The following is a 57,671-nucleotide window of genomic DNA, read 5'->3' as shown; positions in this document are numbered from 1 at the left end:
GGGCTGGGCATAGCGATCGAGCGTACCGATCAGTGCCGCCGAAGCGGCATCCTTGGCGAACCATTCGCGATAGTCGAGCGTGTTCTCCACCCGGGTCAGCGTGTGGTTGACGCCGAGATTGAGGCCGAGCCCGCGATCTTCGGGGTCGAAGTTCCAGCCGAGATCGCCGCGCAGCGTGCGGACGGTGTTGGTGATGTCGGCAACGATGTTGCGCCAGTAGCGCGGGCCGTAATTGGCCGGATTGGCCGCAGCGGCGGCATCGTTGAGCGTGATGATCGGTTCGCCGCCCACCACGCGGTAGCCATAGCCATAGGCCGGCTGGTTCGAGGTACCGGCGGAGGTGGCGGTGATCACCATTCCGGTGTTCCATTTGTACATCCAGCGATTCTGGTTGTACGTCGCGTCCGAGTCCGACGCGCCGACCCGCAGCTTGAGCCGATCGGCGATCGCATAGCGGGCGCTGCCGTTGACGAACCAGGTCTTGCGCGTTTCCGGCTGCGCGACCAGCCCCAACTGATAGTTGCCGCTGTTAAGCTTGCCCGTGTCGGCGCTCGCGCCTGGGGTATAGCCCGCCGCCGGCAGCGCCAGCGCCTCGTAGCGGTCCTCGTCCGATCGCTCGCGGTAATAGCCGCCGAACAGCGATGCCTCGAACCGGTCGCCGGGGCGGAATTCCAGCTTGCCGTTCACGCTGTAGCGCTCCCGCTGGACGTCGAAAGCATAGTCCTGCACGCGCACCGGCACGGCGCGGCCGGTGGATGCAGCGATGTTCGCGGTCTGGGCGCCGGCCGCGGTGTAATAGGTCCAGCCGGCGCCGCCGGTATCGCCCGGCAGGCTGGCGAGCGCCGAGGCCTGGAGCCGCTGATACTCGCCGGACAGGACCACGCCGAACTGGTGCGCACTGCCGAAGGTGGTGGCGGCGGTGGCGCTGGCGCGCAGATTGGCGCGCTTGTCCGGCACCACCTTGCCGCCCTGCGAGGTCCAGCCGCCCAGCGCCTGGGCCGTGACGAACGGACCGGTATCGAACGCGCTCTTCGAGACGAGATTGATCTGGCCGCCCAGTGCGTGCGGGTCATATTGCGCGGTCACGGTCTTGATCGCCTGGATCTCGCTCACCAGCGTCGCCGGCAGCATCGCCAGCTGGGCCCCGCGATAGCTCGCATCGGCGCTGGCGACCTGCGCGCCGTCCACCGTCACCAGATTGTAGCGGCTGTCGAGGCCGCGGATCGTGACATATTGGTAATTGTCGTGGCCGCGCGTCGAATCGCGCTCGGAAATCACCGACAGGCCGGGGATGCGCCGCGCCGCCTCGACGATGTTGACGTCGGGCAGCTGGCTCACCTCGTCCTGGCTGACCGCGTCGATCACCTGGTCGCTCTTGCGCTTGCTGGCGAGCGCGCGGCGGGTCGAGAGGCGATAGCCGGTGACGAAGATTTCCTCGCCCGCGTCGCTCGCGGCCGTCTCCACCGACGGCGCCTGCTGCGAGGGCTCGGCGGCGAGCAGGATATGGTCGGCATCGGCGACCACCAGCTTCAGATCGGTGCCCGCGACCAGCCGACGCACCGCATCGGCCGCGGCCATCTCGCCCTTGAGCCCGGCCACCCGGCGCCCGGCGGCACGATCATAGGGAAAGGCGATGCGGATACCGGACTGGCGCGCGACTGCGTTGAGCGCGGCGGCGAGATCGCCCGCGGGAATGTCGAAACGGACGCGCGCGGTCGCGGCCGATCGGGCCGCGAACGCGGGCACTGGCATGGCGGCGATGGCCGCGGTCGAAAGCAGCAGAATCGTGGTCGAACGACGAAGCATCGGATGAGGCCCTCCCCGGCGGCCTTTCGCCGCCCCCGCCCCGTCCGATGCCGCACGCCGCCCGAACCGCTACTCGGCAGCGAAAAATATGTCCCGGGCCAGCGAGGAACTTCGTGTCGGGGCCCCGATCGGAATGCCAACGGCCCAGACAGGACAACGCCGCCCGTGGGGGCGGCGTTGTCGCGTTCTCCAGCGCTGGTTGCGGAACAGCGGCGAGCCCGATCCAGCGCTCGCCGCCATCCCATCGTTACCAGCGCAGCGCCACGCCGGCGCGACCGCCAAAGCCCTTGGCCTTCGCACCGCTCACCGCCTCGACCTTGGCGAAGGCGGCCAAGCCACGGCTGCTGCCGCCCTCGACCCCCGCCTCGATCCGAGCGCGACCGCGTTCGTTCTGGTCCTCGAAGTGCAGGCTGGTACCGCCCGACCCCAGCGTCGCGCCCGGGCGACCCGACAATTCGCCTTCCCACGCCGCGCCCAGATAGGGCTTGAGCGACCAGTCGCCGGAGACCGTCTCCACGCCCGCGCGCAGGCCGGCGCGGCCATAGGCCCCGTCCGTCTTGTCGAAGGTGGCGGACATGCCGCTCGTGGCGCCCTGCAGGCCATCGACATCCCCATGCGACACCGCGATGCTCGCTGCGGGTTCGAAGAACAGCGCACCGGCACGCACATGGTATCCAGCCTCCAGCTGGAAGCCGTAGCTGGTGCCGTCCACCTTCGGCGTCCCCGCGACACCGGCCAGCTGATACTTGACCGAGTAGCGATCGACCTTGCCGAGCGCATGGGCGAAGAAGCCGTCCGCCGAGCGATAGCGGAGATAGACGCCGAGGTTGCCGCCGTTCAGCTTGAGCTGGTCGCCGGTCGCGGTCAGGCGGCCCTGCTGGCTGAGATAGCCGGCGGTGACGCCGACGCTCCAGTCGCCCTGACCCCAATCGAGGCCGAGCTGGCCGCCGCCCCAGCTGTCGCGCACGTCGAGATTCGGCGTGAACACGGTCGGCGTGCCGAGCACGGTTTCGGTATAGACCGGCCGCGAACGGTTGGTCTCCTCGCCGCCGTACAGCTGACCCCATACCTGCAGGCCCCGCTTGGGAGCGGCGGCGCGCATCTGCTCGCTCCACGCATCGCCCGAACGACGCCAGAAGCGACGCGCTTCCGCACCGGTGCGCACCACCGCAAAGGCCTGGGCGGTCGGCAGGCCGACCAGGTTGATGTTGCCCGCCGCATCGGTGACCAGCTGATACTGGGCGAAGCCCTTGTTGAGGCTGCCGCTGTCGAGCACGAAGGCGTTCGTGCTGGCCGAGGCCGCATTCACGAGCCGCACGCCGGTGAAGTTGAACTGAGACCCTGCGGTCCCGCTCACATCATGGACGACGAGCGTGGTCGTGCCGGAAGCCGCCCCCACCCGCAGCAGATCGGCGCTCTGCGCCGGGGCGCCGTTCACCGCCACGCCGCCGAGATTGGCGTCGAGTACCACCCGCGAACCGGCCGCACCGACAAAGCCCGCGCCGCCCAGATCGAGCACGTCGCCGACCTTGCCGTTGGCGAGGTTGATCGTGCCGCTGTTCTGGAGGCTGGTGAGCCCGGCAAACTGCGTGGTCCCGGCGGCGAGATTGATCGTGCCGCTGTTGGTGAGCACCGCGTTGCCGCCGAAGCTCGGCGTGCCGGTCACGTTCCAGGTCCCGGCGTTGGTAAACGCCAGGCGGCTGCTGGTCACCGCGACGCTGCCGTTGATCACGCCGCGATTGACGAGCGTCGCCGCCCCGCCGGCGAGGCGGATCGCCATGCCGTTGTCGGCGCCTACCGTGCCCGACAGGGTCACCGTCTGGCCCCCCGCCGCGCGCGAGGAGAGGCCGGCGGTCGCCCCCAGCAGCGTGGCGGTGGTGGCCGTCGCGCCCAGGTTGATCGTCGCCGTGCCGCCGGTATCGATCGACAGGCCGGCACCGGTGCCAGAGCGGGTGGTGCCGCCATCGGCCAGCGTCGCCGCGATGGTGCCGCTGGTCGAGGTCAGGTGGATCGCGTCGGCGCTGGCGCTGCTGCTGTTCGCCGCCGTGATCGTGATCGCGCCGCTGCCGCTGGTGGCGCCGATGGCAAAGCCCGCGCCCTGCTGGGCGACGAGCGTGCCGCTCTGCACCGCGATCGCGCCGCCGGTGCTGGTGGCGCTGATCGCCTGCGCGCCTGCCCCGGCCACCGTCACCGACTGCGCGACGATCGTCTGCGCGCCATTGCCACCGGTAAGGGCAATGCCGTGCGCGGCGCTGCCGCTGGTCGTCACCGTCGCGCTAGTCACCGCGAGCGAGCCGGCACCGGTTGCCGTGCCGGCGATGCCGATCGCATTGGCGCCGGTGGTGGCGATGGTGCCGTTGTTGACCACGCTGCCCGCGCCGTCCGCCACGGTGACGCTGACGCCGGTGGCGTTCGCGCCGCCGGTGGTGACGCCGTTGACCGCCACGGCCTGGGCCGTCGCCACACCGGCGGTCGGCGCGCGGCCGATCGCCAGCGCAACCGTGCCGGTGCCGGCGGCGCTGGCGATCACGCCCGCACTGCCGTCACCGCTGGTGGTGACGCTGTTGATCGCCGCCTGGACGTTTGCGCCGCCGCGCTGCGCCAGGGTGACGCCCGTGCCGTTGGCGCCGGTGAAGCTCACCGTGCCGAGCGTCGCCTGCACGTCCCCGGTCGCGCCGGTGCCGATAAGCGCGACGCCCGCACCACCAGTCGCAGCGGTGACGGCGACCGTACCAGCGGTCAGCTGGGTAGCGGCATTGCCACCCAGCGCGATGCCAACGCCCATCTTGTCGGTCGACGTGACGGTGACCGTGCCGACGGTCACGTTCTGCGCGCCGCTCTGGTTGACGGTGCCGATGCCTGCCGCATTGCCCGCCGTGCGCACGTCGATCGTGCCCGCGCCGTCCAGCGTAAGGCCGGCGCCGGTCCGACCGACGATACCAAAGGCATCGGCGGTCGTGCTGCGCACTGTGAGCGTGGTCGGCAGATGGACGGTGGTGGCCGCCGTCGCGCTGTCGAAGTCGATGCCGTGCGCTTCGCCGCCGGTCGACGTCACCGACAGCGCGCCCGCGGTCGAAACGGTGGTGCCGCCCCGCGACTGCACCCCGATCGCCACGCCGGTTGCCGAGACCGTCGCGCCCTTGGCGAGCTGGACGGTGGCCGCCGGGCCGCTGCTGGCGATGCCGGTCGCATCACCGGCGCTGTTCGAGACGGTGAAATCCGCCGCGGTCAGCGCTGCCGACTGGCCGCCCTGAAGCTGCACGCCGAGCGCGGTGCCGCCACCCGCCGAAACGCCGAACGCGCCGCCGAGCTGCACGGTCTGGCTAGTGCCGTCCGCAACCGCAAGGCCCGTCGCGCCGCCGGTACCACCCGTGACGGTGACCACCCCCAGCGTGGTGCGGACTGCGTCCGAAGCGCCCGACTGGCCAAGACCGAGAACGGTGCCATCGGTCGCAGTGACGGCGAGCGCGCCGCCGAGCTGCACGGTCTGGGTGGTGCCGCCCGCGATCGCGAGGCCCGTCGCCCCGCCGGCGCCGCCACCGACGGTGACCGCACCGAGCGTGGTGCTGACCGCATCCGTTGCCCCCGACTGGCTGAGCCCGATGACGCTGCCGTTGGAGGCCGTGACGCCAAGCGCGCCGCCAAGCTGCACCGCCTGGCTGCTGCCGCCCGCGACCGTGACGCCGGTCGCGCCGCCCGCTCCACCGCCGACGGTGACTGCACCAGTCACGCCGGTGCTGACCGCACCCGACGCGCCCGACTGGCTGAGGCCGATGACGCTGCCGTTGGAAGCCGTGACGCCAAGCGTGCCGCCAAGCTGCACCGCCTGGGTGGTGCCGCCCGCGACCGTAACGCCGGTCGCACCGCCCGCGCCGCCGCCGACGGTGACCGCGCCGGTCACGCCGGTGCTGACCGCACCCGATGCGCCCGACTGGCTGAGGCCGATGACGCTGCCGTCGCTAGCTGCAACGGTCAGCGTGCTGCCAAGCTGCACGGTCTGCGTCGAACCGCCCGCAACCGTGATGCCGGTCGCCCCGCTGGTGCCGCCGTTGACGGTGGTCGCGCCGACGACGCTCGCGCTGACGGTGCCGGACGCGCCGGACTGGCTGAGGCCAGTCACGCTGCCATTGGCACCCGTGACGGAGAGCATGCCGCCGAGCTGGACCGCCTGGCTGCTGCCATTCGCCACCGCGACGCCGCGCACCGCACCGGTGCCGCTGCTGACGCTCGCGCTGACATCGCCGGTCACGCCCGTCCGGATGGCACCCGACGCACCCGACTGGCTGAGGCCGGTGACGCTACCGTTGCTCGCCGACACGCCGAAGGTGCTGCCGAACTGCACCGTCTGGCTGGTACCGCCGGCAAGCGTGAAGCCGGTCGCCCCGCTTGCTCCACCGGCGACGAGGACGCCACCTGTGACATTGGTGCTCACTGCGTCCGACGCACCCGACTGGGCCAGGCCGACGACGGTGCCGTCATTTGCCTTCACGGACACCGTGCTGCCCAGCTGAAGCGCCTGGGTGGTGCCGCCGCTGACCGAAACGCCGGTCGCACCGCCGGTGCCGCCCTGCACCGTCACCGCGCCGGTGACGGCGGTGGCGACCGCTCCGCTGGCGCCGCTCTGGAGCACGCCATTGGCGGCGGCGTCGGTTGCCGAAACCGCGAGAGTGCCGCCCAGCTGGACCGTCTGGGTCGAGCCATTGGCGAGCGAGACCGCCGTCGCCCCGCCGGGACCGCCGGCGACCGCGACATTGCCTGCGACGATCGTCGACAACGCACCCGTGCCGCCGGTCTGGCGGACGCCGAGGGCGTTGCCCGCGCCGGTGACCTGGAGCCCCGCCGAGAAGTTCGCCGCCTGGCTGGTGCCGCCGGAGAAGCTCGCGCCGCTCGCGTTGCCCGCGCTGCTGCTCACCACGAAATCCTGCATCGCGCCAAGGGCGAACGCGCCCGTGCCGGTGAGGCTCGCGCCGGTCGCGCCGGTGCTGCCCTGCACGTCGATGCCGCGGGCAAGCGAGACCGTCTCGCCCGCCCCGGCACCGATCGAAATGCCGGTCGCGCTGCCTGCCCCGTTGCGCACGCTCAACACGTCGCGCGCGGTGAGCTGGACGTCGCTCGCGGCGCCGCTGCTCGCGATGCCGCTGGCCGTGCCGCCATTGGCGCGGACCGTGATCGCCGCCGCCGCATCGACCGTCTGGGTCGTGCCGTCGCCGAGCACCACGCCGGTCGCGCCGCCGGTGCCGCCATCGACGGCGAGCGCGCCTACGCTGGTGAGGCGCACCGCGCCGCTGCTGCCGGTCATCGTTGCGCCGGTGGCGCCGATGCCGGTCACGGTGGCGCCCTTGGCGAGCGACACGGTCTGGCTGGAACCATCTTGCAGGGACACGCCGGTCGCGCTGCCGGCGATGTTGGCGACGGTGAGGCTATCGCCCAGCGTCACCGATTCCGCGCCGCTCGCCGCCGATACGCCCACGCCCAGCGCGTTGCTGCCGGCGGCGTTGACGGCGATCGCCGCGCCGTTGCCGGTGGTCGCATTCGCGGCCGTCACGATCGTCACGTCGGTGCCGTTCGCCACGCGGATGCCGCTGGCGTCCGCGCCGGTGCTGGTCGCAGTCAGCGCTGCGCCAGTAAAATTGACCGACGCCGCACCGGTCCCGCCGGACAGCGCCACGCCTTGGGCGGTGCTGGTGGCGCTGACGCTGAGGTCGCCCTTGAAGATAGTCCCGCCGATCACGGCATCGGCAAAGGTGACGCTCTGGGCGGTACCGCCGCTGATCCCCACGCCCTGGCCGACGCCCGCAGTGCCGGTAACCTGCTGGACGAAGCCGCTATTCTGCACGTTCACGGCGCCGGTGGCGTTGGCGACGTAGAATCCTGCCGCACTGCTGCCGCTCACGCTCATGCCGCCGGTCGCGCCGGTACGCTGGGCGGTCAACGCGACGCTGCTGCCCTGCAGCACGGCCATGCCGGCGGCGATGCCGCTGGCGCTCACGTTCAACGTGCCGTTGTTGGTCGCCGTCACCGCTCCGGCGGTACCGCTCGCTCCGACCAGGAAGCCGGTGGCGCTGCCGTTCTGGCTGGTGACGTTGATCGTGCCGGTGTTGCTGATCGACACCGCACCGGTGCTGCTGGCGCTGCCCATGCCGACCAGGTTGGTCGCGCCGCGCAGCGTCACTGTGCCGGTGTTGGCGAGCGTCATCGTGCCGCCCGCTGCGTGGGTTTCGCCGGCGATGCCGTAGATGGTGCTGCTCGCCGTGCCGCCGGTAGCGCTGGTCGCGGTGATCGCGCCGTTGTTGGTCGCGCTCGCCGAGCCGCCGCGCGCGAGCAGGCCGGCGCTGTTGCCGCTGAGGTTGGTCTGGGTGAGCGTGACCGTGGCGTCGCTCTGGTTGCGCACAGAGCCGAGGCCGCTGCCGCCGGTGAGGTCGGCGTTCGCGACCAGCCCGTTCAGGCCGGCAGAGACGATGCCGTGGCTGTCGACGCTCGCGAGGCCGGTACCGGTCGCCGTCGACGACAGGCCGGTGGTGCCGGCGGTGAAGCGCGATCCGGTGCGCGCGGTGATCAGCGCCGCCTGGTTCGTCGAGCCGATCACGCTCACCGCGGTACCGCCGTTCGTCGCGTTGACGATCAGCGTGCCGTACAGGTCCAGCCGCAGGCCGGCCGGCGTCGCATAGCTTGCCTGGTTATAGGTGATGCCGTTCGGATAGCGGCCGGGATCGGACACGCACGAGACGATGTTCGGATCCGACGAGACGTCGGGATTGCCGCACTCGCCGTCGGCCAGCGCCGCGCCGGGGGTGGCGAGGATGAAAGCCAGCGCCGATGCGCCGACCAGGAGCGTCGTCTTCACTATTATTCTCCCGTTCGCGCGCAACGGCGCGCTTCGTGATTGCAGGATGAAAGGAGGATCTGGCGCCGGATCCGCATCACATGCGGATCCGGATGCCGGCGGTGGCACTGAGGTCGCGATAGCCCTGGCCGAACTTGACGCCGCCACCGGCCTGGAATTCCAGGCGTTGACTGCGCAGCGCGGCGCGAAGGTCCAGCTGGCCGGTGTTCTTGCGGGCAGCCGCGCCGCTGGTTTCGAACCATTCGTCGGCGGCATTGGCGAAGCTCGCCCGTACCGTCCGTGCCGGATCGAAATCATGCACCCAGGCGCCGCGCAGCGTCGTCACCAGGGTGACCTGGTTGGACAGCTGCGCCTGGCCCGAGACGTTCGTGCCGAGGAAGGTACGCGTGCGGTTCAGCTGCTTCTCGGCGAAGGCCAGGCCGAAGGCTCCCGCACCGCCGCCGGCGACACCGGACGTCTCGCTGTACGCCGGCAGCTTCAGGCGGGTGTACTCCACCGCGCCATAGGGCTGGAACTGCACCGGCCCCGCCCCGAAGTGACGACCCAGCTGCACCCGGCTGGACCAGGCATGCATCTCGTAATCGCCATAGGCGTTGAGGCTGCCCTTGCCCGGTGCCGACAGGAACCGGGTGTGGCGCGTATCGACACCGCTGTAGAGCAGCGAGCCGCTGAGCGTCCACGCGCCCGGTGCATAGCCGGCATAGACGCCGCCGCTGACCACCGCCGCCCGGCCCGAGGTGTTGAGCGCGGAGACGGCGAACGTCTCGCGGTCATAGCCCAAGGTGGCACCCACCAGCGTATCCGCCGAGGGGCGGTAGTCCCAGCCGCCCTGCACCGCCAGCCCATGGCCGCGCATGTCGTGCGCGCCCTGGGTGCCGTTCTGGTGCTGGTTGCCGCCCTTCATCGCGATCCACAGCACCCCAAGCCGCTCCGAGCGATACGGCGCCGCGAACGGCCCGACGCGCATGCTGATCTGGCCATCGGCCAGTTCGTGCGCGCCGGCGATCCCCGCCAGCGCGGCGGTCTGCGCCGCCGTCGTACCCTCGCCGGTCAGGCTGTCGTAGATCGGTGCCAGCGACGCGACGGTCGGCAGCGCGAACAGCGCCTCCGCCGTCGGTGCGAAGGCCGCGGTCGGCGTCGCCTGGATGCGGTTGAGCACGCCGCCGATCTGCGCCTGCCGGGCGGAGAGCCCTGCCGGAGCGAAATCGATGGTGGTGCGCAGCGCCTGGCGGTTGGCCGTCGGATAGGCGAGCTCGAACTTGGCGATCGCCGAGTTCGGCGCCACCAGCTTCACGCTTTGCCCCCCGATCACGCTGCCCGCTGCATCGATCAGCGCCATGTCGTGGCTGCCGGTCGCCGCAAAGCCGAAGTTCTGCAGGTTCAGCATCACCGTGCCGTTGAGCACCGCCGCGCCCGTGACCGAGAGATGGTCGGCGGTGTTCGTCTTGAAGTCGACATCGGCATTGAAGATGCTGGTCGACGCCAGCGTCAGGCCGCCGCTGATCGCCAGATCGGCAACACCGCCCATCGTGCCGGGGTTGATCACGCCGGAGTTGAGGAAGCTGCCCGCTCCCACGTTCACCGTCGGGCCCGCCAGGAACACGCCCCCTTCGACGTTGGTGAAGCTGTTGTTGCCTGCACCAAGATCGACCGAGCCCTGGATCACGCCGGCATTGACGATGCGGTTGTTGCCGCCCTCGGCGAAGATCACCATGCCGCTCTTGCCGTCCGCCGTGGAAAGCGTGCCGGCCGTGCGGATGCTGTTGTCCCCGCCGCCGAGCAGCGACAGCGCATGGCCGCCGGTGCCGCCGACCAGCTTCACCGCGCCGATGTCGAGCACGACCGGCGCCGCACCGGTGCCGCCCGAGCTTTCCACCTTCAGCGCCGTGCCGCCGGCCCCGGTCGCGCCGATATCGGCGTTGACCGTCAACTTCACCGGTGCGCCTGCACCATTGCCCTGGAGCGTGCCGAGGCTGTCGCCGCCATTGGCACCGCCGCCGCCGATCGACTGGATCACCACGCCATTGGCGTTGGCGCCGGTGGCGAGCACCGCTGCGCCGATGGTGATATCCATGGCGCCACCGTCACCGGTGCCACCGATCGCCTGTGCGGTTGCCAGCGCCCGGATCCCGTCCTGCGCCGCCTGACCATTCGCCACCGGCCGCGCAAACGGCTGGGTGGTGATCGCCTGGGGCACGCCGGCGGCATCCACCGCCACCGCAGCCCCACCGCCGCCGCCGATCGACTGGACGATCAGCGCCGTGGCACCTGCACCGGTGGTGCGGATCGTGCCGTTGGTGACGAGCTTGATCGCGCCGCCATTGCCGCTCGCGCCGTTCGCCGCGCCGGTGACGAGCGGTGCCGCCACCGCCGCGCCGACGCTGCTGACGAAGCCGCCGCCGCCGCCGATCGACTGGACGACGAGGCCCGCCGCACCGACGCCGCTGGTCTGGATGTTCGCGTCGAGGGTGAAGTCGATCGCGCCGCCCGAACCATTGCCGCCGCCGAGCCGCAGCCCGGTGAGCGCACCGGTGCCGCCGGCATTGTCGATGCCGGCATAGCCGCCGCCACCGCCGATCGACTGGAGCACCACGCCGTTGGCGCCCGCCCCCGTCGTGACGACATTGGCCTTCTGCGTCAGCGTGATGTTGCCGCCGTCACCATTGCTGCCGCCTGCCGCGAGCGTGATGCCGCCCGCGCCGATCGCCGCCCCGGTCTCCGAGGTGAAGCCGGTGACGCCGCCGCCGCCGCCGATCGACTGGACGACCAGGCCCGAGGCGAGCTTGCCTTCGGTCTGGATCGCGCCGGTCGCGGTGGTGAAGGTCACGTCGCCGCCATTGGCCGCCGCACGCTGCGAACCGCCGACCTGGAGCGACAGCGCATTGAGTGCGCCATCGGCCTTGCCGACGGCAAGCATGCCGTCGCCGCCGCCGCCGCCGATCGACTGGGCGAGCAGGCCGATGGCACCGTCGCCCTTGGTCGCGATCGCCGCGGTGTTGGCGATGGTCACGGCCTGGCCGTTGCCCGCCGCCGCGCCGCTGGCGCCGATGCGGGTGGCCCAGGTCGCATCGCCGGCACCCAGATGGACGTCGCCGGTCACGCCCTCCATGCCGCCGCCGCCGCCGATCGACTGGGCCGAGAAGCCCACCGCGCCGGCACCCAGCGTGAGGATGGCGTTGGCGTTCGTGACCTGCACGACATTGCCGTCGCCGGTAACAGCACCGTCGCTGCCGAGCGCGAGCGTGAGGCCGCCCGCGCCGACTTCCAGCGGATCCGGCACGGAGATGGCCGCGTTGCCGCCGCCGCCACCGATCGCCTGCGCCAGCACGCCATAGGACAGCGCACCCGCGCTCTGGATCGCGCCGCCGGAGAGGTTGACGACGACCTTGCCCTGCTTGCCGGCAATGCCGTCGGCCTGGGCGCCGAGGCGCAGGTCGACATTGTCGAACCGCCCGGCCTGGGCCGAGATGGCGAAGGCCGACTGGCCGCCGCCGCCCGCGATCGACTGGGCGAGCACGCCCACCGAGTCGTCCTTGAGCGTGACGATATTGCCGGTCGAGGTGACCGTGACGTCGCCGCCGTCGCCGCCCTTGCCGCCGGTGCTGCCGACCTTGTTGCCGAGCGTGCCGCCGGAGACGCCGAGCGCGCCCGCGAAGCCGCCAGCACCGCCGCCGCCGCCGATCGACTGGGCAAGCACGCCCACCGACGCGGCACCCTCGACGACGATGTCGCCGCTGTTGGTGACGGTGATGACGCCGCCATTGCCGCCGTCGCCGCCGCTGCCGCCGACTGCCGAGGTGAGGCCCCCGGGGCCGGTGCCGAGCGCACCCGCCACCGCCATGCCGGCCACGCCGCCGCCGCCGCCCACCGACTGCGCGAACACGCCGTAGGACAGGTCGCCCTTGGCGTTGATCACGCCGCTGTTCGCAATCGTGATCGTGCCGCCGTCGCCGCCCGCCCCGCCGCTGCCGCCCAGGCTGCTCGCCGTGGTCGAACCGCCGCTGCCCGAACCGGCGACCGACAGGCCGCCCAGGCCGCCGCCACCGCCGATCGACTGGGCGAACACGCCCATCGAATTGGCGCCGAGCACCTGCACCACACCGCTATTGTCGAGCCGGATCGCGCCGCCATTGCCGCCGCCGGCACCCGCGCCACCCACGCTCTGGGCAATCGAGCCGCCGCTGCCGACGGTAAGGCCACCGGCAAAGCCACCGGCACCACCGCCGCCGCCCACCGACTGGGCGAACACCGCGACCGAACCCAGGCCCTTGGCGAGCACGTTGCCGGCATTGGCGAGCGTGATCAGCCCGCCATTGCCGCCACCGGCACCCGCACCGGCGCCGAGGCGCTGGTCGACCGCACCGCCGGCCGAGAGCGCGCCGCCGATGGCGAAGCCGCCCTTGCCGCCGCCGCCGCCGACCGACTGGGCGAACACCCCGTAGGCCAGCTGCCCATCGACGATGACCGTCGCGCCCTTGGCATTGGTGAGGCTGATCGCCCCGCCATCGCCGCCCGCGCCGCCGGCCCCGCCCAGCGTGTTGGACACGCTGGAGACGCCACCGCTGGCCGAGAGCGCGAAGCCGCCGGCACCGCCGCCGCCGCCGATCGACTGGGCGAACACGCCCGCACCGTTATCGCCCGCCGCATGGATCTGGCCGGTGTTGGTCAGGGTCAGCGCACCGCCGAAGCTGGCGCTGCCGCCGGCCGCGCCGATCGTCGAGGCGAAGCTGCTGCCGCCCGAACCGGTCAGGTTGCCGGCAAAGCCGCCGGCACCGCCGCCGCCGCCCACCGACTGGGCGAACACGGCGATCGCGCCCGCGCCGAGCGTTTCGATCGCGCCGTCGTTGGTCAGGCGGATCGTGCCGCCCTGGCCACCGCCGCCGCCGGCTCCCGCGCCGACGATCGAGGTCGCATCGCCGTCCACCGCCACGGCACCGCCGGCCGCGAAGCCGCCCTTGCCGCCGCCGCCGCCGACCGACTGGGCGAACACCGCATAGGCGAGCGCACCCTGGGTCTGGATCGCGCCGGCCGCGCTGTTGGTGATGGTGATGTCGCCGCCGAGCCCGCCGTCCCCGCCGGTGCCACCCAGCACCTGCGACGCCGCACCCAGCCGCGAGCCCGTGCCGCCGACCGCGAAACCACCAGTACCGCCGCCGCCACCGATCGACTGGGCGAACAGCGCGGTCGCGTTGGCGCCGGTCGTGGCAATCAGGCCGCCATTGTCGAGCGAGATCGCGCCGCCGGCACCACCCGCACCACCGGCACCGCCGATGCTGTCCGAGGTCGCGCCGCCCTGGGCGGTGATGCCGCCGCCGGCTGCGAAGCCGCCGGCACCGCCGCCGCCGCCCACCGACTGGGCGAACACCGCCAGCGATCCGTCACCGGTCGTGCCGATCGTGCCGAGGTTGGACAGCGTCACCGCACCGCCGATGCCGCCGCCGGCACCCGTGCCGGCGCCGACCGAGGATTTGGTATCACCGCTCACCGTCAGCGCGCCGCCGGCCGCAAAGCCGCCCTGGCCGCCGCCCGCGCCTACCGACTGAGCGAACACGGCATAGGCGAGCGCACCCTTGGTCAGCACCTTGCCGCCGGCCGCGTTGGCGAGCGTTACCGCGCCGCCATCGCCGCCCGCGCCACCTTCACCGCCGACCACGCTGGAGGCCGCGCCGGTCTGGCCACCGGCCGCACCGACCGAGAAGCCACCTTTGCCGCCGCCGCCGCCGACCGACTGCGCGAAGATCGCGGTCGCGTTGGCGCCCTCGGTCTGCACCTGGCCGCCATTGGTGATGTCGACCAGGCCGCCCGCACCGCCAGCGCCGCCAGCACCGCCGATCGTCTCGGAGGCCGCACCGCCCTTGGCAGTGAGACCACCACCGGCCGCGAAGCCACCGGCACCGCCACCGCCGCCGATCGACTGGGCGAACACGCCCACCGATCCGTCGCCGAGCGTGCCGATCGCACCTAGGCTAGACAGCGTGACCGCGCCGCCGATGCCGCCGCCGGCACCGCTACCGGCACCGATCGTCGACGTCACGTCGCCGCTTGCCGCCAGCGCACCGCCAGCCGTGAAGCCACCGGCACCGCCGCCGCCGCCCACCGACTGGGCGAATACCGCGAACGCCATGCTGCCCTTGGTCAGCACCGAACCGCCGGCCGCATTGGCGAGCGTCACCGCCCCGCCATCGCCGCCGTTGCCGCCCGAGCCGCCGACCACGTTCGACACGGCACCAGCTTCACCGCCGGCCGCGCCGACCGAGAAGCCGCCCTTGCCGCCGCCGCCGCCTACCGACTGCGCGAAGATCGCGGTCGCGTTGGCGCCTTCGGTCTGGATCATGCCGCCATTGGTGATACCGACCAGGCCACCGGCGCCGCCGGCACCGCCTGCCCCGCCGATCGTCTGCGACGCCGCCGCGCCCTTGGCGGTCAGCCCGCCGCCCGCCGCGAAGCCGCCGGCACCGCCGCCGCCGCCCACCGACTGGGCGAACACCGCCACCGATCCGTCGCCCACAGTGGCGATCGTGCCGAGGCTCGACAGCGTCACCGCACCGCCGATACCGCCGCCGGCACCCTTGCCCGCGCCGATGGTCGAGGTCGCGTCGCCGCTTACCGTCAGCGCGCCGCCGGCCGTGAAGCCGCCCGCACCGCCGCCGCCGCCGACCGACTGCGCGAACACCGCAAAGGACATGGCGCCCTTGGTCAATACCTGGCCGCCGGCCGCGTTGGCGAGCGTCACCGCGCCGCCATCGCCGCCCGCGCCGCCTTCACCGCCGACCACGCTGGACGCCGCGCCGGTCTGGCCACCGGCCGCACCGACCGAGAAGCCACCCTTGCCGCCGCCGCCGCCGACCGACTGCGCGAAGATCGCCGTCGCATTGGCACCTGCGGTCTGGACCACGCCACCATTGGTGATGCCGACCAGGCCGCCCGCACCGCCGGCGCCGCCGGCGCCGCCGATCGTCTCGGAGGCCGCACCACCCTTGACGGTAAGGCCGCCACCCGCTGCGAAGCCGCCGGCACCGCCGCCGCCGCCGATCGACTGGGCGAATACGCCCACCGATCCGTCGCCGAGCGTGCCGATCGCGCCCAGGCTCGACAGCGTCACCGCGCCACCGATGCCGCCGCCGGCACCGCTGCCCGCGCCGATCTTCGACGTCACGTCGCCGCTCGCTGCCAGCGCGCCGCCGGCCGTGAAGCCACCGGCGCCACCGCCGCCGCCCACCGACTGCGCGAACACCGCGAACGCCATCGTGCCCTTGGTCAGCACCGCGCCGCCGGCCGCATTGGCGAGCGTCACCGCGCCGCCATCGCCGCCGTTGCCGCCCGAGCCGCCGACCACGTTCGACACGGCACCGGCCTCGCCGCCGGCCGCGCCGACCGAGAAGCCGCCCTTGCCGCCGCCGCCGCCGACCGACTGCGCGAAGATCGCGGTCGCATTGGCGCCCTCGGTCTGCACCTGGCCGCCATTGGTGATGTCGACCAGGCCGCCGGCGCCACCGGCACCACCGGCCCCGCCAATCGTCTGCGACGCCGCCGCGCCCTTGAGGGTCAGGCCACCGCCGGCCGCGAAGCCACCGGCACCGCCGCCGCCACCCACCGACTGGGCGAACACTGCCACCGCGCCGTCACCGGCGGTGCCGATCGAACCGTCGCTGCGGACCGACACCAGGCCGCCCTTGCCGCCGCCGGCGCCCGTACCGGCACCGATCGTCGACGTGGCGTCGCCTTCCAGCGCCAGCGCGCCGCCGGCGGTAAAGCCGCCCGCACCGCCGCCGCCACCCACCGACTGGGCGAACACCGCATAGGACAGCGCCCCCAGCGTCGCGACCGAGCCGCTGGTGCCATTGGCGATGGTCACATCGCCGCCATCACCGCCGGCACCGCCCGAGCCGCCGACCTGCGAAGAGGCGCTTTTCGCCTGGGACGCGCTCGCGCCCACGGCAAAGCCGCCCTTGCCGCCGCCGCCGCCGACCGACTGGGCGAAGATCGCGCCGGTATTCGCGCCCTCGGTCTGGACATGGCCGTTGGTGGTGATGCTGACCTTGCCACCGGCGCCGCCAGCGCCACCCGAACCGCCGACCGCGTCGGAGGCCGAGCCGCCCTGCGCGGCCAGGCCTGCGCCCGCCGCGAAGCCGCCGGCACCGCCGCCGCCGCCCACCGACTGGGCGAACACCGCCATCGCACCGATGCCGCTCGTGGCGATCGTGCCCTGGTTGTCGAGCGACACGAGGCCGCCTGCACCGCCGCCGGCGCCGACTCCGCCGCCGACGCTCGATTCCGCATCGCCGGTCAGGCCGATGGCGCCGCCGGCCGCGAAGCCGCCCTTTCCGCCGCCGCCGCCCACCGACTGCGCATAGACACCATAGGCCAGCGCGCCTGCGGTGGTGATCGTGCCGGTGCCGTTGGCCACCGTCACATCGCCGCCCGCGCCGCCGCCGCCGCCGGTGCCGCCGACCGCGCTCGAGGCGCTGTCGGTCTTGGCACCCGCCGCGCCAACCGAGAAGCCGCCGGCACCGCCGCCGCCGCCGATCGACTGGGCGAAGATCGCCGTCGCGTTGGCGCCCTGGGTACCGATCGAGCCGGTCGAGCTGACCGACACCACGCCGCCGGCGCCCGCGCCGGCGCCCGCGCCGCCGACCGAGTCGGAGGCCACGCCGCCCTGCGCGCTGATGCCGCCGCCGACCGCGAAGCCGCCATGGCCGCCGCCGCCGCCCACCGACTGGGCGAATACCGCCATCGCGTTGTCGCCGGCTGTCAGCAAGGAACCGCCATTGGTGATGGCGATCGCGCCGCCCGCACCGCCGCCGCCACCGGCACCCGCGCCGACGCCCGACTTGACGTCGCCGTCGAGGCCTAGGGCACCGCCGGCCGCGAAGCCACCGGCACCGCCACCGCCGCCGATCGACTGGGCATAGAGCGCATTGGAGAAGGCGCCCGCGGTCTGGATCGTGCCGCCTGCGGCATTGTCGATCGTCACGTCGCCGCCGGCACCGGCCGCGCCGCCATCGCCGCCGACCAGGTTCGAGGCCGCATCGGCCTTGCCGCCGGCCGCACCGGCCGAGAAGCCGCCGACGCCACCGCCGCCGCCCACCGACTGGGCGAACACTGCCGTCGCATTGGCGCCCATCGTCTGAACGAGGCCCGCATTGCTGATCGCGACGAGGCCGCCGGTGCCGCCACCGGCACCGCTGCCGCCGATCGCGTTGCTCGCCGCACCGCCCTTGGCGGTGAGACCGCCCGAGACCGCGAAGCCGCCGCTGCCGCCGCCGCCGCCGACCGACTGCGCCAGGATCGCCAGCGCATTGTCGCCTTCGGTGCCCACGGCACCGGCATTGGTGATCGTCACCGCGCCAGACGAACCGCCCGCGCCGCCCGAGCCCGCACCGACCTTGGAACTTGCCTTGCCGTCGAGCGCCAGCCCTGCGCCGACCGAGAAGCCGCCGGCACCGCCGCCGCCGCCGATCGACTGCGCCTGGATGGCGATCGCCATCGCGCCGTGCGTCACGATCGTCGAGGCCGCGGTGTTGGTGAGCGTCACGTCGCCCGCCGAACCCGCCGCGCCGCCGTCACCGCCGACATTGTCGCTCGCCGCGCCGCCCTTGGACAGCGCGCCGCCGACCGCGAAGGCACCCTTGCCGCCGCCGCCGCCGATCGACTGGAGCAGCACCGCCGTTGCGTTCGCGCCTTCGGTGAGAATCGTGCCGTCATTGACCAGCGAGACCTTGCCCGCCGAGCCGCCGCTGCCCGCACCGCCGCCGATCGCGTTGGAGAGCGTCGAGGCCGTGCCGCCTCCGATGCCGCCGCCGGCCGCGAAGCCGCCAGCGCCGCCGCCGCCGCCGATCGACTGGGCGAACACCGCCGTCGCGCCGATGCCGCTCGTCTGGATGCCGCTATAGTTGTTGACGCTGACGTCGTTGCCGTTGCCCGCCGCACCGCCGGCACCGCCGCCGATGGCGGACTTCGCGCCGTCGTTCAGCGACAGGGCGCCGCCCGCCGCGAAGCCACCGGCACCACCGCCGCCGCCGATCGACTGGGCGAACACCGCATAGCCGAAGCGCCCGGTGGTCACGACCGTGCCGGTCGCACCGTTCGCCACTTCCACCGTACCGGCATTGCCGCCCGCGCCGCCCGAGCCACCGACCGTGTCGCTGGCCGCCGCCGCCTTCGACGCACCCGCGCCGAGCGAGAAGCCGCCCGCGCCGCCGCCGCCGCCGATCGACTGGGCGATGATCGCCACCGAGCGATCGCCATTCACCAGCACGTCGCCATTGTTGACGACCTTGACCGCCGACGCGTCGCCGCCGACGCCGCCGGCGCCGCCCAGGCTGTTGTTTACCGCCTTGCTGGTCGAGGAGATGGTGAAGGAGCCGGCAAAGCCGCCCTGGCCGCCGCCGCCGCCGATCGACTGCGCGACGATGCCGTTCGAGGCCGCCGCGAAGGTGTAGACCGGTCCGGCGTTCATCACCGTGACCTTGCCGGCGTTCTGGCCGGTGCCGCCCGCGCCGCCCGTGGCGCTGGACGCGGCGTTCTCGCCGAGCGCCAGCGTGCCGGACGCCGCGAAGCCGCCGGCACCGCCGCCGCCGCCCACCGACTGGGCGAGGATGCCCGCGGAAAGGGCGCCGTGCGTCTGCACCAGCGCGCTGTTCTGCACCGAGACATCGGCGCCCACGCCGCCGTTGCCACCGGCACCGCCGGTCACGTCGGACGCGCCCGCGCCGTTCGACGCGAAGGACGCGCCGATCGCGAAGCCGCCGACACCGCCGCCGCCGCCGATCGACTGGGCGACCACCGCCGCCGAATTGTTGCCGAGCGTGCCGATCGCGCCGCTGAGCACCAGCGACACGGCGCCCGCATCGGATCCGATGCCGCCATTGCCGCCGACCGAACTGTTCGCCGAGCCGCCGCCCGCCGCTGCCGACAGGCTGCCCGAGAAGCCGCCCGCACCTCCGCCGCCGCCGATCGACTGCGCCAGTACCGCATTGGAAGCGTCGCCGCGCGTCAGGATCTCGCCGCGCGCGGTGACCGAGACCGCGCCGGCCGCATTGCCCGCGCCGCCGCTGCCGCCGACGCTGTCCGAAGCGCCCGAGCCCTTGGTTGCGATCGCACCGGTGACCGAGAAGCCGCCCGCGCCGCCACCGCCGCCGATCGACTGGGCGACGATGCCGCGGCTGTGATCGCCGAGCACTTCGATGTTGCCCAACTGGGTGACGGTAACCGCCTCGCCCTTGCCGGCGGAGCCGCCGGCGCCACCGGTCGAGCTGGATACCGCGTCGGCACCGGCCAGCGCCGCGCCGGCCGAGACGGAGAAGCCGCCCTGGCCGCCGCCGCCGCCGATCGACTGCGCGGTGACCGCCGCCGCATTTGCGCCATGCGTGCGAATGTCGCCGGTATTTTCGACCGCGACCGTATCGGCGTCGCCCGCCGAGCCGCCCGCGCCGCCGCCGACGCTGGAATTGGCCGCGCCCTTGACGCTGAGCGCACCGCCCACGCCGAAGCCGCCCGAACCGCCGCCGCCGCCGATCGACTGCGCCAGCAGCGCGCCCGACTGGTCGCCGAAGGTCTCGATGCCGCCGGTGTGGGTCACCGCCACCGCGCCGGCATTGCCGGCCGAGCCGCCGCCACCGCCGGTGCTTTCCGACGAGGTGCCGCCCTGCGACGACAGCGCCGCGCCGACCGCGAAGCCGCCGGCACCGCCGCCGCCGCCCACCGACTGAGCGATGATCGCGCTCGACGCCAGACCCTTGGTGATGATGTCACCGGTCACCGACACCGCGACGGAGTCGGCATTGCCCGAGGAACCGCCGACGCCGCCGCCGGTCGCCGAGCTGGCATCGCCGGAGACCGAGGCGCCTGCACCGACCGCGAAGCCGCCGGCGCCGCCGCCGCCGCCCACCGACTGGGCGAACACGCCGCGTGCATGGGCGCCGTCCGTCTGGATGTCGCCTTCGACGCTGACCTCGACCTTGCCGGCATTGCCCGACGAACCGCCGGCCCCGCCGGTCGAATCCGAAGACGCGCCGCCATCCGACGACAGCGCCGCCGAGACCGAGAAGCCGCCGACGCCGCCGCCGCCGCCCACCGACTGGGCGAGCACGCCATTGGCGCTGTCTCCCTTGGTGACGACCACGCCCTTCTGGGTAACGGTCACATCCGAAGCGCTGCCCGCCGCACCGCCGGCGCCGCCGCCGACGCTCGATTTGGCATCGGCCTTGAGCGACGCACCCGCGCCGACCGCGAAGCCGCCCACGCCGCCACCGCCGCCCACCGACTGGGCGAAGATGCCGTTGGCCTGCACGCCTTCGGTGCGGATGCCGCCCGTGTGTCCGATCGTGACGCTGGAGGCGCTGCCACCCGCGCCGCCGGCACCGCCGACGCTCGCGCTCGCCGCACCGCCGTCCGACGAGAGGCCCGCACCCACGGCGAAGCCGCCGACGCCACCGCCGCCACCCACTGACTGGGCAAAGATGCCGGCTGCGTTGAAGCCCTTGGTGGTGAACACACCGTTCGCGGTGACGCTCACCGCGCCGGAATCGCCGCCGGTGCCGCCACCACCGCCGCCGACCGTTGAGTCCGCGGCGCCGCTGATCGACGCGCCGAGGCCCACGGCAAAGCCGCCCGAACCACCGCCGCCGCCTATCGACTGGGCGAGGATCGCGTTGGCGAGCACGCCCACCGTCGCGATATCACCGGTCTGGACGACGGTCACGTCGCCCGAAGTGCCGCCCTGGCCGCCCTCACCGCCGACGCTGCTGCTGGAGGCGGCGCCCTTGGACGAGAAAGCTGCGCCGACCGAGAAGCCGCCCGAGCCGCCGCCGCCGCCCACCGACTGGGCGAAAATGCCGTTGGCGCTGACGCCATTGGTGAGGATCGCGCCGTTCTGCGTGACCGAAACGGCCGCCGCAGTGTTGCCGGCACCGCCGCCGCCGCCGCCGACCTTCGATTCGGCGTCGCTTTCGAGGCTGAAGCCCAGGCCGACCGCGAAGCCGCCCTTGCCGCCGCCGCCGCCCACCGACTGGGCGAAGATACCGTTGGCGCTGTCGCCCAGCGTCGAAATGCCGCCGCTGCGATCGATCGTGACGGTGCTGCCGCGCCCACCGGCGCCGCCGCTGCCGCCGGTCGTCTCGTTCGCCGCCGATCCCTTGGAAGAGAAGTCCGCGCCGACCGCGAAGCCGCCCGAACCACCGCCCCCGCCGACCGACTGGGCAAACACGCCGTTGGCCGAGCTGCCCTTGGTGACGATCACGCCGTTGCCGGCTACCTCGACCGCGCCGGCATTGCCGCCGCCGCCGCCCGCGCCGCCGCCGACCGAGGAGCTGGAATCGCCCTCGAGGCTGAAGCCCGCGCCGACCGAGAAGCCGCCATTGCCGCCGCCGCCGCCCACCGACTGGGCGAAGATGCCGTGCGACAGGCGCCCGCTGGTGCCGATATCGCCATTGACCGTTACGGAGACGTCGCCGGCATCGCCGCCGCCCGCACCCGCACCGCCGACGCTGCTCGACGCCGCGCCGCCCTTGGAACTGAAGCCCGCACCGACCGAGAAGCCGCCCGAACCGCCGCCGCCGCCGACCGACTGGGCGAACACGCCCGCCGCATCGTCGCCGCCGGTGACGATCGTGCCGGCCTGGGCAACCGTCACGCTCGCACCGTTGCCGGCCGTGCCGCCGCCGCCGCCGCCGACCGACGACTTGGTGTCACCTTCGAGCGACGCGCCGAAGCCGACCGCAAAGCCGCCCTTGCCGCCGCCGCCGCCGATCGACTGGGCGAGGATGCCCGCCGCATTCGCGCCGCTGGTGCCGATAGCGCCGCTGCGATCGACCAGCACGGTGCCCGCATTGCCAGCGCCGCCACCATTGCCGCCGACGCTGTCGCTCGCGGATTCATTCTTGGTCGAGAAGGCCGCGCCGACCGAGAAGCCGCCGCTGCCGCCACCGCCGCCCACCGACTGGGCGAACACGCCGTTCGCGTCCGCGCCCTCGGTGAGGATCAGCCCGGCGCCGCGCACCGCGACATTGCCGGCATCCGAACCGGTGCCGCCACCGCCGCCGCCGACCGAGGATTCCGCCTTGCCTTCCAGCGAGATGCCCGCGCCGGCGCTGAACCCGCCGGTGCCGCCGCCGCCGCCGATCGACTGCGCCAGCACGCCGTTCGCCGCCGCGCCGCGGGTGTGGATGTCGCTCGCCGCGTCGACGCGCACCGCGCCCGCGATCGAGCCGCCGCCGCCCGCACCGCCGACCGAGGAGGATGTAGTGTCGCCCTGGCTCGAGAAGCCGAGGCCCACGGCAAAGCCGCCATTGCCGCCGCCGCCGCCGATCGACTGGGCGAAGATGCCGTTCGCCGTCGCGCCGTCGGTGGAGATCGCGCCGCTGGTGGTGACATGCACATCGCCGGCCACGCCGCCGAGCGAGCCGGCGCCGCCGCCCACCTTGGATTCCGAATTGCCCTTGAGCGAGAAGCCCGCGCCGACCGCGAAGCCGCCCGAGCCGCCGCCGCCGCCGACCGACTGGGCAAACACGCCGTTGGCATTCTTGCCCTTGGTGGTGATGCCGTTGCGCGCGGTAACGGTGACGCTGCCCGCATTGCCGCCCGAACCGCCGGCACCGCCGACGCTGTCGCTCGCCGCATCGCCTTCGGAGCTGAACGACGCGCTCACGGTGAAGCCGCCCGAGCCGCCGCCGCCGCCCACCGACTGGGCGAGCACGCCATTGGCGGCATCGCCCAGCGTGGTGATCAGGCCGGTCGTATCAACCTGCACCGCATCGGCCTGACCCGCCGCACCACCGGCGCCGCCGCCCACCGACGAGCTCGCATTCTTCTTGATCGACACCGCCGCGCCGACGGCAAAGCCGCCATTGCCGCCGCCGCCGCCCACGGACTGGGCGAAGATGCCGTTGGCCGTCGCGCCCATCGTCGCGATCTGACCGGTGTTGGTGACGCTCACGGTCGAGGCATTGCCCGCCGCGCCGCCGCCGCCGCCGACCTGGTTGGAGGTCGCATCGTCATCGGCCGAGAAGGCGCCGCCCACCGCGAAGCCGCCCGAGCCGCCGCCGCCGCCCACCGACTGGGCGAAGATGCCGTTGGCACCTACGCCGCGCGTCACCACCGAATAGCCGACGATTGCCGGAGTCGCCCCGGTATCGGCCCGCACGGTCACGGCCGCGGCATCGTTGCCGCTGCCGCCATTGCCGCCGATGCCCTGGGTATCGGCGCTGCCCTTCATCGACACGCCGAGCGAAACCGAGAAGCCGCCCGAGCCGCCGCCGCCGCCCACCGACTGGGCGAAGATGCCGTTGGAGAGGTTGCCGCTGGTCTGCACCGTGCCGGTGCTGGCGAGGTCGACCGTGCCGGCCACGCCGCCGCTGCCGCCGGTGCCCCCGGCGTTGCGGCCGATCGACTGGCCCTTCATGGTCGCGCTGAGCGTCAGGCTGAAGCCGCCATTGCCGCCGCCGCCGCCGATCGACTGGGCCTGGATGCCGGCCGCATTGTCGCCGAGCGTGGAGACATTGCCGATCGAGGCGAGCTGGACGTTGCCGGCGGCGTTGCCGCTGCCGCCCGAGCCGCCGATGCCGACGCCCACCGCATTGCCTTGCGACGCCGAAAGCGCACCGGCAAAGCCGCCATTGCCGCCGCCGCCGCCCACCGACTGGGCGAACAGGCCGACCGCCGAGGCACCGCTGGTCGCGATGTCGCCGGTGCTGCCGAGATGGACATTGCCCGCGGTCGCGCCGAGGCCGCCCTGGCCGCCGACCGCGATCGCGGCCGACAGGCCGTTGCCGCTCGCGGTCAGCGAGCCGGAAATCGCGAAGCCGCCATTGCCGCCGCCGCCGCCCAGGGACTGGGCGAGGATGCCATAGGCCATGGCGCCCGCGGTCTGGATCGCGCCGGTCGAGTCGACCGAGACCGCGCTGCCCTTGCCGCCATTGCCGCCGGCACCGCCCAATGCGAGCGCCGGCGCCGCATATTGCGCGCCGGAGATCGCGACCGAGAAGCCGCCGTTACCGCCACCGCCGCCGAGCGACTGGGCGAGAATGCCGTTGGAGAGCGCGCCCAGCGTCTGGATCGCGCCGCTGTTGGTGAGGGTGACGCTGCCCGCGTCGCTGCCGCTGCCGGCGCCGCCGCCGAAGGAGAGCGAGGCCGCGCCATATTGCGCACCGGCCGCGCTCGCCGCGAAGCCGCCATTGCCGCCGCCGCCGCCGATCGACTGCGCGAACAGGCCGTTCGACTGCGCGCCCATCGTGCCAATCGGGCCGATCGAGGCGAGGCTGACATTGCCCGCCGCGCCGCCGCCGCCGCCCGCGCCGCCAAAGGCGAGGCCGACCGCGCCATATTGGCCGCCGGCCGCGCTTGCCGACCAGCCGCCGTTACCGCCGCCGCCGCCGATCGACTGGACCTGCGCACCGGCGCTGAAATCGCCCTGGGTGAGGATTCCGCCATTGTTGGTCAGGCTGGCATTGCCCGCCCGCGCGCCGTTGCCGGCCGACCCGCCGAAGCTGAGCGCCGCCGCGCCATATTGCGCGCCCGAGGCGCTGACCGAGAAGCCGCCATTGCCGCCGCCGCCGCCGACCGACTGGGCGAACAGACCCTGCGCGTTGCTGCCGCTGGTCTGCACCGTACCAGCCGAAGCGAGCGTGACGTTGCCCGCCGTACCGCCGCTGCCGCCCGCACCGCCGAAGCTGAGCGAGACCGCGCCGAACTGCGCGCCCGAGGCGCTGATCGCGAAGCCGCCATTGCCGCCGCCGCCGCCGATCGACTGGGCGCGCGCGCCCGTTGCGAAATCGCCTGCCGCAGTGAGGTTGCCGGCCGACTGGACGCCGACGTCGGAGGCGGTGCCGCCCGCGCCGCCCTTGCCGCCCATCGAAGCGCTGAGCGCGCCGAACTGGCCCCCGGCGACCGCGATGGCGAAGCCGCCATTGCCGCCGCCGCCGCCCAGCGACTGCGCGAAGATCGCATCGGCATTGGCACCGTTGGTCGTGATGTTGCCGGTCGATCCCAGCGCAACCGCGCCGGCCGCGCCGCCATTGCCGCCCGAACCGCCAAAGCTCAGCGCTGCGCCGCCGCCCTGGCCGCCCGCTGCAGTGATCGTGCCGCCGCCATTGCCGCCGCCGCCGCCCAGCGACTGGGCGAACAGGCCCTGCGAGCTGGCGCCGTTGGTCGTCACGTCGCCATGGCTGTTGAGCGTCACGCCGCTCGCCGAGCCGCCATTGCCGCCGCCGCCGCCGAACGCGAGCGAGACGCCGCCGGCCCAGCCGCCGCTGGCCGAAAGCGCCATGCCGCCATTGCCGCCGCCGCCGCCCACCGACTGGGCAAGGATGCCCGCCGCCGAAACGCCGTTGGTCGCGATGCTCCCGGTCGAATCGACCCGCACCGCATCGCCGCGGCCGCCATTGGCGCCGCTGCCGCCCATCGAGAGCGCCGCCGCGCCGATTCCCCCGCCGGCAAGGCTGGCCGCAAAGCCGCCATTGCCGCCGCCGCCGCCCACCGACTGGGCGAGGATCCCGTAGGACAGGCTGCCATTGGTGTGGATGCCGCCATTGTTGGTGACATTGACCGCCGCGCCGCTGCCGCCATTGGCACCGCTGCCGCCGAACGCCGCCGAAATGCCGCCGGCACCGCCGCCCGCGGCCGAAACCGCGAAGCCGCCATTGCCGCCGCCGCCGCCCACCGACTGGGCGAAGATGCCCTTGGCGTCGAGGCCGTCGGTCGACAGCGCGCCCTGCGAGGAGACCGTGACCACGCCGGCGCGACCGCCATTGCCGCCGCCGCCGCCGAAGGTGAAGGCTGCGCCCGCGACCCCGCCACCGGCCAGGCCGACCGCGAAGCCGCCATTGCCGCCGCCCCCGCCGATGCTCTCGGCGAAGATCGCGTCGGACTGGGTGCCCTTGGTGGCGATGGTGCCCACCGAGGCAACATTGACCGCCGCGCCGTCCGAACCGGCGCCGCCGGCGCCGCCGAAGGTGCTGGTCACCCCGCCCAGGCCGCCCAGGCCGGCGCTGGCGGCAAAGCCGCCGTTACCGCCGCCGCCGCCGATCGACTGGGCGAAGATGCCGCGCGACTGGTCGTCGCCGGTGGTGATGTCGGTCGAGCTGTTGACCGTCACCAGATTGCCCGCGCCGCCGACGCCGCCGGCGCCGCCATAGCTCATCGACATCGAGCCGCCGAGCGAGGCATTGGCCGCGACCGAGAAGCCGCCATTGCCGCCGCCGCCGCCGACCGAGCTGGCGAAGATGCCGTTGGAGAGCTTGCCCGCGGTCGCGATGGAGCCCTGCAGGCCGATCACCACCTTCTCGGCGCTGCCGCCCGCGCCACCGGAACCGCCGAACGACATCGCTGCCGATGCGCCGATGCCTACCGACGACGAGATCGCAAAGCCGCCATTGCCGCCACCGCCGCCGATCGACTGCGCGAACAGGCCGGTCGAGCGATCGCCATAGGTCTGGATATAGGCTGCACCCGCACTCGACGAGGCGACCGAGCAGCTGGAATCGGCGTTGACGCACACCGCGCCCGCAGCGCCGCCGCCGCCGCCCGAGCCACCAAAGGCGGCACTGACGAAGGCGCCGGCCGAAACCGCGCCGCCGCCATTGCCGCCGCCGCCGCCGATCGACTGCGCGAAAATGCCGATGGCATCGTCGCCGGAGGTCGAGACCAGACCGGTCTGGTTGACGGTAACCCGACCGCCGACACCACCGTCGCCGCCCGAGCCACCGATCGCGAGCACGCCGCCGCTGGTGCCGCCATTGCCGCCGCCGCCGCCCACCGACTGGGCGATGATGCCGAGCGCGTTCTTGCCGCTGGTGGTGATCGTGCCGCTGTTGGCAACGCTCACCGCGCCGCCTGCACCGCCGCCGCCGCCGCCGCCGCCGATCGAAATCAGGCCGGACGAGGTGCCGCCATTGCCGCCGCCGCCGCCGATCGACTGCGCGACGATACCCGTCGAATTGATGCCGCGCGTGAAGATCGCGCCGGAATTGTCGACCACCACCGTGCCGCCCGGGCTGGTGCCCGCGCCGCTGCCGCCGATGCCGACGATGCCGCCGCCGCTACCGCCATTGCCGCCGCCGCCGCCGACCGACTGGGCGAAGATGCCGCGCGCGTCGTTGCCGCGGGTGCGCAGTTCGCCTGCGTTGGAAACCGAGACGACGCCGCCGCGTCCGCCGCTGCCGCCGCTGCCGCCCAGTGCCGCGAGGCCGGCTGCGCCCGATCCGTTGCCGCCGCCGCCGCCGACCGACTGGGCGAAGACCGCGTCCGCCCAGTCGCTGTTGGTGGTGATCGATCCGGCTGCCGACTGCGTCACGCTGACGCTGCCGCCATCGCCGCCGCCCGCGCCGGAGCCGCCGAGCGAAACGAGGCCGCCGGTGCCCGAGGCAGATCCGCCGCCGCCGCCGACCGACTGGGCGAAGATGCCCTTGCCGTCGATGCCGTTGGTCACGATCGTCGCGCCGGTGTTCACCGTCACGCTGCCGCCGTCGCCGCCGCCGGCGCCGCCGCCGCCAAGGCTGGCAAGACCGGCCGTGACGCCGGCGCTACCGCCGCCGCCGCCGATCGACTGCGCCATGATCCCATAGGATCCCAGGCCGTCGGTCTGGATATAGGCTCCGTCCGCGGCGGTGATGCGCACCGCGCCGGCGTTGCTGCCCTGGCTGCCGGTGCTGCCGAGGGAGATGGCGCCGGCGGTGACACCGCCATTGCCGCCGCCGCCGCCTACCGACTGCGCGAACAGGCCATGCGCGAAATTGCCCTGGGTCCAGGTCGAGGAACTGCTGCCGGCGGTGATGATCGCCGTGCCGCCGGCGCCGCCCGCGCCGCCATTGCTGCCGCTGGCGAACAGGCCGCCGCCGCCGCCGCCATCGCCGCCGGAGCCGCCGATCGACTGGGCATAGACGCCGTGCGAGCCGACGCCGCCAGTCTGGACGGTGCCGTTCTGGTTGACCTGCGCGTCGCCGCCGATGCCGCCGAAGCTGCCGCCGCCCGCCGATGCGACGATGCCCAGGCTGCCACCGCCATTGCCGGCGGAGCCACCCAGGCTCTGTGCGTAGATGCCGACCGAGCCGTCGCCCGCGGTTGCGACCTGGCCGTTGTTGGTAGCCGTCGCGTTGCCGCCGCGGCCGGGCGAACCCCCGCCGCTGCCGCCGCTCGACAGGAACCCGCTGCCGCCATTGCCGCCCTTGCCGCTCGAGCTGGTGACGAGGATGCCGTAGCTCTTTTCGCCGTCGGTGGTGACCTTGGCGTTGCTGATGAAGTCGACATTGCCGCCGACGCCGGCAGTGCCGCCGCGGCCGCCGTGGGAGCCGAGATAGCCGTTACCACCCTTGCCGCCATCGCCGCCGATGCTCTGGACGATCACGCCGGCGGTGTTGGCGCTATGCGAGACGATGTCGCCATAGCCGGTGCTGAGCGTCTGGTTGACGGCGCCGCCATTGGCGCCGCCGCCGCCATTGCCGGCCTTGATGAACAGCGCGCCGATATGGCCGTTGCCGCCATTGCCGCCGCGGGAGACGTATCGATACAGGTGCTCGCCGGTGCCGCCGGCGGGGAAGCTCACCGGATCGGCGCTCGTCGCGTCCGTCGCCGGTGCGATGGACGTCACGATGTCGGTCTTGCTGATGCTGCCGTCCGCCGCATTGGTCAGGTCCACGGCCGTGGCATGGCCATTGCTGTCGAGCGTCACGGCGGTGACGGTATAATTGGTCGTGCCGCTGTCGTCGGTGACGCTGAAGGTCTGGCCAACCTGGTTCGCGACGACGATGACGTTGTTCTGATCCGTCGTCACCATCATCGGCGCCTGCACCTCCGTGACGACCTCGTAGAGGCCGGTCGCCGGATTGAGCACCTGGGAGCCGACAGGCGGCAGCACGATCGCCGGGGGCGGCGTCGGCGTCGGCGTGGGAGACGGCGTCGGGGTCGACTGCGCGGCAGCGGTCGGGATGGACGCATAACCACCCAGCATGAGCGCGGCGGCAACAGCGGCAACCGACGTGCCCGAACGCCAAGACTTGACGACCGCCGTACGCCCGAAGCGGACTTCGGACGCCCCACCAACTATTGCTACCACGTTATTCCCCCAAAACGGCCGCGCAGCCCATGAGGGCACAAGTCGTCCCCCTAAGGGGACGACCACGCACGCCTGGATCGTTTCGTTTGCGTACTAATTGCGCGCAGCAGAAATTTCAAATTCTCAATGCTTTATAGGACGAATTTATCACTAAGGCGTTGATCTGCCGAAGTTAAAGTCCTGATGGTGCTTCACGCCGTCGGGCGCGTTACGGCAAGCACCTGCCAGTTTGCCTGCGAGGCAAGCTGCGCATAGATCGCCGGCAGCGCACCTGCTGAGCGGAGACGCTGGAAAGCGTCCGCATCGAGCGCATCGAGCTTGGCCGCATCGATCGTCTGATACTCGAGCAGCAGCGTAGCCCCCTCGCCGTCGGCCCCCTCGCGGGTCGCCTGGCGCGCCTCGAGCAGATCAAGCTCGCGCAGCAGCCCGATGAGGACGGAGGTACGCGCGCGCGCCGCCTCGTAGTTCTCGCAGAACTGGATCGCCTGGCGGGTGAGCGCGGTCGGCTCCTCGCCGTCGAACAACGGCATTGCCTCCGCATCGCCTGCCTTGCCGACGCGCTCCGACGCATGATCGAGGCACAGGATCAGCGCCTCGCTGCCCTCGTCGCGTGCAAAGACGAACGGATAGCGACGCAGATAGGCGGGAACATACGCCCCAGGACGATAGCTCCCCGCGCTGACGAACTGATTGCGATCTGCTTCGAGGCCCATGACGGCAAAGGGCTGGAGGCTTTCGCCGACGAAGACGATCGGAAAATCGAGGGCGGCGCGTTCGAACTCATCGACGGTCACTTCGATGATCGGCGTCTTTTCCGCAAAAGCGAAAGTGCCCTCCCCCGTGCGAACCGAAACTTCCCGATGTGTTACGCTGTGCACGGCCTGGGGTACGACGTAAAGCGGCATTGCGCCATTCACTTGTGCACCCTGCACTTCGGCATGCTGCTTCTTGGTCTTCGTAGCACTTGTCATCGGAACCCCGGCTCTTGATCGTTTTCCCAGCTCGAAGCCTACGATCACGTGCTGGCAACCCATGATCGCAACTGGACGGCGGCAGTCCCATGATCGCGTTGGTGCCTGGGAGGCGCCGCGAGACCCGAAAACCCTGCTCCTCTCATTTTAGGCGCCCCGCCGGCCTCATGGTTAAATCGGCGAAAACTTTTCGAAATTTCGCACTTTATACCATTGAGGGTATTAGCATTTGCGCCCTATTGTGCCTCGTACATGCCTGCAGCGGCGGGATGCGCGTGAACCTGCCCGCCGACACGCCGATCAGGGACCTCGCCGGCGCCATCAGGCCCGCTGCGCCCATCAACTCGGCCGGATGCTGATGCCTGCCACGACGGCGTCCCCTCCAACCGGCTTGAATTCCAGAATCAAGTGCCCCCCGCTGCTATGCGCCCCGAAGCTGCGCAAGACTGCCTTCCTGGCGCCGCCACCCGCTTCCATCGGCGCGAACCGCTCGATTACGGACTGGCCATTTGCCAGCACCTGAAAGCTGCGCCCGGCGCCCTTCGCCGCCTCCGGCTCGAAGCTGGCGATCGTCACCGTCCAGCTCCCGTCCGGGAGCGGCACGTCGTAGCTGAACTGGCCCTCACGGTAGCTCCCGAACAGCGCGGGCATGTCGGTGCCTTCCACCTTGGGCGGCGGCGCCATCGGGTTGCGGCTGGACAGGACCTTGGCGGTGCCGCCGCGGAAGAAATTGTCCGAGCCATAACGGTCGCCACCCATTACGCTGCCGGCAATGGCGCCAACATCGATGAACACGCCCTTGCGCGGATCGGGCGCGTTCCAGTCGACCGCATCGCTGATCTGCTTGCCGCCGATCGTCGCGGTGGCGACGACATGGTTGGGCCCAGGCGCCAGCACCACGCCGGGCCAGGCGCAGATGCGATCGGGGCAGGAAACCTCACCCACCGGCTTGCCGTTGACCGACAACGAAACCCGATCGGCATTGGAATAGGCGCGCACATCGGCCACCGCATAGGCGCGATCGACATAGCGCCGGCTGTTCAGATGCAGCGTCGGCGTATCGGTCCAACTGGCCTTGAGGAAGTAGAATGCGTCCTTGCGCGTCTTGCGATCGTAGGAGACCAGGCCCTTGGTGTTGATGTCGGTCGCGTCACCCTCGTTGCGCATCGTCGTGGCGAAATCGAACAGGTTCCACAACCAGCTCGCCGCCAGATACGGGCGCGCGCGGATCTGCTTCCAATTCTCCTCAATGACGAGGCTCTGAAATTCCTCCGGCTGCGGGCGGCCATAGGCGGCGGCCGGCCCGCCAAGCGGATTGTCGCTATGCTGGGTCAGCGCGCCGCCGGCACCATATTCGCTGAGCCCTATCGGCAGTTCCGGATGCTTGGCATGCAGCGCGTCGAGCGCCGGCCCCACGCCGTCTAGCGCGCCTGCGCCGAGAACGATATCGAACACCGGCTCACCAAACCGAAGCATCCTTGGACCAACGGCCAAGTCGAACGGATGAACCGCACCATCAAGGAAGCGACCGCCAAGCGCTACCACTACGACAGCCACGACCAGCTGCGGCAGCACCTGGGCGACTTCGCCGCCTACAACTTCGGCCGCAGATTGAAGACCCTGCGAGGCCTGACACCCTACGACGCCATCTGCAAGGCTTGGCAGCTCGCGCCAGCACGCTTCACATCAAATCCGCACCACCAAATCCCGGGACCAAACAGCTAGCCTATGTGGCGCGCACCCGACTTGGCGGAAGGTGTGCGCGGCGTCACCTACAGGCTCTCCTCCCGATCTTGAATGAATTCGCGTGGTACCGGCCGGCGTGCCCAGCACTCGAAGCGATCGATGCAATTTGTAAAGTTTCGGCTTGAGGCAGTTCTGCCCCGGCTACGTCCCTGATCCGTGAACACATCCATGCGGACTTCAACTGGGAGCGGCTCCATGCCAAGCGCCTGTCCCTGCGCCCCACCATTCCGGATGCGGAGGCAAGCTTGCCCTCCCCGGTTTGACGTAGCGCCGCCGCGGCTGGGAGCTGTGGCCGGGGTAGTGCGGCGAAGCATCTCCAACTTCCAGCATCATCAACCAGAGGCCACGGCGGTGACACCTGCCGCCGGTGACCAACATGGTGCCGTTGCGAGCCTCCTCTCCACCTCGCCTCAGCCGCCAACCGGCAACCGCGGAATGCCGCGCAGCCACCTTGGTGCGGCATACCCCCTTCGTTCATGGTCCGATTGCATCACATGCAGAACAATCAGCCCGGCGTTGCGCGACGCCTGTCTCCCCGCACCCAAGTAACGGCCCTTTCAGCCGCCGTAGGCATGCTTGCAGCCGGTACCGGCGCCTTCACCGTCTCCCATCTCCGTGCCGCTCACGAAACCGCATCCACCGTTGCCCGACACGAAGGCTTTCTTCCGTCGCCCCAGCAGCGCAAGGCGCTGACCATCGAGACGGTGGGCAGCATGCGTTCGGCCGGATCCGTGATCGAGGCGACCGGAACGATCGCCGTGGACGGCAATCACAGTACACCGGTATCCCCGCCCTATAGCGGGCTGGTGACGCGCCTGCTGGTCGAACCCGGTCAGCGCGTGGCCAAGGGCCAGCCGCTGATGATCATAGAGTCGGTGGAATATGTCGAGGCACGGGATGCGCTCGCCTCGGCAAGCGCGCAGTATCGCGCCGCCGACGCGCAGTTGCGCCTGGCCCGCCAGAACGCCGACCGCTACGAGGCGCTGTACCGCACCGCGGGCGGCGCACTGAAGGATTATCAGCAGGGGCTGAGCGCCGTCGCCACCGCCCAGGGCACCGTTCAGGCCGCGCAGGCGAGTGTCTCTGCCGCACGCGGCAAGCTTGCCGTCTATGGCATGGCCACGCCGACTCTGCAGACGCTCGAGATCGGGCGTGCAGCGTCCGCCACGCAGGCGATCGTTCGCGCCCCCATCGCCGGCGTTATCGCGCGTCGGGATGTCTCGGCCGGCCAGTTCATCGACGGCAAGGGATCGGCGGCGTTCGTCATCACGGAACCTTCCACCGTATGGCTGATCGCACAGATCGCGGAGAGCGATGCCGCGCAGGTCAGCGTCGGTGATGCGGTGACGGTGACGACGCCGGCCTGGCCAGGCCGGCGGTTCACCGCCCGCGTCGCGCAGGTTGGTGCCGGGCTCGACCCGGAATCGCACCGGCTGCCGGTGCGCGCGACGATCGCGAACGCCGACGGTGCACTGAAGCCGGACATGTTCGCCAGCTTCTCGATCCAGCTCGGCGCACGCCCCGCGGCTTCTGCCCTGCTGATTGCCGCCAGTGCGGTGATCCGCGAGGGCGAGGAGTCCCGGGTCTGGATTGCGCGGCACGACGGGACGCTGGTTCCCCGCGTGATCACCACCGGCGAGCGCGCGAACGGCAAGGTACACGTCCTCAGCGGGCTGCGGCCCGGCGAGCGCATCGTCACCGGCGGTGCGCTGTTCGTCAACGAAGCGGGGACCCAGGGCTGAGCAGCCGCCAGCCCTGCATCCCTTCCGCCGGCCTCCTTTCAGCGAAAGCTCCATGAACCGTATCGTCGCCTTCGCGCTGCACCAGCGCACGCTCATCGTCATCCTGCTGATCGCGCTGCTCGGCGCGGGCGGCGTAGCCTTCAGCAAGCTGAACATCGAGGCCTATCCCGATCCGGTGCCGCCGATGGTCGAGATCGTCACCCAGGCCCCCGGCCTGTCGGCGGAGGAGATCGAACGCAACATCACCATTCCGATCGAGGTGCAGCTCGCGGGCATCCCGCACGTCACCGCCATCCGCGCATCGACGCTGTTCGGCCTGTCGGACATCCGCGTCCAGTTCAGCTACGACTTCAGCTATGACGAGGCGCAGCAGCGGATCATCAACCGCCTGTCACAGATGTCGGCGCTGCCCTATGGCGCCAAGCCGGTCATCTCCCCGACCTCGCCGATCGGCGACGTCTTCCGCTACCGGGTGAAGGGGCCGCCCGGCTATTCGACGATGGACCTGAAAACGCTCCAGGACTGGGTCGTCGAGCGGCGGATGAAGGCCGTTCCCGGCGTGATCGACGTGATCAGCTGGGGCGGCAAGACCCGCAATTACGAAGTCGTGATCGACAATAACCGGCTGGTCGCTCAGGGCATGACGGTGCAGCAGGTGCTCGCCGCGCTGGGCAAGAGCAACGCCAATGTCGGCGCGCAGACGATCAATTTCGGCCCGCAGTCCGCGATCGTCCGCGGGATCGGGCTGATCCATTCGCCCGAGCAGATCGGCGCGGTGCTGGTGGGAACGCGGAACGGCGCCCCCGTGATGGTGCGGGACGTCGCCACCGTCCAGGTCGGCCATCTCGCGCGCACCGGCATTTCGGGCCAGGACGCCGACGACGACATCGTCCAGGGTATTGTGCTGATGCACCGCGGGGCCCAGTCGACCCCGACGATCGCCGCGGTGAAGGCGAAGCTGGACGAGATCAACGCCTCCGGCGCCCTGCCCCCGGGCGTAACGCTGGAGCGCATCTATGACCGCGCCGGCCTGATCGGGCTGACCACCAGCACCGTCGTGCACAACATGATCGAGGGCATGCTGCTGATCTTCGTGATCCAGTGGCTGTTCCTCGGCAATCTCCGCTCGGCCGTGATCGTCGCGGTGACGATCCCCTTCGCCCTGTCCTTCGCCGTGCTGATCCTGATCGCGAACGGGGAAAGCGCCAATCTGCTGTCGGTCGGGGCGCTCGACTTCGGGCTGATCGTCGACGCCACCGTCATCATGGTCGAGAACATCTACCGGCGGCTGGCCGAGCACTCCCACCGCGCCGGCCTAGGCCAGCCCAAGGCGCTGCCTAGCGCGCGGCTGGGCACCATTCAGACGGCGGCCGGTGAAGTGAACCGCGGCATCTTCTTCGCCGCCGCGATCATCATCGCCAGCTTCATCCCGCTGTTCACCCTCTCCGGCGTCGAAGGGCACATCTTCGGTCCTATGGCCAAGACCTATGCCTATGCCATCATCGGCGGCCTGATCGCGACCTTCACGGTGTCGCCCGTCCTCGCGGCCATCCTGCTGCCGGAGCATCTCTCCGAGGTCGAGACTAAAGTCGTGCAGCTGCTGCGCCGCCTCTATCGGCCGGCGGTCGGCTTCGCGCTCGCCAACCGGGTGCTCACGCTGGGCATGGCGGCGCTGCTGTTCGTCACGGCCGGACTGGGGGTGCGCTCGCTCGGCGTCGAGTTCCTGCCGCACCTCGAAGAAGGCAATATGTGGATCCGCGCGAGCCTGCCCTCCTCGATCTCGATCGAAGAGGGGCAGAAGGTGGTCAACGACATCCGTCGCACCATCCACGGCTTCGGCGCGGTGGAGACGGTGGTGTCGCATCAGGGCCGCCCGGACGACGGCACCGATCCCTCGGGCTTCTCCAACGTGGAATATTTCGCGCCGCTCAAGCCCGCCGCCGACTGGCCCCAGCACATCAGCAAGGAAGAACTGACCAGGCGGATGACCAAGGCGCTGACCGACCGCTTCCCTGGCGTGGAGTTCTCCTTCTCCCAATATATCGAGGACAATGTCAGCGAGTCCGCCTCGGGCGTGAAGGGCGCGAATGCGGTCAAGCTGTTCGGGCCCGACCTGGAAACGCTGCAGCGGCTGGGCAACCGGGTGCGCGACGTGCTCGCCAAGGTCGACGGCATCGCCGACCTGGGTGCGTTCCCGCTGCTCGGCCAGCCCACCGTCAAGGTCGAGGTCGATCGCGACCGCGCCGCGCGCTACGGCCTCGATACCGACGATGTGAACGACGTCGTCCGTGCCGCAATCGGCGGACAGGAGGCCGGTCGCCTCTATGAGCGGACCACGGACCGCAACTTCCCGATCGTCGTGCGCCTGAAACCGGAACAGCGCGACGGCCTGGAGACGATCCGCCGGATCACGATCGGCGCGCCGGCCCCGGGCGGCGGCCTGCGCCAAGTGCCGCTGTCCGAAATTGCCGATGTCCGCCTGACCTCCGGTGCGTCGTTCATCTATCGCCAGCATCAGGAGCGCTACATTCCGGTCAAGTTCGCGGTGCGCGGCCGCGACCTGGGCAGCACGGTGGCCGAGGCGCAGCGCCGCGTCGCCGCCGAAGTGGCGCTGCCGCCGGGCTACCATATCGAATGGGCCGGCGAGATGGGCAATCTCGACAGCGCCGTCGCCCGGCTCAAGGTCGTCGTGCCGGTCAGCCTCGCGCTCATCCTGCTGCTGCTGTTCGTCAATTTCGGGTCGGCGATCGACATGCTGCTGGCGGCCTCCGTCATGCCCATGGCGCTGATCGGCGGCGTGCTGACGCTGACCCTGACCGGCACGCCGTTCAGCATCTCCGCCGCGATCGGCTTCGTCGCGCTCCTCGGCATCTCGGCGATGGACGGGATCATCGTGCTGACGGCGTTCAACCAGGCCGTGGACGAGGGGATGGAGCGCGCCGCCGCCCTCGCGGAGGCCTGCGAGACCAGCCTGCGGCCGGTGATGATGACCTGCATCGTCGCCGCGATCGGGCTGCTCCCGGCCGCGATGTCGAGCGGGATCGGCAGCCAGGTGCAGAAGCCGCTCGCGCTCGTCGTGGTCGGCGGGATGATGCTCGCCCCCATCCTGATCCTGCTCGTCCTGCCGGTCCTGATCGACCTCGTCTCCCCGCGCGGCCGCCGCGCGGATGCCTCCACCTCGTCGGAAGTCGTCCTGCCATGATGCGCGTCTCGCTGTTCCCGCTGCTCGTCCTTCCCCTTGCCGGCTGCGCCACCGCGGGCCGGGATTTCCGCGCGCCCGCCCCGCCCGCCAGCCAGAGCTATCCGCTCGCCAAGGCGGAGCAGGGCCCAGGGGACGGACAGCGGTTCGTGGCGGGCGCAGCGGTGCCGCAACGCTGGTGGACGCTGTTCGGCAACCCCGCGCTCGACACGCTGGTGGAGGAGGCGCTGCGCGCCAATCCGGATGTCGCGACCGCCGAGGCAAGGCTGCGCCAGGCGCGCGCGCAGGCCTCGGTCGTGGAGGCTGCACGCCTGCCCACGGCCGATCTCAGCCTCCAGGGCGAGAAGACCCGTACCTCGCGTTCGCTGTCCGGCGTCCTCGCCGACGACAAGCGCTATCTCTACTCGCTCAGCACGACGCAGCTTTCCATCAACTATCCGCTCGACCTGTTCGGCGGCCTCAAGCGGCGCGGCGAATCCGCGCGGGCGACGGCCGAGGTACAGGCGCACCGGCTGGCCGCCGCGCGGCTGACCGTCGCGACCAACACCGCGCTTGCGGTGATCCGGCTTGCCTCCATCCGGGACCGCATTGACGCGCTCGGCCGCTCGATCGAACTGCGGCGGCAGTTGCTCGACCTGTTCCGCCGCCGCCAGGCGCTTGGCGAAGTGGGTACCGCGGAGCTCGAGGCGCAGCGGACCGCGCTGGCCCGCGCGGAGGGCATGCTGCCGCCGCTGCGCAAGGCCGAGGCGCATGAGCGGGCGACGATCGACACGCTGCTCGGTCGCGAGCCCGGCGCGGTTTCCCTGCCGACGATCACGATCGACTCGCTGCACCTGCCGCAGGACCTGCCGCTCAGCCTGCCGGCCGCAATCGTCCGGCAGCGCCCCGACATCCTCGCCGCGCAGGCCCAGCTCCACGCAGCCAGCGCCGATGTCGGCGTTGCCATCGCCGTACGCCTGCCCGCCGTCACGCTCAGCGGGAATGTCGGCGGCCGGGCGATCGAGTTCGACCGGATGTTCGCCGGCAGCAATCCCTTCTGGACGATCATCGGCGGCCTCACCCAGCCGATCTTTCGCGGCGGTGCGCTCCGGCGCCAGCAGGAGGATGCGCAGGCCGCGTTCGACGCAAGCAAGGCGCAGTATCGCGGGGTCGTCCTGGCCGCGCTGGCCGACGTGTCCGATGCCCTGCTCGCGGTGCGCGAGGATGGCGAAGCGGTCCGCGCCGCGCGCACCGCCCATGAAGCGGCGGAGCATACGCTGGCGCTGGTATCGCAGCAGGTGCGGCTGGGTGCTTCCGGCACGCTGGAAGTGATGAACGCCGCCACCGCCAGCGCCGAGGCGCAAACCGAGCTGATCGCCGCCCGGTCCCTGCGCCTCGCCGATACTGTCGCCCTGTTTCAGGCACTGGGCGGCGGCTATTCGGTCGACGCGACATAGCGGTGCTGGCGGGGGCGAGCAGCGGCCTTAAAAGCGGTAGCTGACACCCAGCCGCACGGTGCGGGGCTGCTGCGGCGTGCGCTGGGTGCCGTCGATTACCGACAAGGGGTTGCCGAGCGAAAAACGGTTCGCCTGGCCATTGAGCAGGTTGGCAGCATCCAGCGACAGCGTGATGGGACCGCGCGACCATGCCGCCGCCGCGTTGAGCTCGACATAATTGCCCTGCGGCAGGTGCAGATCGCCTACCCCGAGCCAGGAGCGTCCGACGTACCGCGCGGTACTCCGGAGCAGGAGCCGGCTACCGTCTCGCAATGCCCATTCGCGCTCGGCGGCGGCGTGCACCGTGATCGCGGGCGTGTTCGGCAGTGCCTGCGGCCTATCGCCGGCAAACGCTTCGTTCGGGCGGTCCAGCACGGCGCGGGTGAGAAGCATCGCGCCGGACAGCCGCCACCCACCCGGCGACCGCCAGTTGAGACTGGCTTCCAAGGCATGGATCCTGCCGCTGCCGATATTGACCGTGATCGGCCCAGCGGCGGTATAGAGATCCGACTGGATCCGCCGCCAATTGGTCGTGGACACGGAAAGGGTACCGGACAGGCCATCCGCGCCGGTGCCCATGCGCAGCCCGGCCTCCACCGTATCGAGCGTATCCGGACGATACACCACGAAGCCAGACAAGGGCGCGCCATCAAAATTGGCCAGCGCGTTGAGGGCATACCCGCCCCGCCGATAGCCCCGCTGGTACCGCAAATAGGCCGTAAGCCGCGGTACCGGTGCCCAACTGATCGCAGCGCTTGGCAGGAAGCTGACATCGCCCGCGCCCGGCACGTCGACCGACGCTTCCAGGTCGGAGACGCCTTCAGGCAGAATATTCGTTCCCTTCAGGTCGCTATAGGCAGCGCGGCCACCGATCGTCGCCTGCAGCCGCGGCGCGATCGGCACGGTCGCTTCGCCGAACAGGGCGATGTCGGTCACGCGATTGCCCACGCCGCGAAACGGCTGGTCGATATCGGCAATTTTCAACGATTGCGTTAGTCGGTCATCGCTCAGCGTGGCATAGGCACCGAGCACGATGCCGGTACCGTCATCACCCCGCTGTGAAAGCCGAACCTCGCCATTGTACACGCGCACGCGGTTGTCCGTCGCCGTGCCCGAAATGACAGGATCGCCGGATTGCGTTGCCTCATACAGGGCGGTCAGATGATTGTTGATCACCGAGAAGGCCGCCGTCAGCGTCTGCCCGTCGGCCCAATCGTGCCTAGCCGCCACATAGGCGAGGCGGAAGTCGTTGAGCGCCGGCTGGGCGATCGCCGACCGCCGCGACAGCGGCGGATTGCCTGTCTCGGAATATTGCCCGTCCGCATGATAAATGCGCTGGTACACGCCGCCGATGTCGATGGTCCAACCATTGCCGGGCCGGAACCGCAGCACCCCGCGCCCGCCGGCGAGATCGGTGCGATTGACGTTCCGCCGCCTGCGCAGCACGTCATCGATATAGCCGGGATCGCGCCCGCCATAGCCGACCAGCCGCAGCGCCGCGCGGTCCCCGACCGGCGCATTGAGCATGGCCATCGCATCGCCACCGATACCGCCATGCGAAACCAGCGTCGTTCCGCCGGCAACCTCACCTTCCCACGTCCCCAGCTTGGGCGTTCGCGGTGTGACGCGGACGATGCCGCCCAGCGCCCCTGCGCCGTAGAGTGTGCCTTGCGGCCCTTCCAGCACCTCGACACGATCCATATCGTACAGTGCCAGATTGGGGTCGGGGGCGCTGTAGTTGAGCTGCACGTCGCCCAGATACTGGCCGACAGTCGCCTGGCTGGCGCCGGTGAAGCTGCTGTCGGCAACGCCCCGCACGAACAGCTTCTCGCGGCCGGGTCCCAGAGTGGTCGCCGCCAGAAAAGGCAGGGCCGCGACGATGGCCCTGCTGTCCCGCGCCACGCCGGCGCCCAGCGCCAGCCGATCTTGGTCCAGCACCCAGGCCGATCCGGGATAGCGGCGCAGCTCCGTCCCTCGCTTGGTGGCGGTCACGACGATGTGCGCAGGCTCAGGCTCCACGGACCGGGGTGGTGGTGGTGGCGCTTGGCGTTCGGGTCGGGCGGGCACGGGGATCCGCTCGATGCGGTACACGCCGACTCCCGACCGCACGCTGCGCATCCCGGTACCCTGCAGCACCCTTGCCAGCGCTTCTTCCACGGTCATCCGGCCGTGAATGGGCCGGCGCAGCATCCAGCGCGCCAGATCCGGATCGGTCGTTGCCACGCTCACGCCAGCCTGGCTGCCGACCGCGATGATCGCGCTGGCGAGCGGGCCCGCTGGAATGTGGAAGGTCAGCGGCGCACTCGCTTCCTGCCGGCGCGGACCAGCAACCGCCGCCATCGGTGAAGTGGCGACTAGCATGCAGGCGATCCCCAGCCCGGTGCGGCACCGGGCGGACTGTCCCTTGGGGCGGGTCATGCAGCAGGTGCGGTCACGGTGCGCGGACAAGCCTCCGTTCGCCATCTACCTTTTCGACCCGCACCGGCAGCAATGCCTCGATCTGCCGGTCTACCGCCGCAGGATCGCCGATGGTGAGCACGCCGCTGACGCGCAGGCTGCGGAGGTCGGGCGAAACGCTGACCCGGGTTCCGGTGTAGCGCTCCAGATCATGGGCGACCGTCTCGATCGGGCTGTCCGAATAGATCAGGCGTCCCTTGGCCCAGGCCAGCGCGTCGTCGGGTGCGATCTTCTCCACCCGATCGGCGGTGTCGCCAGCGACGCGGCGCAGACCGGTGCCGGCCGGAAGGCGCGTCACCGCGCCGCCGTCCTGCGCCGGAGAAACCGCGACCAGTCCGCGCCGCACGGCCACGCCGAACGTGCCGTTCTGGCTGAGCACGTCGAATTCGGTGCCCAGCACGCGCACTTCGCGGCCGGCTGCGGCCACGGTGAACGGGCGCGACGGCTCGTGATGCACGTCGAAGATCGCTTCGCCCGAGCGCAGTTCGGCAGTGCGCACCTTGTCGCCCAGCGTCACGGTCAGCTCGGTATTCCGGTTCAGCGTCAGCCGTGAACCGTCCGCCAGCGCGACGACCTTGGTGGACGTGCCGTCGGTGCGATAGGTCTGCGCCGCAGGATCGCCGAGATGGCCCAACTGGGGCAAGCCGATCACTGCCGCCACCGAAGCCGCCGCCGCGATCCCAACCGGCAGCCACCATCGCGCCACCCTGCGCTGCTTCGCCGCGCGGTGGGCGTCCAGCGACACGATCTCGGCCGGTGCATCGGCTGCCGCGGGCGCGATCGGCGGCAGCGCCTCTGCGGCGATCCAGAGCCGCTCTACCTTGGCATAGGCCTCGGCATGGGCCGGGTCCGCTTCCATCCAGGCCAGGTGGTCGAGCCATGGCTGCTCGTCCTCACAGTCCTGCAACCGGAAGAACCATTCGACCGCCGCTTCTTCAGCATCAACGCGTGCCATCACCTGTTCGTCCCGTTGAAATTCTGCCCCGACAAGACGATGGACGAAGCCAGCCGCCATGCGCCGCAAGACCAAGGTTGGCGTCGCCAGGTCATCGGCCGACGCTCGCCACCAGGTGCCGCATCGCCCGCATCATGTGCTTTTCGATGAGGCTGCGCGAAACCCCCATGCGCTCCGCCACCTCGGCGTGCGAGAGCCCTTCCAGCTTGTGCATGCGGAAGCTCTGCTGCACCGCTTCTGGCAGTTCGCCCAGCGCCCGTTCGATATGGCGGACCTGGTCGCGCGCGATCAGCGCTTCGTCTGCCGGCACGGTGTCGCTCACGTCCTCGCCGCTATCGGTGACGACATGATGGGTTTCGCGCCACGCATGATCGCGCGCCGCCCGGGATTGGTTCTGGCGCAATCGATCCAGCATGATGTTGCTACCCAGCCGATAGAGGTAACCACCGGGGTTGCGGATATCCTCATCGGGCAGGGTCGCGATGCGGACATAGACTTCCTGGAGCAGATCCTCTGCCTCCACCTCGCCGACCCGCTTGGAAAAGTAATGCAATAGCGCCGTCCGTCGCGCCAGAAATGCCGCGATCAACGCAGAAGGTTCGGGCATGGACCGGGTACGCGCCTTTCCGCTGGAACTGAGGCAAGCATCGCTGCGCATAGCTGCGGAAGGCCGACGGGCCAAGTGGGGGATTGTGCGGACGGCGCGAGCCCCCTGGTGCAGGGCCACGGCTCAGTGCCACACTGTCATGCGGGCGACGGTCACGAGTACCCAGACGGTCCCGACCAGTGCCGCCCAGGACGCAAATGCCGCGAGCAGAATGATAGCAAGCCGCGAGCGGGCCGGTAGCTTCTCGATCAGCGTGTCCTCACCCTGCTCATGCACATGGAGGAACGCCAGGTGCAGAACCTGCTCCGCTTTCGCCATCCAGTCGAAATTGCTGTCGTGATGCATGGTTGCTCTCCACCTGCGCTGCCGGCGGGCGGCAGCGATCTTCGCGTGGGAGAGGAAGCGCCCGCCCACGGGGAGCGGGCGGGCGCCCACCTCAGCGCTTGGGCGAGGTGGCCGGAGGCTTCGCCTTGTCCTGCCTTGCCTGTTTGTGCGGCTTCGGCAGGTGCGACGGGGGGACCGCTTTCTTGCTGGCCTGGCCTTGCGCGGGTGTCTGCGCCAGGGCCGGCGTGCCTACAAAGGCAACGGCCAGCGTGGCGACGAACGTCCATCCGGTAATCTTCATGATAGACCCTTCTTATCGTTCTGGATCGCGCTTCATCGGCGCGTCCGATCCCATGACGGAGGCGCACCCGCAGAGCCGGACGACGGCCTGGAATTTTTCGCGTCCCCGGCGTGACGCGCATCCGGCATGCGGCGCGCACGCCGCGGCTTCGTCGATAGCCAACCCCGACATGCCGTCGGGACGGAAAGGATGAACGATGCGCTACATGCCCCTTTGCGTGCTTGCCGCCCTGGTCTCCACCTGCGCGCTGGTTCCGCCAGCCCTGGCGCAGCGCGGGCAGCGGGACGGGTATATTGTCGGAAGCGTCCGCGGCTATCACCATGGCTATGGCGACGGCTATGGCGAGGGCCACGACGACGGCTATGCCGAAGGGGGTGCTGACGGCTATGATCATGGCCGCGGCGACGGCTATCGCAGCGGCTATGCGGACGGCCGGCGCGACGGCAGCCTGCAGCGGGATCCCTGCCGTTCCACCGGTGCGCAAGGCGCCGTGATTGGCGCGATCGGCGGTGGCCTCGGCGGCCATCTGCTCGCGGGCGCAGATGACAAGTTGATCGGAACGATGCTGGGTGCGCTGGCCGGCGGCGTGGTCGGGGATGCCGTGCACCGTCGTGACCGCTGCCGCTGAAATTAAATGTCGAAAGCTTTGCGGCACCTGCGGCACGACTTCGTCGAAGAAGCGAAGGCTCGCAACAAAGCGAACCGATCCTCAAAGCAAGGTGTATACATGAACGTGATGTACAAGCGCGTGGCTGGTCTAACCGCATTTGGCGGAATGCTGTTCGCCATAGCGCCGGCCATGGCGCAGAGCTCTGCGCAGGGGCCCTATGTCGTCGGCCGCATCGGATCGCAGGTCGACGGTGACTTGAAGTTCAAGGGCAAGGACATCGCCGCCCCCTCTACCCTGCCACGCAACGTCGACCTGCGCAGCGGCAAGGCGTTCGAAGGCGGTGTCGGTTACGATTTCGGCAATGTCCGCGTGGAAAGCACGATTGGCTACACCGCCGCCAATGTCGATGCGTCGCAGCTCAACACGGGGGGCCTAACCACCCGTGGCCGCACCAAGACGCTGAGCCTCGGCGTCGCGGGCTATTACGATATCGATACCGGCACCCGGTTGCGTCCGTTTGTCGGCGGCGGCATCGACGCCGTCCGCGTGACCGAACGCCTGACCCGCCTTTCCGCCACCGGCCAGGGTAGCAGCATTGCCGGCCGCGACTGGGGGTTCCGCTGGCACCTGGATGCGGGCCTCGGCTACCAGCTGACGGAAAAGACCACGCTCGAACTCGCCGCGCGCTATGCGGAAAGCTCCAGTCTCAAATTCGCCGGACGGCTGCCGCTCGCGGCGGGCGGCAGCAGCGCCGCTACCTATCGGCCGAAGCTCTCGGCTACCTCGGTTACCGTCGGACTGCGCCAGCGCTTCTGACGGCGGCGCCGGCGATTGGCTCCCCCCTGGTCCAGTCGCCGGCTCCAACCGGAATTCGGCGAAGTCCACTCGAATCAAGGCTAGCTGTTTGGTCCCGGGATTTGGTGGTGCGGATTTGATGTGAAGCGTGCTGGCTCGAGCTGCCAAGCCTTGCAGATGGCTTCGTAGGGTGTCAGGCCTCGCAGGGTCTTCAATCTGCGGCCGAAGTTGTAGGCGGCGACGAAGTCGCCGAGGTGCTGCCGCACCTGGCCGCCGCTGGCGATGTTCAAAGCCTTGCTTCTGCCGATCTGGTACGATCTGTCTGACGTGAAATTGGAGGCGCTCGACGATCGAGCCTCATCTCGCCGCTTCTGCGGCTTCTCCGCCACCGAGGCGACGCCCGAGCGAACTGCACTCGTCAGATTTCGTTGGCTGCTGGTTGCTGGCCAGATGGACCGGTCGCTGTTCGAAACAGTGACTGCGCAGCGCAAATCAAAGGCGGTGACGGTCAAGACCGGTACGCTGCTCGATGTCACGATCATCACCTCGGCCAGTGAAGGCGATGCCAACGCGCGCTGGGCAAAAAACGAGGGCAAGCCGGCTGTTCACGGCTACAAGGCCACCGGCACGCCCGTTCCGATCGGCGCGACGAACCTGATCGTCCGCGACTTCACCGGCGACAAGTGGCGCGGCCGCCACATGACCGGCGAGCCCTGGAGCCAGCGCGACTTTATCGAGAAGTTCGGCATCATCCGCGCCCACGCCGCCGCCCAGGCACGCGAGCAGGGCAACGAGGATCTGGCCGAGCGACTGGAAGGCCTGGAGTTCCGCGACGCCCGCCGCGCCTGCGTGACGCGCCTGGCAAACCTCGGCATGTCGGTGCCGACGATCGCGGCGATCACCGGCCACCGTATCAAGACGGTCGAGCGGATTATCGAAACCTACTTGGTCCGCATCGCGGCACAGGCCGGCCGGGGCATCGTCGCCCTGCTCGGCGCCGAGCGGGCGCTGAAGGAACGGAAGGACGGGCAGGCATGAGCAAGGAAGTGAATGGCAAAGCCCTCCGTGCGTCGTGCGGCGATTGCCTCCGCGTTAAAGACTTCGCGACATGGCAGGAGCGGGATGCCTTCCGATGCCCCTGCGGCGCGCCGGAATATAGCTATTGCTCCTCCCCCAATTGCGCCGCCCTGATCGACGCTTTGGAGGCCGGCCTCTTCGATCATTATGTGGTGCGGCCGGACATCGATATCCGCACATGGACAACTGAAGGTGGCGCCATCTGCGAGACGGTGCCGTAACAGTCGGAATTCCGATTTCGGAAAAGTCGGAATGCGCTTGGCGCCAGAAACGACAAAAGCCGCCAACCCATTGGGTCAGCGGCTTTTTTGTTGGTTGCGGGGGCAGGACCATCTAGGAGACCGCACACTTTATAACCACTTGATTTGTAGAGGTATTTTTCATACCACCCGTTGTTGTACCCCTGATGATACCCCAAGTTCTCGTGAATTCGATGTAGCGCCCACGACGCGCGACGAGCTGCCGCAGGTAAACATAACTAAGTCTCTCGTTCGCCAAAATTTTTCAAAGTGTAAGCGCAACGTACAAATGTCACTCATCCGCCAGATAGAAATGTCGCAATCTCTGGTCGGCGCCCTCCGAGTGGCATGCCGCCCGAGCAGTTGGGGCACGCTGATGACGGTGGTCGGGATGAGCCGGAGCGAGTTGTCACGGTACGAAACGCTGCTGCGCGTCGAGCGCGGCGAGATCACCGCAAGCGAGGCTGGCGAGTTGCTCAGGCTATGCCGGCGCCAGGTCTATCGGCTGCTCGACAGGTTCCGCGCTGACGGCGCCGCTGGCCTGATATCCCGGAAGCGCGGTCGGCCGATCACCCCATCCACAGCATCTGAACGGCGGTCACCGCCAACAGCCCTGCGACAAGCAGGCGAAAGCGCGCCACCGAAAGCGTCTCGATTAGCCGCTTGCCGACCCAGGTGCCGGCGACCATCGCCACGCTCATGCCTGCAGCAAGGGACCAGAAGGCCCCATCGAGAACAATCACGCGTTGGTATACCGCCCATTTCACGAGGTGCATGGCAACCGCCGTGGTCGCTTCGCTCGCCACATAGGCTACTGGCGGCAGGTCCAGCGACAGGAAGATCGCTGCACCGATCAGCCCCGCACTACCGACGAGGCCCGAAAGCAGACCCACCACGGCGCCCCCGCAGATCAGCAGTTGCGGCGATGGCCGGAAGTTCAAGCCCCGCAGCTTCAGGATGACGAACAGCAAAATTGCGGCACCCAGGCACCGCACGGTCAGCGCCTTGGGAAGCGCAGTAAACCACCAAGCGCCCAGCGCCGCTGCGGGAAGCGCAGGGGCCAGGAACAACAGCACCGGTCGCCACCGGATTTCCCGCCATCCAAAGGCCACGCGGGACAGGTTGCCGACGAGTTGGGCGATCGTCAGCAGCGGTACCGCCAGCGTCACCCCTACGGCTTGGTTGAGCAGCGGAAGGAGTAGCAATGCCCCTCCGAAGCCCGCCGAACCGGAGATCACAGCGGCGACAAAGGAACCGATCAGGAGTGCGCAGATCGCGAGCATGGCGTCGCAACCTCCCTCAATGCGCCATCAGCAGCGGCATGTCGGCGGCGGCAAGAATGTGCCGGGTAGTGCCGCCGAGCAGCCATTCGATCAGCTGATTATGGCGATAGGCGCCGGTCACCAGCAGATCCGCCTCGACCGCCTTCGCTTCGGCTACCAGCTGGGCGCCGAGATTGTCGCCAACCCGGGGCACGATGCGCCGTTCGTGGCGGATGCAGATGCTGTCGAGCAGCGCTTCGAGCTGGAGCGCTGGATCGCCCGCCTTGCCAACATGGATAGCGGTGACTCGCTCGGCCACCCGCAGCCATGGGGCCGCGTGCTCGATGGCGTGCCGGGCATTGTCGCTGTCGCTCAGCCCCACTGCCATATGGGCGAAGCGGGTTCGGCCGTTGGCGCGCCATCCCGGCGGCACGATCAGCGCAGGCTTGTCGGTGGAGAAGATCGCCGCGTGCAGCGCGTCGGCCGTGTCCATGGTCCGCTCGCGCGCAATCACGATCAGCGCATCGGCCTTTGCCGCTTCCTGCGTCACGACCGCCTCCTCCGTGCCGACGATCGACCACCATTCCATCCTTGGCGTGGGCTCCCCTGCCTCGGCATGCCAAGAGACAAAGGCGGCATGCGCTGCGTCAGCGCGCTCCTGCGCTGTGCCCTCATCGCGCTCGCGGAGCTGCTGGAATGCGATTTCTTCGCTTGGTGCGACGATATGCTCCGGATCTACAACCACGTTAAGCGCCTCGACCGAGGCGCCACCCAGCGATGTCGCTGCGATGGCGGCGGCGTCGAGGCAAGCCGGTGCGCTATCCGCGCCGACGATGATGGCGAGCAGCTTCATGGCATTCTCTCCTTCGGCGGGATGCTTTCAGTCGGGCTCGGCGACGAACAAATCGGGCAAGGCATCCTCGTGGCGCACGCCCTGCGGCCCTACGCGCCATTGCTCCAGGTGCTTGTAGACGATCACCTTGTCGGCAAGCAGCGCACCGTGCGTCTCGCAGAATCTCTCGAGTTCGCCGCGTTGCCCGATCAGCTCGACGCACATGGTCAAATGCGGGTCGGCCAGTTCCGCGCCATTTTCGCGCATCGGGCCGTGATTGCTGTACCCATAGTGGGTGTGGTGGGCGACGGCATTGAGGATACCGTCGCGCTTGGCCTGGGCGACGAGCGCGCGGTACAGCGGCTTGCGCGACCAGCGCGTCGCTCCCGGTGCCTTGTCCGACGGCTTCATGTAGATTCGGATCATGCCGATCTCGCTCGGCGTGACTCGGTGCTGGGGAGAAGACATCAACGCTCCTTCGTGGTCGCTGGGGTGGAAATCGGCGGTGGGGCTCGGCGCGCGCTACGCGCTTCGCGCAACGTCGCGGCGCCGGCGGATAGGCGCGAGGCGCGCTTGGGTACCGCGATCCGCTGCGACAGATAAATGCCGTTATGGCCCGAACAGATGTAGGCGACGAAGCAGGCGACCGCGATCGGCACCGCATGCGTGGCGCCGAACAGCTCAATGCCCATGATCGTGCAGGCGAGCGGCGTGTTGGCCGCGCCGGCGAACACCGCGACGAAGCCAAGCCCTGCGAACAGGTCAATCGGTGCGCCGAGCAGCCCGCCCAGTGCATTACCTAGCGCCGCGCCGATGAAGAACAGAGGCGTCACCTCGCCGCCTTTGAAGCCGGCGCTGAGCGTGACGACGGTGAAGAGCATCTTGAGCGCCCAGCTCCAAGGGTCGATCGGTCCCGTGAAGAACCCGGCGATTGTCGGGTCGCCAGGGATAGCAGACCAGACCCCGAGCCCGAGATAGCCGCGCGTACCGATTATCCAGACCAGCACGATCACCAGCACGCCGCCCAACGCTGCCCGCAACGGACCATAGGGAATGCGCGCCTTCAAAAGGCCTCCCAGCGCATGGTTTGCCTCGGCAAATACCAAGCCCGCCACGCCGAAGAACACGCCGGCCAGCGCAGCCTTGGCGAGCAGCAGCGGCTCGACCAGCAGCGCACCGCCGACCGCACCCGGGGTAGCGATATGGTAGGGCGTGTGGTGAATCCCCCACGCATGGCATGTCCAGTCTCCGACCAGCGCAGCGAGCAGGCACGGCACGATGCCTGCATATTCGACGCGGCCTACCGCCAGCACCTCTAACGCGAACACCGCTCCCGCCAGCGGCGTGCCGAACACCGCGCCGAACCCCGCCGCTACGCCAGCCATCAGTAGGATGCGCACGCTGGGCGCATCGAGCCGGAAGCGGGTCGCCACCGCACTGGCGAGGCTGCCGCCCAGTTGCACCGCAGTCCCCTCGCGTCCCGCGGATCCGCCGAACAGGTGCGTCGCGATGGTGCCGAGGAACACGAGGGGCGCCATCCGCAACGGCACGCCGCCGCCGGGGTCATGGATCTGCTCGACGATCAGATTGTTGCCAGCCTCCACCGATCGCCCGAGCCAGTGGTAGAGCAGTGCGATTCCAGCGCCACCCAGCGGCAGCAGGTATAGCAGCCAGGGATGATCGAACCTCGCCTTCGTCGCCGCGTCCAGGCTCCACAGGAAAGCCGCGCACAGCGTACCGACCATTACCGCCATTGGCATGAGGAGCAGCATCCAGCGCAGCACCGACAGCGCGTGGTCATGACGGTCGCGGAAGAATGCCACCAGGTTGAACTGATCGATCAGGGTACGGAAAGTAGCGCGCACGATTCCTCCTTGCCGCCTTGCGGCGCTTGGTAGGAATCATCGGCCCTTGCGAGGGCGGTTCGGCCAAAGCCCGGCGGAAATCCATCGCCGTTGCCGCGCATATGCGGATGGGCCGCTAGTTCGTCAATGCCGACGATACACAGGCCGCAGAAGCTCTCTCGTAATCGGGTCCGGCAACTGACAGAGATCGCGAGCAGAACGCCGCCATACAGCGTGCGCGTTCACATGCGGAAACAGGGTTGTCGCTCAGGGTGTCGAAAATCATGTTTTTTCCGTCAGAGCGTCATGCTGCCTCTCCGGCCTCGGTGCTCACATTCGCTACTTCTGAAAAATCGCTTGGCTCAGTAGGAAACCAGGTTGAGGACGAATCCGTCCGTAGGCTCTTGCTCCATTCCATATTTCCTATATCGTGGAATTATCGAATCGGGAGGGTCTATGAGCAAGTATGGTTTCGCAGCGCGTGCACTCGCCTTCGGGCAGACTCTAGCGCTTTTGCTTACCCCGCTGGGTGCATCTGCCCAGACCACAGCTACTCCGCTTGGAATCACCGTTCAGGGTCCCCGTGGATGGGAAATGATCTGCCACGTAAAGCCGGTTGGAGAGAACGAAGTCGTTCGCTTCCTGACCCCTGACCGCCCAAGCCTACAGATGCCGAACGCGCGCACCGCGTCGTGCGCGTTCACCAATCATGGGGGAGCGCCCCTGACGGTAACGATCGTTGCCCCGGCCTCAAAGTGCCCGCTGAAGAGCGACGATGCGAGCCAATGCGTGCAGACCTTCCGAAAGGGTGCCGCAGGTTCCTTTGAGCTGAAGCCGTAATCGCGACCGAACGGCGCAGCGGTGCTTGGTCTTCTCGCCATATCCAGTAGACAGGAAATATGGAACTGAAGAACGCCGTCGCAGCACTGTCCGCCCTTGCCCACGAAGGGCGTCTCGCCGCGTTCCGCCTGCTCATTCAGGCAGGCAAGGACGGGATGCCTGCAGGGGAGATCGCGCGCCAGCTTGAGGTGCCTCCGAACACGCTTTCGGCGAGCCTGAACATCCTGTCGAACGCCGATCTGATTGAGGGCAAGCGTCAGGGACGTTCGATCATCTATACCGCGCGGTACGAGGAGATGACCGAGCTTCTGGAGTTCCTGATGCACGATTGCTGCGGCGGGCGCCCCGAAATTTGCGCGTCACTGGCCGATATCGTGCTGCGCAGTCACTGTAGTGTGGAGACATCCATCTGATGGGCGAACTTACCAATGTGCTCGTGCTTTGCACCGGCAACAGCGCGCGCTCGATCCTGGGCGAGGCAATCGTCAATCACTTGGGCAAGGGCCGTTTCCGGGGCTACTCCGCCGGCTCATTCCCGAAGGGACAGGTACACCCCGGCGCTCTGCGGCTTCTTGAACGCCACGGCTATTCGACCGAGGGGCTTTGCTCGAAAAGCTGGGACGAGTTCAGCGGGAGCGACGCACCCCGGATCGATGTCGTCATCACGGTCTGCGACAATGCAGCAGGCGAGGTCTGCCCGATCTGGCCAGGTCACCCGATCAAGGCGCACTGGGGCCCGCCCGACCCGGCGGCAATCGTCGGTGACGACGAAGCCGTCGATGCGGCTTTCGAAGAGGCGCATACAGCGTTGACGCAGCGGTTCGCCAAGCTGGTTGAGCTTCCGATCCTCGACCGGGAGGTGCCGGCCATGGCCATCCGCCAGCGGCTGCAGGCGATTCACGACGACCTCCTCGAAGAGTCCAACCTGAACCTTGGGAATTTCGCATGACGGACATCATCGTCTACCACAATCCTGCCTGTGGAACGTCACGCAACGTCCTTGGCCTGATCCACAACGCCGGCATCGAGCCGCATGTGATCGAATATCTGAAGACTCCGCCGACGCGGGCGCTTCTCGTGCAACTGATCGAACGCGCTGGCATGCGGCCACGTGACCTGCTGCGCGAGAAGGGCACGCCCTATGCCGAGCTGGGACTTGGAAACGAGGCGCTATCGGACGAGACACTCATTGACGCGATGATGGAACATCCAATCCTGATCAATCGCCCGCTTGTAGTGTCGCCACTCGGCGTAAAGCTCTGCCGGCCTTCCGAAGCTGTGCTCGACCTTCTGCCATCGCCGCAGCTTGGCGCCTTCGCGAAGGAAGACGGCGAACAGGTGGTCGATGCTGCCGGACAGCGGCTTGTCTGATGCTGCTGCTCGCGACTGCGATCTTTCTCGCCACAATCACGCTGGTCATCTGGCAGCCCAAGGGCCTGGGCATTGGCTGGAGCGCCATGGGCGGCGCTGCGCTGGCGTTGTTATGCGGCGTTGTCGGCCTGAGCGATGTGCCGGTGGTCTGGGGTATCGTCTGGAATGCCACCGCCGCCTTCGTTGCGATCATCATTATCAGCCTCTTGCTCGACGAAGCTGGGTTCTTTGAATGGGCAGCGCTGCACGTCGCGCGATGGGGCGGCGGCGATGGGCGTCGGCTGTTCGCAATGATCGTCCTGCTCGGCGCCGCGGTGTCGGCGCTGTTTGCCAATGATGGTGCCGCGCTGATCCTGACGCCGATCGTCATCGCGATGCTCCGCGCCCTCGGCTACAAAGAGAGGGCGATGCTCGCCTTCGTGATGGCAGCCGGTTTCATCGCCGACACCGCCAGCTTGCCGCTGGTGGTTTCCAACCTGGTCAACATCGTCTCGGCCGACTTCTTCCATGTGGGCTTCGGCACCTATGCGGCCGTGATGGTCCCCGTTGATCTCGCCTCGATCGCGGCAACCCTGGGGGTGCTGCTGCTGTTCTTCAGGCGCGATCTGCCGGGGCGCTACGATGTCGACCAGCTGCGCGCCCCCCGCGAAGCCATTCGTGATGCCAGTACCTTCCGGGCCGGTTGGGTCGTTCTTGCGCTGCTTCTTGCCGGCTTCTTCCTGCTGGAGCCGCTGGGCGTGCCGGTAAGCGCGGTCGCTGCTGCCGGTGCGGTGCTGTTGCTGGTGATCGCTGGCCGCGGCCACGTCATCACCACCCGAAAGGTGCTGCGCGGGGCACCCTGGCAGGTCGTCATCTTCTCGCTGGGCATGTACCTGGTCGTCTACGGCCTACGAAATGCCGGCCTGACCGAGCATCTGGCGGCGCTGCTGGATCATACCGCCGCTGGCGGCATCTGGGGAGCGGCGCTTGGCACGGGCATCATCGCGGCCGTGCTGTCGTCGATCATGAACAACATGCCGACCGTTCTGGTTGGTGCCTTGTCGATCGATGCCGCGCACGCAACCGGCGCGGTCAAGGAAGCGATGATCTACGCCAATGTAATCGGCTGCGATCTTGGTCCCAAGCTGACGCCGATCGGCTCCCTGGCGACGCTTCTCTGGCTTCACGTGCTGGCGCAGAAGGGCATTCGTATCGGTTGGGGGTATTACTTCCGCGTCGGCGTCACGCTGACGATACCGGTCCTGCTCATCACCCTGGCGGCGCTGGCGCTGCGGATCAGCCTGACATGAGCTGGCTTCGTCACCCGTCGTGCCCACTACCGATGGACGATTGTGCATGCCCCTCCGAACGCTGAACGATCCCGATTACCTGCCGGCCCTGGACCAAGCGTATGTCCGCCAGCGGCCTGCCCTTGGGTTGGGCGCGGGCGATCCGCCGCCCCGCATCCTGCTGCTGTCCGGTTCGCTGCGTGAACGCTCCTATTCGCGGTTGTGCATCGAGGAAGCGGCGCGGCTGCTGCAGTTTTTCGGTTGTGAAACGCGCATCTTCGACCCTGCGACACTGCCGTTGCCCGATCAGGTGGCCGGCGACGATCACCCTGCGGTTCACGAGCTGCGCGAACTTTCGCTTTGGTCGGAAGGCCAGGTCTGGTGCAGCCCTGAGCGGCATGGCCAGATTACCGGCATCATGAAGACGCAGATTGATCATCTGCCCCTCGCCATGGGCGGCATGCGCCCCACGCAGGGCCGCACGCTGGCCGTGATGCAGGTATCGGCGGGCTCGCAGTCGTTCAACAGCGTGAACACGCTGCGCGTGCTCGGCCGCTGGATGCGGATGTTCACCATCCCCAATCAATCCTCGGTAGCCAAGGCCTTCAACGAGTTCGATGATGCGGGCCGCATGAAACCGTCGAGCTATTATGATCGCATCGTTGATGTGATGGAGGAGCTGGTTCGCTTCACCGTGCTGCTGCGCCCGCACGTCGACCAGTTGGTCGACCGTTATTCTGAGCGGAAGGAGGCCGGCTTGCCAATCGATCCCACCTCGGATCTGTCGAGCATCGCCATCGCGCCGCAGGGAACGCGCGCTTGAGCGCCGTTTCCGTGCGGCCGGCAACCGTAGCCGACGCCGCCGGCGTGCATGCCATCTACGCGCCAGTCGTCGCGCATACAACGATCTCGTTCGAAGAAGTGCCTCCGTCGATCACAGAGATGGCGGCCCGCATCGAAGCGACGTCCAAGGACTACCCGTATCTTGTCGCGGAGCGAGATGGCGCGGTTCTGGGCTATGCCTATGCCAGTCAGCACCGGACCCGCGCGGCCTATCGCTGGTCTGTCGATGTCACCGTCTACATTGCCGATGAAGCACGGCGATCGGGGGTGGGCACCGCCCTCTATGCCCACCTCTTTCCTGAATTGGCGGAGAGAGGGTTCCATGCCGCCTTCGCTGGCATCGCTTTGCCCAACCCGGGGAGCATCGCACTTCACGAGCGAATGGGGTTCACAGCTCTGGGCGTCTATCGAGAGGTCGGCTCAAAATTTGGGCGCTGGCACGATGTTGGGTGGTGGCAGCGGCTGCTTTGACAAAGCGATCGCTGCGGCCAGCCACCACTGCTGACGCCCTCCTGCGGACCAATGTACGACAAACAGGTGTTTCTCGTACATCCGCAACCGCCGTTAACCGAGAGCCGCGCCTCCTGTTTGATATTCGGCCTTGAGCGTGAGCTGCCTGTCCTCTCTTTTGCTGAAGCGGCCATCGACGCCTACCCGATAGCACGAGCATCAGCGCTGAGGCGATGTGACCGAGCCCGCTGCGTGCGCAGCGGGTCCGGGGACAGGAGCCGGGAGTGTGGGGCATCAGCGGGGGCAGCGCTGCGCTATGAGGATGGCTCCACGCAGCCCCCGCTGCCAGTAGCGTTGTGCCATTTCTATCTTGCTGCGGAATGCGCCTTTTCTAACTGGCGGCAACGGGGAAAATCTTCAATCGAGCCTAGCGTTCGAAATTTTGATGGAGCAGTTCACCGTGCCAACGAGCTGCTCGGCGCGTTTCCGGCAACCTTGAAGAACGTCAGCGTTATCCTTTGAAAGCCGAGCGGCCTCAGCGAGCGCCTGCGCCTGCTGCGGGTTGGCAACCCGCAGCAGGCGCACGCCCGCGTCCCAAGGTGTCCGCCTGAGCATTGCTGCAGCCCGTTCCTCTGGCCAATGCCAGCTCTCGGGCGCGAGCTGAGCGATAACGGTCGGGACGGCGGTGCCGGAGACGAAGCCTACCAATAGCGCCAATGCGGCTGCCCCCGAGATCCACAGCTTCTGGGCCTTCGCGGAATGGGCCGACGCGACCATCCCCTTCAGCTCCTGCACTGCACCGACAAGCGCATGGCTGGCGCCGTTCCACGCCCGATGATCGTCTGCACGCCCCTGCGTGCCCGCCGTTTCAATCTGCCTGGCGACATCCTGCGGCGTCAGCGTCATCGCCGGGCGCTTGGCAAGAATGTTGATAGCACCGCAAACCTTGTCGTAGCCGTCTCGGATCTTCTCCAGGTCAGGCCCATAGTCACGCGCATGCAGCTCCTGCTGTCGCGCGGCGAAGCCATCGACCGCTGCGGTCAGCCCGGCAAGCTTGCGCGACATGTCGTTGAACGCCTGGACGGTCTGGTCTGCTTCTACGGGATGTTCGTGGATTCCCATGGCTACATTCCAATCCCAAGGCCCCGATCGCGATCGATCGAGAAGGTGAGCTGCCGGATGATCGAGCGGGTGCGGGCATCATCGCCGAGCGCCCGACTGACGCCGCCGTCGCGGCTACCCGGCGCCCATTCCGGCGACCACTGTCGGCCGAACAGCTGACTGCCCCGTCGGCTGAGCGCCGCGCCTAGCGCCGGGTCTTTCTCCAGCCCCTTTGCCATCGAGCGCATGGCATTCTCGACACCGGCGCGCTTCTCTTCATTCTCCCACCCGCTCAGCTTGCCCCGCCGCGCCTGAAGCTGCTGCCAGGCCTGCACGAACCGGTCTGCACGCAGCTCAGGGTTGGCGCGCACCTCTGATTCCAGCTGCATCTGGCGAATGGCATTGGCGGTGCGGCCATTGGCGGCTTCGCTGATCAGCCCCGGCGTCCGCTCGAACGCCATGTCGAGATCGTGCGCGCCGTGGGGATGCAGCGCGTTGACCGCCTCGGCGGTGCGCGCAAGCGCCGCCTTCTGAACTTCGAGCGGCGAACGGCCCTGCCCGGTCATACGGCCTGCATCCTGCACGGCACGCGCATAGCCTTCGACCGCCCGCTCCAGTTTCTGCGTTGCGGATGCCTCGGGCGCAGTCGCCGGCATCGACAGCCTGAGCCCATCAAAGCGCAGCTTTGTGGGCGCTCGCTCCGGCTCGGGGATGGACAGCCGCAACCCGTCAAACATGCTTCGGCGCCGTGCCGGTGCAGGCGCGCTGCGCTCGGGTTCGTCAATCGGCTCTTTGGCAAGCGTATCGAGGATGCGCGACCGTTCAACGCCGCGCCGGGCGGCGAAGCGCTCGGCAACAGCATCATAGTCGAGGGCATTGTCCTTCGGCCGATCGCGCGACAGGGTACGAGCGAGCTTGCCCTGGTCGGCGAAGTCGTCACGACCATAATGGAGTTGCACCGCGTCGCGGTGGCGTGACAGCGCAACATAGGCAGCGTGCCGGTCAAGCCCTGGCGTCGCCAGCACATGCACCCGGTCGACGGTGACACCCTGCGCCTTGTGGATCGTGGCCGCATAGCCGTGGGTGACATCGCCATAGTTCTTGTGGTCGAAGGCGACCTGACGACCATCGTCCAGCCGCACCGCCATGCGGGCGTGATCGACCTGTTCGATGGTGCCGAGACTGCCATTCTTCACACCCAGGCTGCGTTCGTTGCGCAGGAACATGACCCTGTCGCCAGCCCCAAACAAGCGTTCTCCACGCGTGGTTTCGACAGCGATATCAGCATCTAAGGACCCACTGCGTTTCATCGCGTCCCGGGCCAGCGCATTCAGTTCATCGCATTCCTGGTTGGTGTGGGTGAGAATCATGCGTGACGCACCCGGATCGGCGATCCGCTCTCGGTCCCAGCGCCCGATCAGCGCCGATCTGGCCTCGACTCGGGTCTCCGATTCGATGACCATGCCGGCCTCCGCATAGGCCTCCAGCGCCTCAGCCGTGCGACCGGTAGCGAGCTGCCGCGTGGCCAGCCGCTGCCAGTCTTCGCGCTGCCGGCGAATGTCGGTGATCTCGATGGCGCCATGCCGTTCGGCGAACGACCGAAACGCCGCCCCCGCTTCGATGGCCTGCAACTGCTCGGGATCGCCGACCAGCACCACCTTGGCGC

General features: G+C 69.6%; 29 protein-coding genes, 3 pseudogenes and 1 riboswitch (1 of these 33 running past the window's edge). Of the genes and pseudogenes, 15 read left to right on the top strand and 17 right to left on the bottom strand.

The window, feature by feature from the left end; genetic code table 11:
- The 5 genes from SAZ01S_RS02025 to SAZ01S_RS02005 form a co-directional block, all read right to left on the bottom strand.
- Positions 1–1,806 carry the 5' portion of a TonB-dependent receptor gene (locus tag SAZ01S_RS02025; RefSeq protein WP_084579559.1) on the bottom strand. 1,185 nt of this gene lie to the left of the window's left edge, so 1,806 of the gene's 2,991 nt are visible here — the first part of the coding sequence; the start codon lies at positions 1,804–1,806; its stop codon lies off the left edge, out of view.
- A gap of 247 nt (positions 1,807–2,053) precedes the next feature.
- Entirely contained in the window at positions 2,054–8,650 is a 6,597-nt protein-coding gene (locus SAZ01S_RS02020) for a hypothetical protein (protein WP_084579557.1), read from the bottom strand.
- 76 nt (positions 8,651–8,726) lie between these two features.
- Positions 8,727–29,696 carry an autotransporter outer membrane beta-barrel domain-containing protein gene (locus SAZ01S_RS02015; RefSeq protein WP_218018007.1) on the bottom strand — a complete coding sequence of 6,990 codons (20,970 nt, stop codon included), beginning with the start codon at positions 29,694–29,696 and terminating at the stop codon, positions 8,727–8,729.
- 191 nt (positions 29,697–29,887) lie between these two features.
- A complete protein-coding gene (locus SAZ01S_RS02010) occupies positions 29,888–30,667 on the bottom strand; it encodes a SapC family protein (protein ID WP_167693043.1) in 780 nt (259 codons plus the stop codon).
- 339 nt (positions 30,668–31,006) lie between these two features.
- Entirely contained in the window at positions 31,007–31,834 is an 828-nt protein-coding gene (locus SAZ01S_RS02005) for a DUF4982 domain-containing protein (RefSeq protein ID WP_245824512.1), read from the bottom strand.
- A 261-nt stretch (positions 31,835–32,095) separates the two neighbouring features.
- Here SAZ01S_RS02005 and SAZ01S_RS02000 point away from each other — a divergent pair.
- From SAZ01S_RS02000 to SAZ01S_RS01985, 4 genes and pseudogenes are all read left to right on the top strand, one after another.
- Positions 32,096–32,392, top strand: a pseudogene (locus SAZ01S_RS02000) (integrase core domain-containing protein); the annotation flags it as partial.
- Between the two features lie 593 nt (positions 32,393–32,985).
- Positions 32,986–34,155, top strand: a complete 1,170-nt coding sequence (locus SAZ01S_RS01995) for an efflux RND transporter periplasmic adaptor subunit (protein WP_167693042.1) — start codon at positions 32,986–32,988, stop codon at positions 34,153–34,155.
- A gap of 52 nt (positions 34,156–34,207) precedes the next feature.
- Positions 34,208–37,357, top strand: coding sequence for an efflux RND transporter permease subunit (locus SAZ01S_RS01990; RefSeq protein WP_084579547.1), 3,150 nt, complete (start codon positions 34,208–34,210; stop codon positions 37,355–37,357).
- Entirely contained in the window at positions 37,354–38,790 is a 1,437-nt protein-coding gene (locus SAZ01S_RS01985; protein ID WP_084579545.1) for an efflux transporter outer membrane subunit, read from the top strand. The genes SAZ01S_RS01990 and SAZ01S_RS01985 overlap by 4 nt, the downstream gene beginning before the upstream one ends.
- Positions 38,791–38,817: 27 nt before the next feature.
- Here the strand turns inward: SAZ01S_RS01985 and SAZ01S_RS01980 are convergent, their stop codons facing one another.
- The 5 genes from SAZ01S_RS01980 to SAZ01S_RS01960 form a co-directional block, all read right to left on the bottom strand.
- The gene (locus tag SAZ01S_RS01980; protein ID WP_167693041.1) at positions 38,818–41,277 is read right to left on the bottom strand and encodes a TonB-dependent receptor; all 2,460 of its coding nucleotides are present in this window, start codon (positions 41,275–41,277) and stop codon (positions 38,818–38,820) included.
- On the bottom strand, positions 41,261–42,241 hold the full coding sequence (locus SAZ01S_RS01975; RefSeq protein ID WP_167693040.1) for a FecR family protein: 981 nt from the start codon (positions 42,239–42,241) through the stop codon (positions 41,261–41,263). The genes SAZ01S_RS01980 and SAZ01S_RS01975 overlap by 17 nt, the downstream gene beginning before the upstream one ends.
- A gap of 91 nt (positions 42,242–42,332) precedes the next feature.
- Positions 42,333–42,848, bottom strand: coding sequence for an RNA polymerase sigma factor (locus SAZ01S_RS01970; protein WP_084579539.1), 516 nt, complete (start codon positions 42,846–42,848; stop codon positions 42,333–42,335).
- A gap of 123 nt (positions 42,849–42,971) precedes the next feature.
- Complete coding sequence (locus SAZ01S_RS01965; RefSeq protein ID WP_139809896.1) at positions 42,972–43,193, bottom strand: hypothetical protein; 222 nt, start codon at positions 43,191–43,193, stop codon at positions 42,972–42,974.
- Positions 43,194–43,284: 91 nt separating this feature from the next.
- Positions 43,285–43,473, bottom strand: a complete 189-nt coding sequence (locus SAZ01S_RS01960) for a hypothetical protein (protein WP_084579535.1) — start codon at positions 43,471–43,473, stop codon at positions 43,285–43,287.
- A gap of 196 nt (positions 43,474–43,669) precedes the next feature.
- On the opposite strand from SAZ01S_RS01960, the gene SAZ01S_RS01955 reads away from it, so the two are divergent.
- Positions 43,670–44,101, top strand: a complete 432-nt coding sequence (locus tag SAZ01S_RS01955) for a glycine zipper 2TM domain-containing protein (protein WP_084579534.1) — start codon at positions 43,670–43,672, stop codon at positions 44,099–44,101.
- Between the two features lie 6 nt (positions 44,102–44,107).
- Complete coding sequence (locus tag SAZ01S_RS01950) at positions 44,108–44,899, top strand: outer membrane protein (RefSeq protein ID WP_084579532.1); 792 nt, start codon at positions 44,108–44,110, stop codon at positions 44,897–44,899.
- A gap of 80 nt (positions 44,900–44,979) precedes the next feature.
- Here the strand turns inward: SAZ01S_RS01950 and SAZ01S_RS01945 are convergent.
- Positions 44,980–45,147, bottom strand: a pseudogene (locus tag SAZ01S_RS01945) (IS481 family transposase); the annotation flags it as partial.
- Between the two features lie 25 nt (positions 45,148–45,172).
- Between SAZ01S_RS01945 and SAZ01S_RS24265 the strand changes: the two are divergent.
- From SAZ01S_RS24265 to SAZ01S_RS24640, 3 genes and pseudogenes are all read left to right on the top strand, one after another.
- A complete protein-coding gene (locus tag SAZ01S_RS24265) occupies positions 45,173–45,916 on the top strand; it encodes a transposase (RefSeq protein ID WP_218018005.1) in 744 nt (247 codons plus the stop codon).
- Positions 45,913–46,176: a hypothetical protein gene (locus SAZ01S_RS01935; protein ID WP_084579528.1), complete on the top strand. Its 264-nt coding sequence runs from the start codon at positions 45,913–45,915 to the stop codon at positions 46,174–46,176. Before SAZ01S_RS24265 ends, SAZ01S_RS01935 begins: the two co-directional genes overlap by 4 nt.
- A pseudogene (locus SAZ01S_RS24640) lies at positions 46,103–46,753 on the top strand (helix-turn-helix domain-containing protein); the annotation flags it as partial. The gene SAZ01S_RS01935 and the pseudogene SAZ01S_RS24640, both read left to right, overlap by 74 nt.
- Before the next feature lie 10 nt (positions 46,754–46,763).
- Here the strand turns inward: SAZ01S_RS24640 and SAZ01S_RS01925 are convergent.
- From SAZ01S_RS01925 to SAZ01S_RS01910, 4 genes are read right to left on the bottom strand one after another with little or no spacing between them, the layout of a single operon-like run.
- Entirely contained in the window at positions 46,764–47,477 is a 714-nt protein-coding gene (locus SAZ01S_RS01925) for a sulfite exporter TauE/SafE family protein (RefSeq protein ID WP_084579526.1), read from the bottom strand.
- Between the two features lie 16 nt (positions 47,478–47,493).
- Positions 47,494–48,309 (bottom strand): universal stress protein, encoded by an 816-nt coding sequence (locus SAZ01S_RS01920; RefSeq protein ID WP_245824508.1) that lies wholly within the window; start codon positions 48,307–48,309, stop codon positions 47,494–47,496.
- A 27-nt stretch (positions 48,310–48,336) separates the two neighbouring features.
- Positions 48,337–48,756: a DUF190 domain-containing protein gene (locus SAZ01S_RS01915; RefSeq protein WP_084579524.1), complete on the bottom strand. Its 420-nt coding sequence runs from the start codon at positions 48,754–48,756 to the stop codon at positions 48,337–48,339.
- The gene (locus SAZ01S_RS01910) at positions 48,756–50,153 is read right to left on the bottom strand and encodes a voltage-gated chloride channel family protein (protein WP_084579522.1); all 1,398 of its coding nucleotides are present in this window, start codon (positions 50,151–50,153) and stop codon (positions 48,756–48,758) included. The genes SAZ01S_RS01915 and SAZ01S_RS01910 overlap by 1 nt, the downstream gene beginning before the upstream one ends.
- Positions 50,154–50,176: 23 nt before the next feature.
- Positions 50,177–50,251, bottom strand: a riboswitch (Fluoride riboswitch).
- A gap of 780 nt (positions 50,252–51,031) precedes the next feature.
- On the opposite strand from SAZ01S_RS01910, the gene SAZ01S_RS01905 reads away from it, so the two are divergent.
- Genes SAZ01S_RS01905 through SAZ01S_RS01880 form a run of 6 tightly spaced genes read left to right on the top strand, consistent with a single transcriptional unit; the run spans position 51,032 to position 54,925 of the window.
- Entirely contained in the window at positions 51,032–51,385 is a 354-nt protein-coding gene (locus SAZ01S_RS01905) for an ArsR/SmtB family transcription factor (RefSeq protein ID WP_084579520.1), read from the top strand.
- On the top strand, positions 51,385–51,921 hold the full coding sequence (locus SAZ01S_RS01900) for an arsenate reductase ArsC (protein WP_084579518.1): 537 nt from the start codon (positions 51,385–51,387) through the stop codon (positions 51,919–51,921). The genes SAZ01S_RS01905 and SAZ01S_RS01900 overlap by 1 nt, the downstream gene beginning before the upstream one ends.
- Positions 51,918–52,343: an arsenate reductase (glutaredoxin) gene (gene arsC / locus SAZ01S_RS01895; protein ID WP_084579516.1), complete on the top strand. Its 426-nt coding sequence runs from the start codon at positions 51,918–51,920 to the stop codon at positions 52,341–52,343. Before SAZ01S_RS01900 ends, arsC begins: the two co-directional genes overlap by 4 nt.
- Before the next feature lie 2 nt (positions 52,344–52,345).
- Positions 52,346–53,632, top strand: coding sequence for an arsenic transporter (locus tag SAZ01S_RS01890; protein WP_084579619.1), 1,287 nt, complete (start codon positions 52,346–52,348; stop codon positions 53,630–53,632).
- Positions 53,633–53,678: 46 nt separating this feature from the next.
- Positions 53,679–54,434 (top strand): arsenical resistance protein ArsH, encoded by a 756-nt coding sequence (arsH, locus tag SAZ01S_RS01885; protein ID WP_084579514.1) that lies wholly within the window; start codon positions 53,679–53,681, stop codon positions 54,432–54,434.
- Positions 54,431–54,925 (top strand): arsinothricin resistance N-acetyltransferase ArsN1 family B, encoded by a 495-nt coding sequence (locus SAZ01S_RS01880; protein ID WP_084579512.1) that lies wholly within the window; start codon positions 54,431–54,433, stop codon positions 54,923–54,925. The genes arsH and SAZ01S_RS01880 overlap by 4 nt, the downstream gene beginning before the upstream one ends.
- Positions 54,926–55,321: 396 nt before the next feature.
- On the opposite strand, the gene SAZ01S_RS01875 is transcribed toward SAZ01S_RS01880, so the two are convergent.
- Both SAZ01S_RS01875 and SAZ01S_RS01870 read right to left on the bottom strand, forming a co-directional pair.
- Positions 55,322–56,026: a DUF6118 family protein gene (locus SAZ01S_RS01875; protein ID WP_084579510.1), complete on the bottom strand. Its 705-nt coding sequence runs from the start codon at positions 56,024–56,026 to the stop codon at positions 55,322–55,324.
- A gap of 2 nt (positions 56,027–56,028) precedes the next feature.
- The coding region (locus SAZ01S_RS01870) for an AAA family ATPase (protein WP_167693038.1) at positions 56,029–57,671 on the bottom strand (1,643 nt) is incomplete at its 5' end.

Source organism: Sphingomonas azotifigens NBRC 15497, assembly GCF_002091475.1.
In the GTDB taxonomy this organism is placed as follows: Bacteria; Pseudomonadota; Alphaproteobacteria; order Sphingomonadales; family Sphingomonadaceae; genus Sphingomonas; species Sphingomonas azotifigens.
The sequence above is the reverse complement of the archived record's forward strand: the minus strand, read 5'-3'. Positions and strand labels throughout refer to the sequence as shown.

Excerpts from the sequence above, each read along its gene's own strand:
- SAZ01S_RS02010 (WP_167693043.1), bottom strand. The coding sequence starts at position 30,667 with ATGACAAGTGCTACGAAGACCAAGAAGCAGCATGCCGAAGTGCAGGGT.
- SAZ01S_RS02005 (WP_245824512.1), bottom strand. The coding sequence starts at position 31,834 with ATGCGCAACGAGGGTGACGCGACCGACATCAACACCAAGGGCCTGGTC.
- SAZ01S_RS01995 (WP_167693042.1), top strand. The coding sequence starts at position 32,986 with ATGCTTGCAGCCGGTACCGGCGCCTTCACCGTCTCCCATCTCCGTGCC.
- SAZ01S_RS01990 (WP_084579547.1), top strand. The coding sequence starts at position 34,208 with ATGAACCGTATCGTCGCCTTCGCGCTGCACCAGCGCACGCTCATCGTC.
- SAZ01S_RS01985 (WP_084579545.1), top strand. The coding sequence starts at position 37,354 with ATGATGCGCGTCTCGCTGTTCCCGCTGCTCGTCCTTCCCCTTGCCGGC.
- SAZ01S_RS01975 (WP_167693040.1), bottom strand. The coding sequence starts at position 42,241 with ATGGCACGCGTTGATGCTGAAGAAGCGGCGGTCGAATGGTTCTTCCGG.
- SAZ01S_RS01970 (WP_084579539.1), bottom strand. The coding sequence starts at position 42,848 with ATGCCCGAACCTTCTGCGTTGATCGCGGCATTTCTGGCGCGACGGACG.
- SAZ01S_RS01965 (WP_139809896.1), bottom strand. The coding sequence starts at position 43,193 with ATGCATCACGACAGCAATTTCGACTGGATGGCGAAAGCGGAGCAGGTT.
- SAZ01S_RS01960 (WP_084579535.1), bottom strand. The coding sequence starts at position 43,473 with ATGAAGATTACCGGATGGACGTTCGTCGCCACGCTGGCCGTTGCCTTT.
- SAZ01S_RS01955 (WP_084579534.1), top strand. The coding sequence starts at position 43,670 with ATGCGCTACATGCCCCTTTGCGTGCTTGCCGCCCTGGTCTCCACCTGC.
- SAZ01S_RS01950 (WP_084579532.1), top strand. The coding sequence starts at position 44,108 with ATGTCGAAAGCTTTGCGGCACCTGCGGCACGACTTCGTCGAAGAAGCG.
- SAZ01S_RS01935 (WP_084579528.1), top strand. The coding sequence starts at position 45,913 with ATGAGCAAGGAAGTGAATGGCAAAGCCCTCCGTGCGTCGTGCGGCGAT.
- SAZ01S_RS01925 (WP_084579526.1), bottom strand. The coding sequence starts at position 47,477 with ATGCTCGCGATCTGCGCACTCCTGATCGGTTCCTTTGTCGCCGCTGTG.
- SAZ01S_RS01920 (WP_245824508.1), bottom strand. The coding sequence starts at position 48,309 with ATGAAGCTGCTCGCCATCATCGTCGGCGCGGATAGCGCACCGGCTTGC.
- SAZ01S_RS01915 (WP_084579524.1), bottom strand. The coding sequence starts at position 48,756 with ATGTCTTCTCCCCAGCACCGAGTCACGCCGAGCGAGATCGGCATGATC.
- SAZ01S_RS01905 (WP_084579520.1), top strand. The coding sequence starts at position 51,032 with ATGGAACTGAAGAACGCCGTCGCAGCACTGTCCGCCCTTGCCCACGAA.
- SAZ01S_RS01900 (WP_084579518.1), top strand. The coding sequence starts at position 51,385 with ATGGGCGAACTTACCAATGTGCTCGTGCTTTGCACCGGCAACAGCGCG.
- arsC (WP_084579516.1), top strand. The coding sequence starts at position 51,918 with ATGACGGACATCATCGTCTACCACAATCCTGCCTGTGGAACGTCACGC.
- arsH (WP_084579514.1), top strand. The coding sequence starts at position 53,679 with ATGCCCCTCCGAACGCTGAACGATCCCGATTACCTGCCGGCCCTGGAC.
- SAZ01S_RS01875 (WP_084579510.1), bottom strand. The coding sequence starts at position 56,026 with ATGGGAATCCACGAACATCCCGTAGAAGCAGACCAGACCGTCCAGGCG.